General features: G+C 67.1%; 60 protein-coding genes, 1 tRNA gene and 1 other RNA gene (2 of these 62 running past the window's edge). 31 read left to right on the top strand and 31 right to left on the bottom strand.

Annotation, left to right across the window (positions count from 1 at the left end; all coding sequences use genetic code 11):
* The 3 genes in view from CHU93_RS15460 to CHU93_RS15450 are tightly spaced (at most 4 nt apart) and all read right to left on the bottom strand, a layout consistent with a single transcriptional unit that may run on beyond the window.
* Nucleotides 1-1,135 carry the 5' portion of a DHA2 family efflux MFS transporter permease subunit gene (locus CHU93_RS15460; protein ID WP_243375720.1) on the bottom strand. It extends 401 nt beyond the left edge of the window, so 1,135 of the gene's 1,536 nt are visible here — the first part of the coding sequence; it begins with the start codon at nt 1,133-1,135; its stop codon lies beyond the left edge, outside the window.
* The gene (locus CHU93_RS15455; RefSeq protein ID WP_243375719.1) at nt 1,132-2,151 is read right to left on the bottom strand and encodes an HlyD family secretion protein; all 1,020 of its coding nucleotides are present in this window, start codon (nt 2,149-2,151) and stop codon (nt 1,132-1,134) included. Before CHU93_RS15455 ends, CHU93_RS15460 begins: the two co-directional genes overlap by 4 nt.
* A gap of 4 nt (nt 2,152-2,155) precedes the next feature.
* Nucleotides 2,156-2,623, bottom strand: coding sequence for a MarR family winged helix-turn-helix transcriptional regulator (locus tag CHU93_RS15450; protein WP_094475043.1), 468 nt, complete (start codon nt 2,621-2,623; stop codon nt 2,156-2,158).
* A gap of 183 nt (nt 2,624-2,806) precedes the next feature.
* On the opposite strand from CHU93_RS15450, the gene prsK reads away from it, so the two are divergent.
* From prsK to CHU93_RS15430, 4 genes are all read left to right on the top strand, one after another.
* Nucleotides 2,807-4,912, top strand: a complete 2,106-nt coding sequence (gene prsK, locus CHU93_RS15445; RefSeq protein WP_094475042.1) for an XrtA/PEP-CTERM system histidine kinase PrsK — start codon at nt 2,807-2,809, stop codon at nt 4,910-4,912.
* Nucleotides 4,909-6,282, top strand: a complete 1,374-nt coding sequence (gene prsR / locus CHU93_RS15440) for a PEP-CTERM-box response regulator transcription factor (RefSeq protein ID WP_094475041.1) — start codon at nt 4,909-4,911, stop codon at nt 6,280-6,282. Before prsK ends, prsR begins: the two co-directional genes overlap by 4 nt.
* Nucleotides 6,283-6,335: 53 nt before the next feature.
* A tRNA-Pro gene (locus CHU93_RS15435) sits at nt 6,336-6,412 on the top strand.
* Between the two features lie 105 nt (nt 6,413-6,517).
* Entirely contained in the window at nt 6,518-6,931 is a 414-nt protein-coding gene (locus CHU93_RS15430) for a holin family protein (RefSeq protein ID WP_086117138.1), read from the top strand.
* Between the two features lie 3 nt (nt 6,932-6,934).
* On the opposite strand, the gene CHU93_RS15425 is transcribed toward CHU93_RS15430, so the two are convergent.
* The 3 genes from CHU93_RS15425 to argC are packed head-to-tail and all read right to left on the bottom strand — an operon-like array spanning nt 6,935 to nt 9,005.
* A complete protein-coding gene (locus CHU93_RS15425) occupies nt 6,935-7,447 on the bottom strand; it encodes a gamma carbonic anhydrase family protein (RefSeq protein ID WP_094475040.1) in 513 nt (170 codons plus the stop codon).
* Nucleotides 7,444-7,971, bottom strand: a complete 528-nt coding sequence (locus tag CHU93_RS15420) for a GNAT family N-acetyltransferase (protein WP_094475039.1) — start codon at nt 7,969-7,971, stop codon at nt 7,444-7,446. The genes CHU93_RS15425 and CHU93_RS15420 overlap by 4 nt, the downstream gene beginning before the upstream one ends.
* Nucleotides 7,968-9,005, bottom strand: a complete 1,038-nt coding sequence (gene argC / locus CHU93_RS15415; RefSeq protein WP_094475038.1) for an N-acetyl-gamma-glutamyl-phosphate reductase — start codon at nt 9,003-9,005, stop codon at nt 7,968-7,970. The genes CHU93_RS15420 and argC overlap by 4 nt, the downstream gene beginning before the upstream one ends.
* Nucleotides 9,006-9,113: 108 nt before the next feature.
* Here argC and CHU93_RS15410 point away from each other — a divergent pair, with 108 nt between their 5' ends.
* Together CHU93_RS15410 and CHU93_RS15405 are read left to right on the top strand one after the other, a co-directional pair.
* On the top strand, nt 9,114-9,761 hold the full coding sequence (locus CHU93_RS15410; RefSeq protein WP_094475037.1) for a dioxygenase family protein: 648 nt from the start codon (nt 9,114-9,116) through the stop codon (nt 9,759-9,761).
* The gene (locus CHU93_RS15405; RefSeq protein ID WP_094475036.1) at nt 9,758-10,246 is read left to right on the top strand and encodes a GNAT family N-acetyltransferase; all 489 of its coding nucleotides are present in this window, start codon (nt 9,758-9,760) and stop codon (nt 10,244-10,246) included. Before CHU93_RS15410 ends, CHU93_RS15405 begins: the two co-directional genes overlap by 4 nt.
* A 3-nt stretch (nt 10,247-10,249) precedes the next feature.
* On the opposite strand, the gene CHU93_RS15400 is transcribed toward CHU93_RS15405, so the two are convergent.
* Nucleotides 10,250-10,579: a YjhX family toxin gene (locus tag CHU93_RS15400; protein ID WP_243375718.1), complete on the bottom strand. Its 330-nt coding sequence runs from the start codon at nt 10,577-10,579 to the stop codon at nt 10,250-10,252.
* A 105-nt stretch (nt 10,580-10,684) separates the two neighbouring features.
* Nucleotides 10,685-11,674: a porphobilinogen synthase gene (gene hemB, locus CHU93_RS15395; RefSeq protein ID WP_094475034.1), complete on the bottom strand. Its 990-nt coding sequence runs from the start codon at nt 11,672-11,674 to the stop codon at nt 10,685-10,687.
* Between the two features lie 97 nt (nt 11,675-11,771).
* Here hemB and CHU93_RS17635 point away from each other — a divergent pair, with 97 nt between their 5' ends.
* Together CHU93_RS17635 and CHU93_RS15385 are read left to right on the top strand one after the other, a co-directional pair.
* A complete protein-coding gene (locus tag CHU93_RS17635; protein WP_165768775.1) occupies nt 11,772-11,915 on the top strand; it encodes a hypothetical protein in 144 nt (47 codons plus the stop codon).
* A gap of 81 nt (nt 11,916-11,996) precedes the next feature.
* On the top strand, nt 11,997-13,154 hold the full coding sequence (locus CHU93_RS15385) for a serine hydrolase domain-containing protein (protein ID WP_094475032.1): 1,158 nt from the start codon (nt 11,997-11,999) through the stop codon (nt 13,152-13,154).
* Here CHU93_RS15385 and CHU93_RS15380 read toward each other — a convergent pair.
* Genes CHU93_RS15380 through rpiB form a run of 5 tightly spaced genes read right to left on the bottom strand, consistent with a single transcriptional unit; the run spans nt 13,148 to nt 16,577 of the window.
* The gene (locus CHU93_RS15380; protein ID WP_243375717.1) at nt 13,148-13,903 is read right to left on the bottom strand and encodes an RNA methyltransferase; all 756 of its coding nucleotides are present in this window, start codon (nt 13,901-13,903) and stop codon (nt 13,148-13,150) included. The two genes, CHU93_RS15385 and CHU93_RS15380, sit on opposite strands and share 7 nt — an antisense overlap.
* Nucleotides 13,904-13,935: 32 nt before the next feature.
* Nucleotides 13,936-14,415, bottom strand: coding sequence for a transcriptional regulator NrdR (gene nrdR / locus CHU93_RS15375; protein ID WP_094475030.1), 480 nt, complete (start codon nt 14,413-14,415; stop codon nt 13,936-13,938).
* Nucleotides 14,415-14,801, bottom strand: coding sequence for a hypothetical protein (locus CHU93_RS15370; protein ID WP_094475029.1), 387 nt, complete (start codon nt 14,799-14,801; stop codon nt 14,415-14,417). Before CHU93_RS15370 ends, nrdR begins: the two co-directional genes overlap by 1 nt.
* A gap of 30 nt (nt 14,802-14,831) precedes the next feature.
* Nucleotides 14,832-16,136 (bottom strand): serine hydroxymethyltransferase, encoded by a 1,305-nt coding sequence (gene glyA, locus CHU93_RS15365; RefSeq protein ID WP_094475028.1) that lies wholly within the window; start codon nt 16,134-16,136, stop codon nt 14,832-14,834.
* A gap of 12 nt (nt 16,137-16,148) precedes the next feature.
* Nucleotides 16,149-16,577: a ribose 5-phosphate isomerase B gene (gene rpiB, locus CHU93_RS15360; protein WP_094475027.1), complete on the bottom strand. Its 429-nt coding sequence runs from the start codon at nt 16,575-16,577 to the stop codon at nt 16,149-16,151.
* 265 nt (nt 16,578-16,842) lie between these two features.
* On the opposite strand from rpiB, the gene CHU93_RS18055 reads away from it, so the two are divergent.
* From CHU93_RS18055 to CHU93_RS15345, 3 genes are all read left to right on the top strand, one after another.
* On the top strand, nt 16,843-17,622 hold the full coding sequence (locus CHU93_RS18055; protein ID WP_243375716.1) for a PEPxxWA-CTERM sorting domain-containing protein: 780 nt from the start codon (nt 16,843-16,845) through the stop codon (nt 17,620-17,622).
* 275 nt (nt 17,623-17,897) lie between these two features.
* Nucleotides 17,898-18,671, top strand: a complete 774-nt coding sequence (locus CHU93_RS18150) for a PEPxxWA-CTERM sorting domain-containing protein (protein WP_133064434.1) — start codon at nt 17,898-17,900, stop codon at nt 18,669-18,671.
* Nucleotides 18,672-18,945: 274 nt separating this feature from the next.
* Nucleotides 18,946-19,785 (top strand): OmpA family protein, encoded by an 840-nt coding sequence (locus CHU93_RS15345; protein ID WP_094475025.1) that lies wholly within the window; start codon nt 18,946-18,948, stop codon nt 19,783-19,785.
* A gap of 22 nt (nt 19,786-19,807) precedes the next feature.
* Here the strand turns inward: CHU93_RS15345 and CHU93_RS15340 are convergent, their stop codons facing one another.
* From CHU93_RS15340 to murI, 3 genes are read right to left on the bottom strand one after another with little or no spacing between them, the layout of a single operon-like run.
* Nucleotides 19,808-20,848: an enoyl-CoA hydratase/isomerase family protein gene (locus CHU93_RS15340; protein ID WP_094475024.1), complete on the bottom strand. Its 1,041-nt coding sequence runs from the start codon at nt 20,846-20,848 to the stop codon at nt 19,808-19,810.
* Entirely contained in the window at nt 20,845-21,297 is a 453-nt protein-coding gene (locus CHU93_RS15335) for a PaaI family thioesterase (protein WP_094475023.1), read from the bottom strand. Before CHU93_RS15335 ends, CHU93_RS15340 begins: the two co-directional genes overlap by 4 nt.
* A 6-nt stretch (nt 21,298-21,303) precedes the next feature.
* Nucleotides 21,304-22,080 (bottom strand): glutamate racemase, encoded by a 777-nt coding sequence (murI, locus tag CHU93_RS15330; protein ID WP_094475073.1) that lies wholly within the window; start codon nt 22,078-22,080, stop codon nt 21,304-21,306.
* Between the two features lie 183 nt (nt 22,081-22,263).
* Here murI and CHU93_RS15325 point away from each other — a divergent pair, with 183 nt between their 5' ends.
* From CHU93_RS15325 to CHU93_RS17365, 5 genes are all read left to right on the top strand, one after another.
* Nucleotides 22,264-23,163 (top strand): PEPxxWA-CTERM sorting domain-containing protein, encoded by a 900-nt coding sequence (locus CHU93_RS15325; protein ID WP_133064433.1) that lies wholly within the window; start codon nt 22,264-22,266, stop codon nt 23,161-23,163.
* A gap of 38 nt (nt 23,164-23,201) precedes the next feature.
* A complete protein-coding gene (locus tag CHU93_RS15320; protein ID WP_243375715.1) occupies nt 23,202-24,086 on the top strand; it encodes a lysophospholipid acyltransferase family protein in 885 nt (294 codons plus the stop codon).
* Between the two features lie 62 nt (nt 24,087-24,148).
* Entirely contained in the window at nt 24,149-24,850 is a 702-nt protein-coding gene (locus CHU93_RS15315) for a Crp/Fnr family transcriptional regulator (RefSeq protein WP_094475021.1), read from the top strand.
* A 17-nt stretch (nt 24,851-24,867) separates the two neighbouring features.
* The gene (locus CHU93_RS15310; protein WP_094475020.1) at nt 24,868-25,677 is read left to right on the top strand and encodes a universal stress protein; all 810 of its coding nucleotides are present in this window, start codon (nt 24,868-24,870) and stop codon (nt 25,675-25,677) included.
* Between the two features lie 77 nt (nt 25,678-25,754).
* A complete protein-coding gene (locus CHU93_RS17365; RefSeq protein ID WP_133064432.1) occupies nt 25,755-26,162 on the top strand; it encodes a hypothetical protein in 408 nt (135 codons plus the stop codon).
* A 314-nt stretch (nt 26,163-26,476) separates the two neighbouring features.
* Here CHU93_RS17365 and CHU93_RS15300 read toward each other — a convergent pair whose 3' ends face one another.
* From CHU93_RS15300 to CHU93_RS15290, 3 genes are read right to left on the bottom strand one after another with little or no spacing between them, the layout of a single operon-like run.
* Nucleotides 26,477-28,738 (bottom strand): xanthine dehydrogenase family protein molybdopterin-binding subunit, encoded by a 2,262-nt coding sequence (locus tag CHU93_RS15300; RefSeq protein ID WP_094475018.1) that lies wholly within the window; start codon nt 28,736-28,738, stop codon nt 26,477-26,479.
* Nucleotides 28,735-29,541 (bottom strand): Rossmann-fold NAD(P)-binding domain-containing protein, encoded by an 807-nt coding sequence (locus tag CHU93_RS15295; RefSeq protein WP_094475017.1) that lies wholly within the window; start codon nt 29,539-29,541, stop codon nt 28,735-28,737. The genes CHU93_RS15300 and CHU93_RS15295 overlap by 4 nt, the downstream gene beginning before the upstream one ends.
* Nucleotides 29,542-29,573: 32 nt before the next feature.
* Nucleotides 29,574-30,755: a M48 family metallopeptidase gene (locus CHU93_RS15290; protein ID WP_094475016.1), complete on the bottom strand. Its 1,182-nt coding sequence runs from the start codon at nt 30,753-30,755 to the stop codon at nt 29,574-29,576.
* A gap of 93 nt (nt 30,756-30,848) precedes the next feature.
* Here CHU93_RS15290 and CHU93_RS15285 point away from each other — a divergent pair, with 93 nt between their 5' ends.
* The 10 genes from CHU93_RS15285 (at nt 30,849) to CHU93_RS15240 (ending at nt 40,185) form a co-directional block, all read left to right on the top strand.
* Entirely contained in the window at nt 30,849-31,382 is a 534-nt protein-coding gene (locus CHU93_RS15285; protein ID WP_094475015.1) for a TetR/AcrR family transcriptional regulator, read from the top strand.
* A gap of 14 nt (nt 31,383-31,396) precedes the next feature.
* Nucleotides 31,397-32,287, top strand: a complete 891-nt coding sequence (locus CHU93_RS15280) for a phytanoyl-CoA dioxygenase family protein (RefSeq protein WP_094475014.1) — start codon at nt 31,397-31,399, stop codon at nt 32,285-32,287.
* A gap of 54 nt (nt 32,288-32,341) precedes the next feature.
* On the top strand, nt 32,342-33,442 hold the full coding sequence (locus tag CHU93_RS15275; protein WP_094475013.1) for an Rv3169 family protein: 1,101 nt from the start codon (nt 32,342-32,344) through the stop codon (nt 33,440-33,442).
* Nucleotides 33,432-34,415 (top strand): phosphotransferase family protein, encoded by a 984-nt coding sequence (locus CHU93_RS15270; RefSeq protein WP_165768773.1) that lies wholly within the window; start codon nt 33,432-33,434, stop codon nt 34,413-34,415. The genes CHU93_RS15275 and CHU93_RS15270 overlap by 11 nt, the downstream gene beginning before the upstream one ends.
* On the top strand, nt 34,412-34,783 hold the full coding sequence (locus CHU93_RS15265) for a hypothetical protein (RefSeq protein ID WP_094475011.1): 372 nt from the start codon (nt 34,412-34,414) through the stop codon (nt 34,781-34,783). The genes CHU93_RS15270 and CHU93_RS15265 overlap by 4 nt, the downstream gene beginning before the upstream one ends.
* Nucleotides 34,784-34,956: 173 nt before the next feature.
* Entirely contained in the window at nt 34,957-37,548 is a 2,592-nt protein-coding gene (gene pepN, locus CHU93_RS15260; RefSeq protein ID WP_094475010.1) for an aminopeptidase N, read from the top strand.
* Between the two features lie 90 nt (nt 37,549-37,638).
* Nucleotides 37,639-38,568, top strand: coding sequence for a histone deacetylase family protein (locus CHU93_RS15255; protein ID WP_423825913.1), 930 nt, complete (start codon nt 37,639-37,641; stop codon nt 38,566-38,568).
* 5 nt (nt 38,569-38,573) lie between these two features.
* Nucleotides 38,574-39,164, top strand: coding sequence for a sigma-70 family RNA polymerase sigma factor (locus CHU93_RS15250; protein ID WP_165768772.1), 591 nt, complete (start codon nt 38,574-38,576; stop codon nt 39,162-39,164).
* The gene (locus tag CHU93_RS15245; protein ID WP_094475008.1) at nt 39,161-39,637 is read left to right on the top strand and encodes a hypothetical protein; all 477 of its coding nucleotides are present in this window, start codon (nt 39,161-39,163) and stop codon (nt 39,635-39,637) included. Before CHU93_RS15250 ends, CHU93_RS15245 begins: the two co-directional genes overlap by 4 nt.
* Nucleotides 39,634-40,185 carry a periplasmic heavy metal sensor gene (locus tag CHU93_RS15240; protein WP_094475007.1) on the top strand — a complete coding sequence of 184 codons (552 nt, stop codon included), beginning with the start codon at nt 39,634-39,636 and terminating at the stop codon, nt 40,183-40,185. Before CHU93_RS15245 ends, CHU93_RS15240 begins: the two co-directional genes overlap by 4 nt.
* 205 nt (nt 40,186-40,390) lie before the next feature.
* Here the strand turns inward: CHU93_RS15240 and CHU93_RS15235 are convergent, their stop codons facing one another.
* Nucleotides 40,391-41,266, bottom strand: coding sequence for a D-amino-acid transaminase (locus tag CHU93_RS15235; protein ID WP_094475006.1), 876 nt, complete (start codon nt 41,264-41,266; stop codon nt 40,391-40,393).
* Between the two features lie 73 nt (nt 41,267-41,339).
* Between CHU93_RS15235 and CHU93_RS15230 the strand changes: the two genes are divergently transcribed.
* Nucleotides 41,340-42,725 (top strand): cryptochrome/photolyase family protein, encoded by a 1,386-nt coding sequence (locus CHU93_RS15230; protein ID WP_094475005.1) that lies wholly within the window; start codon nt 41,340-41,342, stop codon nt 42,723-42,725.
* 147 nt (nt 42,726-42,872) lie between these two features.
* Here the strand turns inward: CHU93_RS15230 and CHU93_RS15225 are convergent, their stop codons facing one another.
* The 7 genes from CHU93_RS15225 to CHU93_RS15195 form a co-directional block, all read right to left on the bottom strand.
* The gene (locus CHU93_RS15225; protein WP_094475004.1) at nt 42,873-43,577 is read right to left on the bottom strand and encodes a pirin family protein; all 705 of its coding nucleotides are present in this window, start codon (nt 43,575-43,577) and stop codon (nt 42,873-42,875) included.
* A gap of 84 nt (nt 43,578-43,661) precedes the next feature.
* Entirely contained in the window at nt 43,662-44,354 is a 693-nt protein-coding gene (locus CHU93_RS15220) for an SDR family NAD(P)-dependent oxidoreductase (protein ID WP_094475003.1), read from the bottom strand.
* 429 nt (nt 44,355-44,783) lie between these two features.
* On the bottom strand, nt 44,784-45,140 hold the full coding sequence (gene clpS, locus CHU93_RS15215; protein WP_086117179.1) for an ATP-dependent Clp protease adapter ClpS: 357 nt from the start codon (nt 45,138-45,140) through the stop codon (nt 44,784-44,786).
* Nucleotides 45,141-45,301: 161 nt separating this feature from the next.
* Nucleotides 45,302-46,006, bottom strand: coding sequence for a phasin family protein (locus CHU93_RS15210; protein ID WP_094475002.1), 705 nt, complete (start codon nt 46,004-46,006; stop codon nt 45,302-45,304).
* Nucleotides 46,007-46,103: 97 nt separating this feature from the next.
* Complete coding sequence (locus tag CHU93_RS15205; protein ID WP_094475001.1) at nt 46,104-46,640, bottom strand: hypothetical protein; 537 nt, start codon at nt 46,638-46,640, stop codon at nt 46,104-46,106.
* On the bottom strand, nt 46,637-46,864 hold the full coding sequence (locus CHU93_RS15200; RefSeq protein WP_086117182.1) for a cold-shock protein: 228 nt from the start codon (nt 46,862-46,864) through the stop codon (nt 46,637-46,639). The genes CHU93_RS15205 and CHU93_RS15200 overlap by 4 nt, the downstream gene beginning before the upstream one ends.
* The gene (locus tag CHU93_RS15195) at nt 46,864-47,268 is read right to left on the bottom strand and encodes a M67 family metallopeptidase (protein WP_094475000.1); all 405 of its coding nucleotides are present in this window, start codon (nt 47,266-47,268) and stop codon (nt 46,864-46,866) included. Before CHU93_RS15195 ends, CHU93_RS15200 begins: the two co-directional genes overlap by 1 nt.
* 17 nt (nt 47,269-47,285) lie before the next feature.
* Here CHU93_RS15195 and CHU93_RS15190 point away from each other — a divergent pair, with 17 nt between their 5' ends.
* The 3 genes from CHU93_RS15190 to mtgA are packed head-to-tail and all read left to right on the top strand — an operon-like array spanning nt 47,286 to nt 49,905.
* Nucleotides 47,286-48,248 carry an RluA family pseudouridine synthase gene (locus CHU93_RS15190; protein ID WP_094474999.1) on the top strand — a complete coding sequence of 321 codons (963 nt, stop codon included), beginning with the start codon at nt 47,286-47,288 and terminating at the stop codon, nt 48,246-48,248.
* A 4-nt stretch (nt 48,249-48,252) separates the two neighbouring features.
* Nucleotides 48,253-49,167: an RNA polymerase sigma factor RpoH gene (rpoH, locus tag CHU93_RS15185; RefSeq protein ID WP_094474998.1), complete on the top strand. Its 915-nt coding sequence runs from the start codon at nt 48,253-48,255 to the stop codon at nt 49,165-49,167.
* 45 nt (nt 49,168-49,212) lie between these two features.
* The gene (mtgA, locus tag CHU93_RS15180; protein ID WP_094474997.1) at nt 49,213-49,905 is read left to right on the top strand and encodes a monofunctional biosynthetic peptidoglycan transglycosylase; all 693 of its coding nucleotides are present in this window, start codon (nt 49,213-49,215) and stop codon (nt 49,903-49,905) included.
* Here mtgA and CHU93_RS15175 read toward each other — a convergent pair whose 3' ends face one another.
* The 3 genes from CHU93_RS15175 to CHU93_RS15165 are packed head-to-tail and all read right to left on the bottom strand — an operon-like array spanning nt 49,906 to nt 53,000.
* Complete coding sequence (locus CHU93_RS15175) at nt 49,906-51,000, bottom strand: zinc-binding dehydrogenase (protein ID WP_094474996.1); 1,095 nt, start codon at nt 50,998-51,000, stop codon at nt 49,906-49,908. It lies immediately after the preceding gene.
* Between the two features lie 14 nt (nt 51,001-51,014).
* Nucleotides 51,015-51,341 (bottom strand): YbaB/EbfC family nucleoid-associated protein, encoded by a 327-nt coding sequence (locus tag CHU93_RS15170; protein WP_086117188.1) that lies wholly within the window; start codon nt 51,339-51,341, stop codon nt 51,015-51,017.
* A 3-nt stretch (nt 51,342-51,344) separates the two neighbouring features.
* On the bottom strand, nt 51,345-53,000 hold the full coding sequence (locus CHU93_RS15165) for a DNA polymerase III subunit gamma/tau (protein ID WP_094474995.1): 1,656 nt from the start codon (nt 52,998-53,000) through the stop codon (nt 51,345-51,347).
* Nucleotides 53,001-53,144: 144 nt separating this feature from the next.
* Here CHU93_RS15165 and ffs point away from each other — a divergent pair.
* An RNA gene (gene ffs / locus CHU93_RS15160) (signal recognition particle sRNA small type) lies at nt 53,145-53,235 on the top strand.
* 12 nt (nt 53,236-53,247) lie between these two features.
* Here ffs and CHU93_RS15155 read toward each other — a convergent pair.
* On the bottom strand, nt 53,248-53,380 hold the end of the coding sequence (locus CHU93_RS15155; RefSeq protein ID WP_094474994.1) for a hypothetical protein. It continues 719 nt past the right edge of the window; only the last 133 of its 852 coding nucleotides appear in the window; its start codon lies off the right edge, out of view; its stop codon occupies nt 53,248-53,250.

The raw sequence follows: 53,380 nt of genomic DNA, 5'->3' as shown, positions 1-53,380 counted from the left end.
CCAGGCCCAGGCCCTGAACAAACCCGGTGGACATAAAGGGCCAGGCATCCTGCTGGGGCGAAAACAGGCTCATCCCCCACAGCGCGGCGCCGGTGAGGGTGAAGCCCACGCCCAGCATCAGCCGCGGGTCCACGCCGCGCCCCAGCAATTGCCCGGCCGACATCATGGCGATCATCATGCCGATGCCGCGTGGCATCATCAGTTCACCCGCCGCCACCACCGGATAGCCGAACATCGTCTGTACCATGGTGGGCAGCAGCGCCGTGGTCGCCACCAGCAGAAAGCCGACCATGGTGATGAACAACATGCCGGTCATGGCGTTGCGGTCGGTCAGCAACTGCCGGTCCACGATGGCGCCTGGGGTGGCCAGCGCGTGGACGCCAAATGCCCACAGGCCGGCGATGGCCAGGCCGAACTCGATCCGCACTTCCCAGCTTTCTAGCCAGTCCAGCTGCTGGCCGCGATCCAGCGCCAGCTGCAGCGCCGCCATGCCCAGGGCCAGCATGGCAAAGCCGATGAGATCAAAGCGGCGTTGCGGCAGGGCCGGTTCCGGCAACACCGCCGTGGCCCAGGCAAAGCAGATCAACCCGAACGGCAGGTTGATCAGGAACACCCAGCGCCAATCGAAACTGTCGGTCAGCCAGCCGCCCACCACCGGGCCCAGGATCGGCCCCACCATCACCCCCACGCCCCACCAGGCCATGGCCGGGCCATGTTTGGCCGGCGGCCACACATCCAGCACATAGGCCTGGCCCAGCGGCGCCAGAAAGGCCCCGGCCGCGCCCTGCAACATGCGCCAGATCACCATCTCCGTCAGGCTTCCGGCGAGGCCGCACATGACCGAGGTGATGGTGAAGCCGGCAACCGACCACAGGAACAGCGATCGCCGGCCGATGCGCGCCGCCAGCCAGCCGGTGAGCGGCGTGGCAACGGCGGTCGCAACGATATAGCTGGTCAGCACCCAGGTCACACTGTCGGCCGCGGCATTCAGGCTGGGCTGCATGTGCGGCAGCGCGACATTGGCGATGGTGGAATCGAGAATGGTCATGAAGCTGCCCAGCATCACCACCGCCGTGATCACCAGCGGTGATGCGGGCAGGCCGGCCGGCTGCGCCGGGGCGGCGGCGGTGCTCACCGCGTGATCACCTTCACCTCGGCCGAAAGCCCGGCGATCAACGGCACATCCCGGCGCGGCTGCAGCGCCACGCGCACCGGCACGCGCTGCACCACCTTCACCCAGTTGCCGGTGGCATTCTGTGCCGGCAGCACCGAAAACTCCGCCCCGGTGCCGGCGCCGATGCTCTCGACCCGGCCGGCAATCGGCCGATCGGGAAAGGCATCAAGCCGCACCTCGGCCGGCTGGCCCACCGCCATGTCGCGCAGCTCGGTTTCCTTGAAATTGGCCTCCACAAAGGCGCTGCCGGTCACCATCAGGCTCATGGTGGCAACGCCCTGCACGATGGCCTGGCCGCGCAGCACCCGGCTGGTCTGCGTGACGATGCCATCGGCCGGCGCGCGGATCATGCTGCGTTCCAGATCCAGTGCGGCGCGGTCGCGGGCGGCGCGGGCGGCCTGCACCAGCGGGTGATCCTCCACCGAAATGCTGCGGCCGGCGCCTTCGCGGGCGCGGGCATCATCAGCCAGCGCCCGGGCCAGTTCGGCGCGGGCATTGGCGGCATCATATTCGGCCTGCTGCAGCCGTGCCCGCGTGGCAAAGCCGCGCTTGATCAGCTCCTGCTGGCGCACCAGCTCCGCTTCGGCCAGCGTCACCGCCTCGCGCTTGCCGGCCACATCGGCGGCGCTGCCCCCGGTGCCCGTCTTCAGCTGCTGCACCTGCAGCCGGGCACTGGCCAGCTCGGCTTCGGCCTGATCCAGCGCGATGCGGAACGGGCGCGGTGCCAGCCGGATCAGCACCTGGCCGGCCTTCACCTTCATATTCTCGTCCACCAGCACCTCGGCCACCCGGCCGGAGACATCGGCCGACAGCGCCACCTTGTCCATCCGCACATAGGCGTTGTCGGTCGTCACCTGGCCCTGGCCCTGTTGCCAAAGATAAAGGCCGGCGGCGGCCAGCAGCAGCGGCACGCTGGCCATGATCAGCCGGGTGCGCCAGCGGCCTTTTGGCGGGGCGGTGTCCACACGCGCGTGCATCGGCTCAACCCTCCCGCAGCAGATTGGCGCGCAGCCGGCTCAGCAAACGGTGCAGTTCCGCCTGCTCCGCTTCGCTCAGGCCCGCCAGCATTTCGGCGCGGACGGCATCGGCCACCGGCTGCAGATCAAGCAGAAGATCATTGGCCCGCGCGGTGAGGAACAGCTGCCAGGCGCGGCGATCGGCCGGGTCGGGCCGGCGCTCCACCAACCCGGCTTCCTCCAGCCGGTCCACCATGCGGCCCACAGTGATGGTTTCCACTTCCAGTCGCTCGGCAAGGGCGGCCTGGCTGCTGCCTTCCGACCGCGCCAGCGCAATCAGCACCTGCCATTGTGCCCGCGACACGCCGATGGCGCGGGCCCGGGCATCAAACCGCCGGCGCAGCAGCCGCGCCGCATCGGAAACCAGCACGCCGATCGTATCGGCAACGGCAAAACGGCCTGCAGGGGGCGACTCGGCTTGGGCAATGGTCATGGCGAATAATAGCATACATGCTTATCATCAGCCATGATATGATCAGCCTGCAAGTTGTGATGATTTTGTCTTGCCGTTTCCGTACCGTTACGCTTGCCAGTTGTTTGCCCGGCGCGCGATAGTGACCGGCAGCAAAATCGGGGGTTGGGCCATGATCGGCAAGGACATCAACAGGGCGGCGGCATGATTCCGTTGACCGAAGTCGGCCTGTTCAGCCACCTGATGGCGTTGCTGGCCTATCTGGGCCTAGCCGTGGCGGCCGTGTCGCGCCAGCGGGCAACCTTCAACCTGCTGATGGCCGGCGCCGCGCTGCTCACGGCGCTGTGGGCCGGCAGCTTTGCCTATGCCTATGTGGTGGATCCGGCGGCCCAGGTCTGGCTGTCGCGCTTTCAGACCATCAAGATCGCCGGCTGGATCGGCCTGCTGCTCTATGCGCTGCGCCCCGAATGGCTGGGTGGCAGTGGCAGCGCCCGGTCGGCCTTCTGGGTCGGCGGCGTGCTCGGCTTCGTGATGACGCTGCAGCTTGTCATCGATCTGTCCGGCGCCACCGAAGGCGTGTTTGCCGGCACGGCCGGTGCAGTGGGCAGCTTCTTTCTGGTCACCCGCATCGCCGTTTCTGTCACCGGCGTGGTGCTGGCGCACAATTTCTACATCAATTCGCTGCCGGCGGACCGGTCGGGCCTGCGCCTGCTCGCCATCGGGTTGGCTGGCCTGTTCCTCTATGATCTGAACTTCTACACCTTTGCCTTCCTGCTGCCGCCCGGATCCACCGATCTCTACAATATCCGCGGCGCCGTGAACGCGTTGCTGGTGATCCTGTTCGTGTTTGCCACCCGCGACAGCCTGGTGAAGGGCGCCCGCGTCTCGCGCGCCATCGCTTTCCAGACCGTGGCCTTTTCGGGCGTCGGATTCTACCTCATCGCCATGTCGCTGCTGGCCTATCTGCTGCGGCTGGTGGGCGGCAGCTGGGGGACGCTGCTGCAGGTCACCTTCCTGTTCGGCACCATCCTGCTGGGCGTGGTGGTGCTGGCCTCCGAACGGTTCCGGGCGCGGCTGAAGGTGGCCATCGCCCGCAATTTCTATCGCTATCAATATGATTATCGCACCGAATGGCTGCGCTTCATCGCCACCATCTCGGCGCCCGGCGATGCCGATACGCTGCCCACCCGCGTGGTGCAGGCGCTGGCCCGCGTGCTGGATGCCCGCGGCGGCTGGCTGCTGGTGCCCGATGATGATCGGCTGCAGCCCATGGCCAATTGGGACATGGCGCACATCGAACCCGAACCCATCGCCATCGACAGCCCACTGGTCGCCTGGCTGCAGAAGGAGGATCGGGCCCTTGATCTGGACCGGGTGCGCAGCGGCGAGGCACCGGGCGCGCCAGCGGTGCCGGGCTGGCTGCTGGACGATCGCCGGCTGTGGCTGGTGGTGCCGGCGGTGAACCGCGATGCGCTGGCCGGGGTGGTGCTGGTGGGCCGCAGCATGGCGCCGCGCACATTGAACTGGGAAGACGAGGAATTGCTGAAGACCCTCGGCCGCCAAGTCGGCAGCTATATTGCCGAAAGCAGCGGCCAGGCCGCGCTGGAAGAGGCGCGCCGGTTCGAGGAGTTCAACCGCCGCTTTGCCTTCATCCTGCACGACATCAAGAATCTGGTCAGCCAATTGTCGCTGTTGGCCCGCAATGCCGAACGCCATGCCGACAATCCGGAATTCCGGGCCGACATGGTGGAAACGCTGAAGGTTTCGGTTGGCAAGATGAACGCCTTGCTGGCCTGGCTGTCCCAGCGCGCCCGCAGCGGCGAAGGGGAAGACCGGCCGCTGTCGCTGGCGGCCCTGCTGCGCCAACTGGCCAAATCGCGCGGGGCAGCCTGGCCGGCGCTCAGCCTGCATCTGCCCGATGATGCCGATGCCCTGATCGTCAACGGCGATGCCGAACGGTTGGAACAGATGCTGGCCCATCTGCTGCAGAATGCCATCGATGCCTCCACAGCTGGTTCCCCGATCCGCATCGATGCGGCGCGGTCGGGGCAACAGCTCATCATCTCCATCGCCGATCGCGGCCATGGCATGTCGGCGCGCTTCATTCGCCAGGAATTGTTCCAGCCGTTCCAGTCCACCAAGCCCGGTGGCTTCGGCATCGGCGCCTATGAGGCGCGTGAAATTGCCCGGGCCCATGGCGGCCGGCTTGACGTTGCCAGCCGGGAAGGGGAAGGAACGACCTTCACCATCAGCCTGCCCGCCGCCGGGCAAGCGCCTGACATGGTTCAGCTGGAAAGGGGAGAGGCGTGAGTGACAAGCCCGGGTTGCTGCCAAAGCTCCTGATCGTCGAAGATGATCCCGGCCTGCAGCGCCAGCTGAAATGGAGTTACGAGGATCAGGAGGTGATCATCGCCGGTGACCGGGATGCGGCGCTGGAAGCGCTGCGCACCCACCAGCCGGCGGTGGTGACGCTGGATCTGGGCCTGCCGCCCGATCCTGATGGCGTGTCGGAAGGCTTTGCCACGCTGGAAGCCATTTTGGCGATGCGCCCGGCCACCAAGGTGATTGTCGCGTCCGGCCATGGCGCCCGCGAAAGCGCGCGGCGCGCCATCGCGCTGGGTGCCTTTGATTTCTACCACAAGCCGGTCGACATCGACGAACTCGGCTTGATCGTGCGCCGCGCCTATCATGTCGCCACGCTTGAGGCGGAAAACCGCCGGCTGGCGGAATCGGGCGGCGCGGTCGACAAGGTGCTGGGTGGGCTCGTCACCCAGTCGCCCGAAATGATCAAGGTTGCACGGATGGTGGAGCGTGTTGCCTCCGCCAATGTCTCGGTGATGCTGCTCGGCGCGTCGGGCACCGGCAAGGAGGTGCTGGCGCGCGGTCTGCACAATGCCTCGGCCCGTGCCGATGGCCCGTTCGTGGCGATCAACTGCGCTGCCATTCCCGAAAATCTGCTGGAATCCGAACTGTTCGGCCACGAGCGCGGCGCCTTCACCGGTGCGGTGAAGATGCAGGAAGGCAAGATCGAGCTGGCCCAGGGTGGCACGCTTTTCCTTGACGAAGTGGGCGATATTCCGTTGCCGCTGCAGGTGAAATTGCTGCGTTTCATCCAGGAACGGGTGATCGAACGGGTCGGCGGCCGCAAGACCATTCCGGTCGATGTGCGGATCGTGTGTGCCACCCACCAGAATCTCGACGAGATGAAGAGCAGCGGCCGCTTCCGCGAAGATCTTTATTACCGGCTGGCCGAAATCGTCGTGCGCATCCCGGCCCTGAAGGACCGGCCGGGCGATGCTGCCTTGCTGGGGCAATATTTCCTCAACCGCTTCGCCCGGGAGAATGGCTGCGAATTCAAGGGTTTCACCCCGGATGCCATCGCCGCCATGGCCGATTGGAGCTGGCCCGGCAACGTGCGCGAGCTGGAAAACCGCATGAAACGTGCGGTGATCATGGCCGAAGGCAGCCGCCTGACCGCCGCAGACCTGGATCTGGTCAACAAGATCGACGAGGCGGCGCTCAGCCTGAAGAACGCCCGCGAGGCGGCCGACCGCCAGGCCATCCGCCGCGCCCTGTCCTACAGCGATGGCAACATGAGCCTGACCGCCAAGCTGCTCGGCATCAGCCGGCCGACGCTCTATGACCTGATGAAGCAATATGGCATCGAAAATGCGGCCTGAGGTGACAAGCCTGTTGCATCGCCGCCCGATTGCCCCTAAGCCCCACGCCGGTCCGGAGCGTAGCGCAGCCTGGTAGCGCATCAGACTGGGGGTCTGGAGGTCGCAGGTTCGAATCCTGTCGCTCCGACCATTTTCTCCTCCATTCAGCCCCCCAAACAGCCGTCGTCACCGCGCCTGTCCTACACGAACCGATTTGGTTATCTTCTTGCCTTCCTCTCACCGGAAAGGCACGAACATGTCGGTTCTGAACGCCCTGATCGCCCCCATCGCCGGCCTGATTGACAAGATCATTCCCGATCCCAAGGCCCGTGATGCGGCCAAGCTGGAACTGGTCAAGCTGCAGAACAGCCAGGAACTGGAGCTGCTCTCCACCCAATTGTCGGCCATTGTTGCCGAAGCCGGCAGCGCCGATCCCTGGACCAGCCGGGCCCGGCCCAGCTTCCTCTATGTCATGTATGCGTTGCTGTTGTGGTCGATCCCGATGGGCCTGATCGCCGCCGTGCAGCCGCAGATGGCGAACGACATCGCGCAAGGCATGACCCGCTATCTCAATGGGTTGCCCGAACCGCTCTACGCGCTGTTCGGCACCGGCTATCTTGGCTACACCGCCGCTCGCCAATGGGGAAAGGCCAAGGGGACGGACAAATAGCGCCTAGCCCGCCCGATACTGCTGCGCCAACCGGGCATAGCCCGCCGCTCCGGCCCGGTTGGCGGCCTGTTCGGTCTCGGTCAGCACGCGCAGAAACCTGGCCGGCCGGCCCGCCCACAATTCGCCCGCCGGCACGCGCTTGCCCGGCGTGAGCAGGGCGCCGGCCGCCAGCATCGCCCCGCCTTCGACCACGGCGCCATCCAGCACCACCGCGCTCATGCCGATGAAGGCGCCGCTTTCAATGCGGCAGCCGTGGATGATGCAGCCATGGCCGATCAGCACATCATCACCGATGTGCGTGTCAAACCGGCCGCCGGTCACATGCACGATGCTGCCATCCTGGATATTGCTGCGCGCGCCCACGCTGATCCGCCCGACATCGCCGCGCAGCACGCAGTTGAACCAGATCGAACTGCCGGCGCCGATCACCACTTTGCCGATGATCTGCGCGCCGGCGGCGATGAAGGCGTCCTCCGCAATCTGCGGCCAATCCTCGCCAAAGGGGTGGATGCTCATGGCGTGATGTCAAACGCCACATGCGGGCGCAGCGGGTTGCCTTCGGCCAAATTGGGGTGGTCGAAATCCAGATCGGCGCGGCGCCGCATGCCGATGCGCGTCATCACCGCCTGGCTGCGCACATTGGCCGGCACGGTCATCGACACGATGCGGCCAAAGCCCTGGCGCCAGCCCCAATCGAGGCTGGCTTGCGCCGCTTCGCTGGCAAAGCCCTGGCCCCAGACCGCCCGCGCCAGCCGCCAGCCGATTGCCGGCACGCCCGACAGGCCGGCAATGCCCAGCGGCGCCATCTTCAGCCCGCAAAAGCCGATGAACGCGCCATTGTCCCGCCGTTCCAGCGCCCAGAAACAATGGCCCAGAACCGCCTGCATGGCGATCAGCCGGTCAACAATGGCATCACTGCCGGCACGGTCCAGCAGCGGCCCCAGATGGCGCATCACCTCCGCGTCCTGCCCCATGGCGGCGAAAGGCGCGCGGTCATCGTCGCGCCACGGCCGAAGGATCAGGCGGGTGGTTTCGATCATGGGAACAGCGGCGCCTGCTCCAGCCCCATGGTTTCGGGCAGGCCGAACATCAGGTTGAAATTCTGGATGGCCTGGCCCGAAGAGCCTTTCACCAGATTGTCGATGGCGGCGATCACGATGGCCCGGCCGGGCACACGATCGGCAAACACATTCAGCACGACATGGTTGGACCCGCGCACCATGCGGGTCGCCGGGGCCACGCCGGCCGGCAGCAGATGCACGAACGGCTCGCGGGTATAGGCATCGGCCAGCACCTCACGCAGATAATCGGCCCCGTGCTGGGTCTCGACGATGCACGTGACCAGCTCGCCGCGGTTCATCGGAACGAGGTGCGGCGTGAAGCTGATCCGCACGTCGCGGCCGGCCCTTAGACTCAATTCCTGCTCCATTTCCGGCATGTGACGGTGATGGCCGATGCCATAGGGGTGCACGGCTTCGGCCACTTCGGGGAAGAGATTGGCTTCCTTCAGACTGCGCCCGGCGCCCGACACGCCCGACAGCGCGTTGACGGTGATATTGTCGGCCGAAATCGCGTGGGCGGCCACCAGCGGCAACAGCGCCAGCAGCACGGCCGTGGGATAGCAGCCCGGGCAGGCGGCAATGCGCGCCGCCGGCAGTGCATCACGCGCAAACTCGGTCAGGCCGTAAACCGCTTGCGCCAACAGCGCCGGTGCCGGATGGGCACCGCCATACCAGGCCGCATAGGTGGCCGCATCCTTCAGCCGGAAATCCGCCGACAGATCGATGATGCGCGGGCCGGTGATGGTTGACAGCAATTCCGCCGACGCCGCATGCGGCAGGCAGCCGAACACTGCATCGATCTGGGCAAAATCGATCGAGTCGGCCTTCACCAGCACCGGCAGGTTCGGATAGGGCGCGAAGTGCGGCCAGATCTGCGCCATCGTCTGCCCAGCCTTGGCATTGGCGGCCAGCGCCACGATCTCGATGCGCGGATGCGTCAGCGCCAGGCGCACCAGATCAGCCCCGGTATAGCCCGAAGCCCCCAACACCGCGATGCGATAGCGATCCGTCATGGGATTCGCGTTAGGGCAGGGGGGGCGCGGTTGCAAGCATTGGCCCCGCCGGCTTGACCTGTTGCAAAATCGCGTGGAACGCTGTGCGCAATCAACGGGGGATATACGATGATCATCACGCGGCGGCGTCTGCTCGGGCAGGCGGGTCTGGTATTGGCGGGCGGCCTGGCGGCCCCGGCCCTGGCTGCGGACCCAACCATGCCGATGGCGCTGGGGCCCTTTTATCCGGTGCAAAAGCCATCCGACGCCGATGCCGATCTGGTGCAGGTGGCCGGCCGTGCCGGCAAGGCGACCGGCAAACTGATCGAGGTGTCGGGCCGCATCCTCAACATGAAGGGCCAACCGGTTCCGGGCGCGAAGATCGAGATCTGGCAGGCCAATGCCGGCGGCCGCTATGCCCACAAGAGCGACAACAGCACGGTGCCGCTCGATCCCAATTTCGAAGGCTTTGCCAGCCTGGTGGCCGACAAGGATGGCGCCTATCGATTCCTCAGCATCGAACCGGGCGCCTATAATGTCGGTTCCAGCTGGCGCGCCAAGCATATCCATTATCAGGTCGATGGACAGCTCAACCGGCTGGTGACGCAGATGTATTTCGCCGGCGATCCGCTGCTGGGCCAGGATGAGACGCTGGCCCATGATCTTGACCAGAAGGTCGGCGGGCCGATGCCGCCGGTGAACTTTGGCCAGGCCCTGGGCCAGCGCGCCGATGGCGTCATCCGGCTGGGCTTTGATGTCATCCTGATCGACGGGTGATCCGCCTCATCCCGGCCAGCGCGGCCGATCTGGCCGATCCGTCACCCGCACTGCTGGCCGGCATCACCCGCCATTATCCGACGGTCGACGAAGGCCGCGCCCATCTGGCCGAGATATTGGCCATCATGGGCGCCCGCCCGCGTCCGGCGCCCTGGGCCGATTGGTGGGCATTGGCGGATGATGGCAGCATAAAGGGCCTTGGTGGCTTCAAGGCGCCGCCCGATGCCAATGGCGGCGTGGAAATCGGCTATGGCACCTTCCCAATGTGCGAAGGGCAGGGCGTCGCCACCGCCATCGCCGCCGGCCTGATCGCCATGGCCCGCCAGCACGGTGCGCGCACGATCATCGCCCACACGTTGATGGCCGAAAACCCCTCAACCACCGTGCTGCGCCGCAACGGCTTTGCCTTTGTCGGCACGGTGATCGAGCCTGAGGATGGCGAGGTTTGGCGCTGGCAGTTGCCGCTTGGCCCTGCCAGCGCCTGACCCCTATCGATTGTCGAGTTGGCTCCGCACCCGCGCCAGGCTCAAGCGGGAAATGCGATAGGGCGCGCCACCGCGCGATTCCACATACCCCCGGCGTTTCAGCCGGGCGAACAGGTCAAGGCTGAAGCCGGTCAGGCAAGCGCCATCCCGGGTGAAGCATTTGACATCGACGATCTGGCCGTCCTCACGGCGATGATGAATGCTGCCGCCTTGCGCCAGCAGGTGCAAAATGCGCTGTTCCGCGCGCGAAATATCCATTGAATCTGGCTCTTCTGCATGGGTTGCAGATCGCCGCATCCCGCCGGCAGGCCGGATGGCAGCAACGCGAACCAACAGCCGCAAAGTGGCTATCGGTCAGCAGCCAGAAACAATCTCGCGCATATCCACTCCAGAACCAGCCTTCAGCATAACATGAAGGCCCGGCCGGTCAAAGCCGGCTCACGCCCCCATCAGCCGCGCGGCCAGTGGCGCGTGATAGGTCAGCACGCCCGAGCAGCCGGCTCGGCGGAAGCTCATCAGCGCTTCCAGCACGCCCTTGCCGCGATCCAGCACGCCGGCGGCAATCGCGGCTTCCAGCATCGCATATTCGCCCGACACCTGATAGGCGAACACCGGCACATCAAAGGCATCGCGGATGGCGCGGATGATGTCGAGATAGGGCATGCCCGGCTTCACCATCACCGAATCAGCGCCCTCCTCGATGTCCATCGCCACTTCGCGCAGCGCCTCGCGGGCATTGGCCGGGTCCATCTGATAGGTTTTCTTGTCGCCCTTCAGCACGCCGCCGCTGCCGACCGCGTCGCGATAGGGGCCATAGAAGGCGGAGGCATATTTGGCCGAATAGGCCATGATCTGGGTGTTGTGGAACCCGTCGCCCTCCAGCCCGGCGCGAATGGCCTCGATGCGGCCGTCCATCATGTCGGATGGCGCGATGATGTCACAACCGGCGCGGGCCTGGTTCAGCGATTGGCCGACCAGCATCTCCACCGTGGCGTCGTTCAGGATCTCGCCACTGTCCGAAATCAGCCCGTCGTGGCCATGGCTGGTGTAGAGGTCGAGCGCCACGTCGGTGAGCACCCCCACCTCCGGCGCGGCATCCTTGATGGCGCGGATGGCGCGGCAAATGAGGTTGTCGGGGTTCAGCGCTTCCTTCGCGTCCTCGCTGCGCCGGGCCGGGCTGGTGTGCGGAAACAGCGCCACCGCCGGAATGCCCAGGGACGCGGCTTCCTTCGCCGCCTTGGCCAGCCGGTCCACGCTGAGGCGCGACACGCCCGGCATGGTGCCCACGGGCACTTCCTGGTCATGGCCTTCGGTGGGGAACAGCGGCCAGATCAGATTGGCCGGCGACAGGCTGGTTTCGCGGTGGAGATCGCGGCTCCACGCGGTCATGCGGGTGCGGCGCAGGCGGGTGTGCGGAAACTGAGTCATGCGCCGGCGTTTACGCGCTCCGTCCCGCCCTGTCACGCCTTGCCCATTGACGACGGATTACAGCCGCGTCATCAAACCCATCGGCGGGAGGCAAGGCATGGACAAGAAGCAAGTCACCAGCGGCGGCGGCACCTTCATCATCTGCCTGCTGTTCGGCATCATTTTCGATCAGATCGCGCTGGGCATCATCTTTGGCCTGCTGCTTGGCGGCGGCGCTGCCAAGGCGACCAACGGAAAATAAGCCATCATCCGGGCCAACGCCGGCTTGTGTCCCGCGCCTGATGTACCACATTATCGCCGGACCGGCAGGCAGGAGACGGCGATGACAGGTTCGGGGCTGCGCAATGCCGCTGCCGCAGCATTGGCGCTGCTGCCCGCTGCGGCTGCGGCCACCCCTGTGCCGACGGCCGCTGCGGTGGCCACCGCAGCCCGGGCCGCGATGGCCAGCACCGGCGCCCGCGGCCTGGCCATCGCGGTGATAGCCAACGGCCAGGTTGCCAGCGTGCAGGCCTTTGGCGAACGCAACGCCGCTGGCGCCCCGCTCACCGCTGATACCGTGATGTATGCCGCTTCGCTGACCAAGGCGGTCACTGGTTACCTGGCCGTGCAACTGGCCGCCGAAGGCCGGCTTGATCTGGATCGGCCGATTGCCACACTGTTGCCCCGGCCGCTGCCCGATTATGGCAATCCAGATGCCTATGGCCACTGGGGTGATCTGGCCGGCGATCCGCGCTGGCAGGCGATCACGCCGCGCATGGTGCTCAACCATGCCACCGGCTTTGCCAATTTCTGGTTTCTCGAACCCGATCAGAAACTGCGCATCCATTTCAATCCGGGCAGCCGCTATGCCTATTCCGGCGAAGGCATCATGCTGTTGCAGTTCGGGCTGGAACAGGGGCTGGGCCTGGATCTGGAATCTGAATTGCAGCGACGGCTGTTCCGGCCCCTCGGCATGACCCGCACCAGCCTGAAATGGCGACCGGATTTTGCCAGCGATCTGGCCGATGGCTGGAACGCCGCCGGCCAACCCGAGCCGCATGATGAACGCAGCCGGGTGCGCGCCGCCGGATCGATGGATGGCAGCATCAATGATCTGGCAAGACTGGCCGCCGCCATGGTGCGCGGCCATGGCCTGCCACCAGCATGGCGGCGGGAGTTCGCCCGCGGCACCCTGCCGATCACCACGGCCACGCAGTTTCCGTCCCTCGCCCCCGAAGCCCCGGCTGCCGGCCGGCCGGCAGCAGCGGCGGCGCTGGGCGTGATCGGCTTTTCCGGGCCGCAGGGGCCGGGCTGGTACAAGGGCGGCCACAACGACATCACCGCCAACACGCTGGTCTGCCTGGAACGGCAGCAACGCTGCGTGCTGATCCTGGCCAACGATGTGAGGGCCGAAGCCGCCTTTCCGGCGCTGGTGCGGGCCGTGCTGGGCGAAACCGGCGTGCCCTGGCGCTGGGAATATCCCGGTCTGCCGTCTTATTGACCGGGTCGTGGCGTGCTGAGGCTGCGCACCACACCGCGCAGGAACTGCACCTCGGCCGCGGTGAAGCCCGGCCGGGTCAGTATGTTGCGCAGCATGCGCCGCGCGCTTTCGCTGCGGCCGGGGGCGGGGTTGAACCAGCCGTTGTCCGCCAGTTGCGCTTCCAGCGCCGCGATCAGCCCGGCCAGATCGGCCTGCGGGGCGGGGCCCTCGTGATTGACGATCCAGCTGGGCGGCGGCGCATCATGCGCCATCACCCAGGCATAGCCCATCACCGCCACCGCCTGTGCCAGGTTGAGGCTGCCGAAATCGGGATTGCTGGGAATGGTGCACAGCGCATGGCAATGCAGCAGATCCTCGCGCGTCAGCCCGGTGCGCTCCGGCCCAAACACGAGCGCCGATGTCACCGGCGCCGCGCGCATTTCGGCCACGGCGCCAGCCGGCGAGGTGACCCGCCGGATCATGTCGCGCGTGGTCATCGCGGTGCCGATGGTCAGCGCGCAATCGGCAATGGCATCGGCCAGCGTGTCAAACACCACCGCACCTTCGATCACCGCATCGGCGCCGGCTGCCGATGGCCCGGCTTCGGGATTGGGCCAGCCATCGCGCGGGGCCACCAGGCGCAGTTCCGTCAGGCCAAAGTTCAGCATGGCACGCGCCACAGCGCCAATGTTCATGCCCAGCTGCGGCCGCACCAGGATGACGGCCGGCGGGTTGGGCGGCATGTGGTGCGGTTCGGGCGGCGGGTTCATGGCGCTGCCCATATCGGCTTTGGCCGGCGCTGTCAGTCGGCTTTGCCCTTCGTGCCGCTCACCGCTTCGCTGAGGCCGCCCACAAAGGTCTCGAAATCCTTCGCCTCGCGGAAATCGCGATACACGCTGGCAAAGCGGATATAGGCGACCGGGTCCAGGCTCTGCAGCGCCTCCATCACCAGCTCGCCCACCACGCCCACGTCAATCTCGGCCTCGCCCAGCGATTCCAGCTGGCGCACCACGCCATTGACCAGCCGCTCGATGCGCTCGGCCTCCACCGGGCGCTTGCGGCAGGCGATCTCGATGGACCGCGCCAGCTTGTCGCGCTCGAACGGCTCCTTGCGGCCGGTCTTCTTGACGATGATCAGTTCGCGCAGCTGCACCCGCTCAAAGGTGGTGAAGCGGCCACCGCAGGCCGGGCACTGACGGCGGCGACGGATGGCGGCCGAATCTTCGGTCGGCCGGCTGTCCTTCACCTGGGTGTCATCATGGCCGCAGAAGGGGCAGCGCATCAGGACCTCCGGGTGATGGTGCGCAGGAAACCAAGGCCCGCGCCCAGCATCGTGCCCCAGAAAATGCCGATAAAGGAAAAGATCAGGCCAATGAAAAAGCCCACCGCCGCGCCGGCAATGATGTTGCGGCCAGCATCGCTCTGGCTCACCGGCCCGGCCTTGTTCAACAGATCATTGGCGCCCTGCTTCAGCTGTTGCCCGCCGGGGCTGTCGAGCAGATTGTCCACCACCTGCCCGGCGCGGGTGAAGCCGGCGTCGGCGATGTCGGCCACCTGCCGGCCGGTTTCATTGTCCAGCGCGCGGCGGCCGGCTGCGGCGGCGTCTTCCGCCAGTCGGGTCAGCTTGTCGGGTTCCGGCTTGCCGTCACCCTGTCCGTCTTCCGCCATTGCCCGCTCCCTTCCGCCTGGCGCGGCAGTTCAGGCCGGATAGATCGGGAACCGCGCGCACAGCGCCCGCACGCGGGCATTCACCGCCTGCTCAACCGCTGCATTGCCATCATGGCCATTGGCGGCCAGCCCGTCCAGCACATCGGCGATCATGTCACCAATGGCCTGGAATTCCGCAATGCCAAAGCCGCGGGTGGTGCCGGCGGGCGAGCCGACGCGGATGCCACTGGTCTTGGTCGGCGGCAGCGGATCGAAGGGCACGCCATTCTTGTTGCAGGTGATGCCGGCGCGCTCCAGCGCTTCATCCGCATCCTTGCCGGTGATGCCCTTTGGCGACAAATCGATCAGCGCCAGGTGCGTGTCGGTGCCACCGGCGACCACGGCGCAGCCGCGCTCCACCAGCCGCTGGGCCAGGGCCTGGGCGTTGGCGATCACCGCGCGGCTGTAATCCTTGAACTCCGGCTGCAGCGCCTCGCCAAAAGCCACGGCCTTGGCGGCGATCACATGCATCAGCGGGCCGCCCTGCAGGCCGGGGAACACGGCGCTGTTGAACTTCTTGCCCAGTTCGGCATCGCGGCTCAGGATCATGCCACCCCGGGGCCCGCGCAGCGTCTTGTGCGTGGTCGTCGTCACCACATCGGCATGCGGGATGGGGGAGGGGTGCAGGCCCGCCGCCACCAGCCCGGCGAAATGCGCCATGTCCACATGCAGGCGGGCGCCCACCTTGTCGGCAATGGCACGGAATCGGGCGAAATCAATATGGCGCGGATAGGCCGAGCCACCAGCGATGATCAGCACCGGCTTGTGCTCCACGGCCAGGCGCTCGACCTCGTCATAATCAATCAGATGATCCTCGCGGCGCACACCATATTGCACGGCGTTGAACCATTTGCCGCTCATTGCCGCCTTGGCGCCATGGGTCAGGTGGCCGCCGGCATCCAGGCTCATGCCCAGGATGGTCTCGCCCGGCTTCACCAGCGCCAGCATCACCGCGCCATTGGCCTGCGCACCCGAATGCGGCTGCACATTGGCATATTCGGCGCCAAACAGCGCCTTGGCGCGATCAATGGCCAGTTGCTCCACCACGTCGGACGGGTGGCAGCCCTGGTAATAACGCTTGCCGGGATAGCCTTCGGCATATTTGTTGGTGAACACGCTGCCCTGTGCTTCCAGCACGGCGCGCGACACGATGTTTTCGCTCGCGATCAGCTCGATCTGGTTCTGCTGGCGATCAAGCTCGGCGGCAATCGCGGCAGCCACGGCCGGATCGCTGCCGGCAACCGGCGTTTCGAAAAACCCATCGGGGCGGATATCCGCAATCGGCTGGCTGCTCATCGATGGTCTCCCTCAACCCAGCTTGGCAACGCGCCCGGCATGGCGGCCGCCTTCAAAGGGCGTGTTCAGAAATTCGTGCACGCAATCGCGGGCGGTTTCGGTGCCGATTATCCGGCTGCCCAGCGCGATGCAATTGGCATCATTGTGCTGGCGGGCCAGCCGCGCCATCAGGCCGCTGGTCACCAGCGCGCAACGCACCCCGGCCACGCGGTTGACCGCGATGGAAATGCCGATGCCCGAACCGCACACGGCGATGCCATGGGTGGCGCGGCCCTGCGCCAATGCTTCGCCCAGCGCCCGGCCATAATCGGGATAATCCACGCTGGCCTCACTGTCGGGCCCCAGATCGATCACGCTGTGCCCGGCGGCGCGCAGATCATCGGCCAGTGCGGCCTTGAGGGCAAAGCCAGCATGATCAGAGGCAAGGGCGATGACAGTCATCGGGTGCGGGTCCTGCGGAAGTGGCAACCTTGGTCGGTGTGCGCGCCTCTTAACCCCGACCATGTCTGGCGGCAATGCCGGGTGGCGTGTTAATAAAGGTTACTGTTTGGTTACAAGCCGGGATTTACAGCCGCAAAAGTTAACGAAAATTCGGATTGTTCATTTGCAATAACTTAGTGTTACCAACATGAATGGCATGGTTGTTGCATCATTAACGGCAACGCCACGCCTGTGGGGGCGGCGGTCAAATTGAGTGAGGAGACCCATGATGAAGAAGCTGATGATCCTGGCCGGTGTTGCTGCCACCGCCCTGACCGCCTCGGCCCCGGCTGCCGCCGTGACCACCTTTGCCAACTTCTCCGCCCTCGCCGGCGGCAATAACATTCGTTGGGAACGCACTGCCGGCACCGGCAACGCCAGCTTCTACACCATCGCCACCAACACCGGCTCGACCGCTGCCTCGCGTGCCGTCAACTTCAGCTTCCTGCAGTCGTCGATCGCCGGCTTTGTCACCAACGTGAACGCGATCTGGACGCTCAATGGCACCGTCAGCAACACCGTGGCCGTGGTCAACGGCGCCAACCTGGTGCAGAACAACCTGACCGGCAGCTTCTCGTTTGTTTCCACCCAAGCCATCACGATCGGCGCGCGCACCTTCGCGGCCGGTTCGAACCTGCTGTCGGGCACCTTCACCCAGTCGACCCTGTCGGGCGCTCGCGGTGGCAACTCGGGCGGCATCAGCGGCTCGACCCCGTCGTCGACGATCACCTACACCTCGGACTTCATGAACTTCGGTCAGACGGTGAACCGCAATTTCGCCGTCAACCTGACCTCGATCGTTCCGGTGTTCCAGGCCAACCCGGTCGCCGGCGTGCCGACCTCGGCCATCAACAGCTTCCGCGCCGTGGCCGGTGGCAGCTTCTCCACCGATCCGGCCCCGATCGTGACCGCTGTGCCGGAACCGGGCACTTGGGCCATGATGATCGCCGGCATGGGCCTGGTGGGCTTCGCTCGCCGCCGTCGCCAGATCACCGTCGCCGCCTGATCGGCCACGCTGCGATCAACGGATCAACGGAAGGGGGCGGCCCATCGGGCCGCCCCCTTTCTTTTGTCTATATGCCATACCCACCTTGGCATACCGACCTTCGATACCAATTGTTTACCCATCTGTAAGCGCCGTTGGCAGGGGCACCGCGCTGCAAACGATCCATATCAATGATATCAGATATTTAGCGGTTAAATCCAAGCTGGCACGCTTGTTGCATATCCTTGGCAGACCCCGCCCAAATGGTTTGGCGGTCCATCGCAAGGAGCCGCAACATGCGCACCATCATTCTACTGGCGGCCGCCGCCACCGCTCTGGCGGCCGCTGCTCCGGCCGCAGCCGTCACCACCTTTGCCAATTTCTCGGCCCGCGCCGGCGGCAACAATGTCCGCTGGGTTCGCACCGCCGGCACCGGCAATGCCAGCTTCTACTCCATCGCCACCAACACCGGTTCAACCCCGGCATCCCGCCTGGTGAACTTCAGCTTCCTGCAACCTTCCATTGCACCTTACGTCACCAACGTGACGGCCCGCTGGACCCTGAATGGCACCGTGTCCAGCACCGTCGCCACGGTGAATGGTGCCACGCTGGAACAGAACAACCTCACCGGCAGCTTCTCGTTCCTCACCACTGCGCCGATCACCATCGGCGGCAACAGCTTTGCCGTCGGATCCAACCTGCTGTCGGGCACGTTCAACCGCACGGTGCTGTCGGGCAACCGCGCCGGCAACTCGGCCGGCATCAGCGGCTCCACTCCCTCGTCCACCATCAGCTTCACCTCGGACTTCCTTGACTTCAGCAACACGCTCAATCGCAACTTCGCCCTCAACCTCACCTCGATCGTGCCGGTGTTGCAGGCCAATCCGATCACTGGAACGCCAACGGGCGCGATCAACAATTTCCGCGCCGTGGCCGGCGGCAGCTTCTCATCCGATCCGGCGCCGATCGTCACCGCCGTGCCCGAACCGGGCAGCTGGGCGATGATGCTGGCCGGCATGGGCCTGGTGGGCTTCGCCCGCCGCCGCCGCCAGATCAGCCTCCCGGCCTGATCGCTGTCGCCATGTCGAACCGGAAAAGGGCCCGCCCGCGCGGGCCCTTTTTCATGGCGCCGAACCGGCCGGCGCCTCGCATCCTGTCGCTTCCTTTTCACCATTGGCCGAAGGGCGCTGGCCCGGTTCAGCTGAGAGAAAGCCTTGGTCTGCGGATTCGTCATGCAGGTTTGCCAGCGCGCCACGCGCCGGTGGGCCGCATCGGGGCAGGGCCAGTTGCCCATGGCGTTGCAAGGGGGCTGGCTTGCACCGGAATTCAGTGAGGGAGTTGCGTATGCGTATCATGACACAGGAACCGGCTGTCGTGTTATTGCTGGCCGCAGCCGTTCTCGCGGCCGCACCATTGGCCGCGCAGCCAGCCGAAACCACGGTGACAGCCCCACATTATCAGAAGGGGCCCGAGATCAGGGGCATCATTTCGGCCCGCAGCGGGGACCGCATTCAGGTCACCGCCGACGATGGCAGCAAGATCCTGGTCGAAATCGATGACGCCACAAGGATCAGCGCCAGCGGTGGCTTCCTCGGGTTGGGCCGCAGCGGCCAGCCGGCCACCGCCCTGATGAACGGCCTGCCCATCACGGTGGCAACCGAGCAATCGGGCGCGATGCTGCGGGCCAGCCAGATCAAGTTCCGCAACACTGATCTGAAGCTGGCCAACATGATCCACAGCGGCACGGCACAGGGCTTTGCCGAACAGGCGGCCGCCACCCAGGCGCTGAAGGGCCGATTTGCCGACATTGATCAATATGACATCAAGCGCACGGCCAACATCTATTTCGACACCGGCAAATGGGCCCTGTCAGAACAGGCCAAAGCCGAACTCTGCGCCACCACCAAATTGGCGGAGGGCATGAAGAATGCCCTGCTGCTGGTGGTCGGCTACACCGATGATAGCGGGCCGGAAGAGTATAACCAGCAGCTGAGCGAGAAGCGCGCCAGCCGCGTGGTCGGCTTCGTGCAGCAGGCCTGCGGCTGGAAACCCTATCGCATGCTCACGCCCACCGGCATGGCCGAAGCCGATCCGGCCGCCCCCAACGACACGCCGGAAGGCAAGGCGCAGAACCGCCGCGTGGCGGTGAACGTGCTGGTGTCAAAGGCTGCCGACGCGCTTTGAACGACCAGGCGGGCGATCTGGCCTATTCGAAGGTCAGATCGCCCGTTTCCGGCACCTCCAGGTGCCGCGCCACATCCTCATCGCTCACCGCCTCCAGCGTGGCCGGCTGCCACTTCGGGTTGCGATCCTTGTCGATCAGCTGGGCGCGGATGCCTTCGAAGAAATCATGGCCGTTCCGGATCTCGCAGACCATGCGATATTCGTTGATCAGTGCGTCCTCGATGGCCACGCCGCGGGCCAGGCGCAGGCCGGCGAGGGACAGCTTGCAACTGGTGGGCGACATGCGGCGGATAGTGGCGGCCTGCTCGCGCGCCCAGTCGTCACCGGCGTCCAGGCTCGACATGATGTCCTCCATCCGGTCATGGCCGAAATGGAAATCAATGGCATCGCGATAGGCCGCCAAGGGCGCTTCGCCGGCATCCTCGTCAAAACTGGCGAGCACGGCGTCCAGCGGCTCATGGCTGGTCGCCAACAGATCGCCCAGCGTCGCGAGATGGGCTGACGGCACATAATGGGTGGCAATCCCGCAATAGCGCAGATCGGCCGCCTTCAGCCGCGCGCCGGTCAGGGCCAACCAGGTGCCAATCTCGCCGGGCAGGGCCGCCAGCGCATGCGTGCCGCCGACATCGGGGATCAGGCCGATGCCGGTTTCCGGCATGGCAAACAAGGTGCGCTCGGTCGCCACGCGATAGGGGCCGTGGATGGAAAGGCCAACGCCGCCGCCCATGGTGATGCCATCGATCAACGCCACCCACGGCTTGCCGCAGCGGGCGATGGCCTGGTTCATGCGATATTCGTCGTGGAAGAAATTCTCCCACAAGGCCCGGTCTTCCCGGCCGCGCCGGCCGAGCAGGGCAACATCGCCGCCGGCACAAAAGGCCCGATCCCCGGCGCCGCTGATCACCAGATGCCGCACCGCCGGATCGCCGATGGCATCGATGATGGCCCGGTGGATGCTCACCGCCATCGGATGATTCAGGGCATTCAGCGCCTGCGGCCGGTTCAGCATGATCCACAGCGCATGGCCACGGACTTCGAACAAGACTTCGGGTTCGGCGGTCATGTGCGTTCCACCAGATTGCTCGGGCCGTCCAGTTCCAGCGGCACGGCCGATGTGGTGAGGCGGGCGAGCAGGGTGCCGGCCTCGTCAAACAGGTCTGCCTCCATGAAGGCGATGCGCTTGCCCAGCTTCAGGCAGCGGCCGGTGGCATAAAGCGGCACGCCGGCCTTGGCCGGCGCAAAGAAACTGGTCTTCAGCTCGATGGTCGGGATGCCGATGCGCTTGCCGCTCTTGACGATCGCGGCAAAGGCCGCGGCATCATCCAGCATCGAAACCACGATACCACCCTGCACATTGCCCATCGGGTTGCGGCAGGCATCGATCGGCTGAAACTTCATCTTCACCACGCCGGCGGCGCTGTCGATTTCCAATATCTCCTGCCCCAAAATGGCGGCGGTGGGCGGCACGAACTTGTTCATGCGCGCCTTCAGATCTTCATCGTTGAGAGCCATTGCTGATCATCCCGATATCGTCAGGCCATAGCGGTGCAGCGCCGGGGCGAGCGCGTCAACCTCGTCATCCATCCGGGTGAACAGCGCGCGGCCGCGGCCGTCGCCCTGCGTGCCCTTGTCGCCCAGCAGATGCGCCACCCGGCGCGCAATGCCCGGCCCGCCATCCACAAAGGCCAGCCGGGGCGCGGCGGCCTGCAACTGCGGCAAGAGCAGCGGGAAGTGGGTGCAGGCCAGCGCCACCACATCCAGCCGGTCCCCACCTGGCTGGCTGGTCAGCCCGGCCAGTTCCGGCGCCACATCGGCCGCCGTCACATTCTCCCCGCGCAACTGCGCCTCGGCCAGCTCCACCAGCCGCGCCGATCCGTGCAGCAGCACGGTGCAATCGCCGGCATGATCGGCCGAAAGCCGCGCCACATAGGGCTGGCGCACGGTGGCCAGCGTGCCGAGCACGCCGATCACCCGGCTTTTCGACTGTTCCGCCGCCGGCTTGATCGCCGGCACCGTGCCCACCAGCGGCACATCCAGCACGGCGCGGGCGTGGGCCAGCGCGATGGTGGATGCGGTGTTGCAGGCGATCACGATCAGATCGGGCGCCAGCCGCTCCGTCAGCCGGCCGAGCAGGGCGCAGACGCGGGTCGCCACCTCCATCTCGGTCTTGGTGCCATAGGGAAAGCCCGCATTGTCCGCGACATAGCTGATATCGATCGCCGGCAGCGCCATACGCACATCATCCAGCACGGAAAGCCCGCCCACTCCGGAATCAAGCATCAGCACATGCGCCATGGCCAAGCGCATAGGCCGGCCAGCAAGCGCGTGGCAAGCGCGGCCTGCCATCAACGCCTGTCTGGCGCACGGTCGCGCGTGGCGGCCCAAACCGCATGATTTAGATTTGCATTTGATATAAATGTAATTTCGTGTAATTTTGACAATTGAAGTCGACAGGGGAGCGATGGCTTCGTTGTGGGGGTGCTTGTGCGTCAATATAATCTCCTGCTCGCTGTGCTGCTTGTCGCGACGGCGGGGTCGGCCCAAGCCACAACCAGCATCACCACATCGGCGTTCGGCCTGCACAACACGGTGAGAGCCCTTGGTGTTGCAGGCGCCGATGTCGGGCCGCTGGCCGAGGTGTCGGGCACCACATCACCAGGCTATGCGGTCACAGGTGAGGTGCTGTCGCACAGCAGCCAGACCGGTCTGGGCGTCGCCTTCGGCGACACGTCTGCCCCGGGCAGGGCAACAAGCTTTGATCTGGGCCCGCTGGTCAGCACCAGCCTGAACCTGTCGGCCGGGCTGATCGCAACAGCGGCCAATGCCAACGGCACCACGCCACTCGACACCAGCAGCGGCGATGCCAGCGCCGTGGTCAACAATTTCAACCTGGGCCTGGTCACCACCACCTTTGGCACCGATGTCCCCATCATCACCCTGTCTGCCACTCAGCTGCGATCCCAGACCCAAGTGCAGCGCACCGGGATCACCAGCAGCCTTTCGGGCAGCAGCGAATTCACCAACCTGTCGCTGGCCGTCGACGGTTTCAGCATCATCACGCTGGGCAGCAACGCCTCGGTAGCCGCCAACCATGTCGTCTACAATCTGGGTGGTCTCAGCATCGTGATGAATGAACAGGTGAGCACCGGCGTTCTGGGCGGCATTGAACGCTTTGTCACCAACGCGATGCGCATCAGCTTCAACAATTATCTGGTCGGCGGCCAATCGCTCAGCGGCGATGTGATCATCGCCCAGTCGGCTGGCCAGATGCTGATTGATCCCGGCGCAGTGGTGCCGGAACCAGCGACTTGGCTGCAGATGATCCTGGGCTTTGGTCTCGTTGGCCTGCTGGCCCGCCGGAAACTGCGCGTGGCTTGACAATTGACAGGGGCCGCGGCGCTGGCCAGCGTGGTGCCATGGCTTCTGCCCCGTCCTCGCCAGAGCCGGCCGACTGGCCGCCACCGCTCCCCGATTCCACGGGCTTCGTGCCGCTGCCCGTGCCCGGTCCAACCGGAGCGCTCATTGCCTTTGTCCGCGCCTGTGCTGCCGATCCGGCTGGTGCCCTGCGCGTCGTCACGCGGTCTGCCTGGCTGTTCGGCATCGGCGCGCTGTGCATTCCGGCCCACATGCTGTGGCGCGCCGCCGGGGCCGACAGCCCATGGGCGCGGCGCTTTCTGGCCTGGGGCGCGCGCGCCATGGGCATCCGCGTCCGCCAGATCGGTCAGCCGGTCAGCCGCGATGTCTTCTACATCGCCAACCATCTCAGCTGGACCGATGCGCTGATCCTCGGCGGCCTCACCGGCACCGCCTTCGTGGCCCAGGATGGCATCGCAATCTGGCCCGGCCTCAACTTCCTGTGCCGGCTGAACGACACCATCTTCATCAACCGTGGCGACCGCATGGGCGTTGGCCGCCAGATTGCGGCCATGCGCGACCTGTTCGCCAGCCGCAGCAAGCTGGCGCTGTTCCCGGAAGGCAGTTGCGGTGATGGCCGCCGCCTGCTGCCGTTCAAGGCGCCGCTGTTCGCCATGCTGATCCCGCCACCGCCCGGCGCCTGCCTGCAGCCGGTGGTGATCGATTGTGACGAGGCCGGCCGCAACCTCGCCTGGGTGGGCATGGAAACCGGTGCCGCCAACGCCTGGCGCCTGCTCTCCCGTCCCGGCACGTGGGAGGCGCGGGTGCATTTCCTCGAACCCTTCAGCCCGGCCGGCATGGCTGACCGCAAGGCACTCTCTGCCCGCGCCCGGGCCGCCATTGCCGCCAGACTGTCGGAAACCCTGGGCGGCCGGCCTGTCACCTAAGTAACCACCACAATTACGCGCCGCTGCCCGCTTTCGCCACTATTGCGGGTGGGAGAGCAGCCATGGTGTTCGGAAAAAGTTGCAACCAGTGCAGCGTGCGCGAAACCGCCCTGTGCGGCGTGCTGGCCGATGCGGCGCTGGCGCCGATGGCCGCCCACGGCACCCAGCGCAGCCTGGCGCGCGGCGAAACCTTGATCCGGGCCGGCGATCCGGCCCGGCTGTGCGCCAATATCCAGCGTGGCCTGATGAAGATCAGCCACATCAACCCGGCCGGGCACGAGGTGATCGTGGGCCTGTTGTGGCCGGGCGATTTTGTTGGCACGCCGTTTCTGGATGGCGGCCCGGCCACCCATGATGTGGTGGCCTTGAGTGCGGTGTCGCTGTGCGTGTTCCCGCAAACCACCATCGAGCGCACCATGGCCGATCATCCGGCGATGGAACGGCAATTGCTGTCGCGCACGCTGGCCGAACTGGGCCAGGTGCGGCGCAGCCTGTCGCGGCTGGCGCGGGCCACGGCGCTGGCGCGGGTCGCCGGCTTCATTGCCGAAACCGCGCAGCGCCGGCCGGCCGCCGCCGAACCCCATGTCATCGAACTGCCGCTCAGCCGGGGCGAGATGGCCGATCTTCTGGGCCTGACCATCGAAACCGTCAGCCGCCAGATGACCCGGCTGAAAACCGCCGGGGTGATCGGCCTGCCCGGCGGCCGCCAGGTGATGATCCAGGATCCGGATGCGCTGGCCGAAGCGGCCGATGAATTGATGTGAAGGGGAGGGACGGGACGATGACGACGATTCTTGTGCATATCGAAGGGGATGAGGGCCAGGCCTCGCGGTTGGCGGCGGCCTTTGATCTGGCGCGGGCGTGCCAAGGGCATCTCGTCTGCCTGTCGGTGCTGCCCTATGCTGCCTATGCGCTGGGCGATCCGGCGATGGGGGCGTTTCCGGTCACCACCCTCATCGATGCGGTGGAGGCCCGGCGCGGCGAGGAACGCGCCGCCGTCGAAGCCCGGCTGCGCCGCGAGGGGCTGAGCTGGGAATGGCAATCCGGCGATGGCGACAGCGCTGACCGGCTGGTCGAACATGCCCGCCTGGCCGATGTGGTGGTGATGAGCGCCGGGCCCTATGCCCGCGCCGCGGCCCTGAAGATGGGCATCACCGGCGATGTCGCGGTGCGGGCGCCGGCGCCGGTGCTGGCCGTGCCGGAAGCGGCCACCCGTTTTGATGTCGCCGGCCCGGCGCTGGTCTGCTGGGATGGCAGCCAGGAAGCCGCACGCACCCTGCGCCAGGCCATCCCGCTGCTGAAACTGGCCAGTGGCGTCACCTTGCTCACCGTGTCGGAAAAGGACAGCCCGTTCACCGGCCGCGTCGCCGCCGCCTTCCTGTCGCGCCATGGCGTGGCGGCCGATGTGGTGGAACGTGATGCCGGCGCCGCCAGCGTGGAACAGGTGATCCGCAGCGTGGCGGCCGAACGCCAGGCGAGCTGGCTGGTGCAGGGCGCTTATGGCCACAGCCGGGTGCGCGAAATGCTGTTTGGCGGCGTCACGCGCGGCCTGCTTTCGGATGCGCCGCTGCCGATCCTGATGGGCCATTGATCTGGATCAAGGCGGGCGGCCGAGACGGCATGGCAGCTTGGGCAGACCGTTGAACCGGCCAGCACAGGAGAGGGGCCATGAAGTTCGAATTTCGCGACGAAGCCGATGGATTGGTGTCAGGAAAAATTGACACTAAACATGTCCAAGACGTAAGACGCCTGGAATTTGATCTTCCAAACAAGCTCTTAGCGCAATTGATCGGCGCCGGAGCTGGCTACCTTGCCGTTATGTATATTGTGTTTCAGGCCGGCGAGGGTCTTGGCTTGATCTTCGCCGTGTTTGGCTTGGTGTTGGTGGCATATTTTGGCCTGCCGTGGCTGATGCAACGGCAATCGGGCCGCAAGGCGGATGATCCGCCGCGCCGCGGGGCGTGGGGCATCGATACCGCCAGCGGCTATCTTTCAGGCCGTGCGGCCTGGGCCCAGGTGATGACCGTGCCAACATTGATGCTGCTGTGGGCGGTGGTGATCGGCTTCATCCGCTGATCGCCACAGCACTGGCACGCACGGCCCGAGGTTGGTTGCTCTGTGGCCTCCCCCCGTCTCCCACCCATCCTCCGGGGGGAGGGACCGGCAGGGCAACCAACGGGAAGCCGTCGTGCCGGGCAGGCGCGGCGGCTTCCCTCTGTCTGGGATGCAGCCATCCGAACCAGATCCTCCCCCTCTGGGGGAGGTGCCGCCCGCCGGGCGGCGGAGGGGGCCGTGCTGGGCCCATGCCATCCGGCACGCGCCCTGCCGGCGCGCCCCCTCCGCCCTGCGGGCACCTCCCCCAGAGGGGGAGGATTAATTCTCGCCTGCCCTCAGGCGGCGTTGGCCAGCCGCCACAATTTCTCCGGCGTCGCCGGCATTTCCACCTGTTTGCCGTCCAGCGCATCGATAATGGCGTTGATCACCGATGGCATGGCGCCGATGGTGCCAGCCTCGCCGCAGCCCTTCACGCCCAAGGGGTTGGTGGGTGACGGGGTGTTCAGCGTTTCGAAGGTCACCGCCGGCGGCATCTGGTCAGCGCGCGGGATGCCATAATCCATAAAGCTGCCGGTCAACAGCTGGCCGGCGTCGTCATAGACGATGTTTTCCAGCACCGCCTGGCCCAGGCCCTGCGCGATGCCGCCATGGATCTGGCCTTCGACCAGCATCGGGTTCACCAGCACGCCGAAATCATCGACAAGGGCATAGCGGGTGACGGCGATGACGCCGGTATCGGGGTCCAGCTCCACCTCGGCGATGTGGCAGCCGTTGGGGAAGGTGGGGGCGGGCTTGCTTTCCTTGGTGGTATAGCGGCTGCGGCCATCCAGGGCGCCCGGATGCCGGCTGGCCAGCTCCGCCCAGCTCAGCGTGGCGTTGCTGCCACGCGCCTTGAACAGGCCGTCGCCATAATCGACGTCGCCGCCCAGATCGGCTTCCGCCAGCGCGGTGCCGCGCGCGATCATGTCGTCCGCGCATTGCAGCACGGCGCCGCCGCCGAATGCCATCGATCGCGAGCCGCCGGTGCCGCCGCCCACCTCCATGCGGGCGGTGTCGCCCTGCACGATGCGGATCTGCTCCAGCGGCACGCCCAGCCGCGCGGCCAGCACCTGGCCATAGGCGGTTTCATGGCCCTGGCCGTTGGATTGGGTGCCCACCGCCATCTCGATCCGGCCGTCCGCGGCCACCTTCACATCGGCATGCTCCTCGGTGCCGCCACCACCGGCAATCTCGACATAATAGGCCATGCCGCGGCCCAGCCGCTTGCCGCGCGCCGCCGCTGCGGCCTTGCGGGCGGGGAAGCCGGCCCAATCGGCCACCTGCTTGGCGCGTTCCAGCACGGCCGGGAAATTGCCGATGTCAAAGGTGAGGCCCAGGCCATTGGCATGCGGCAGTTCGGCCGGCGTGAGCAGATTCTTCGCGCGGATCTCGTCCACCCCCAGGCCGATCTCGCGCGCGGCGGCTTCGATCAGCCGTTCCATGATATAGGCCGATTCCGGGCGGCCGGCGCCGCGATAGGCATCGACCGGCGTGGTGTTGGTGACGACGCCGTGGACCAGATTCTGGATGGCCGGGATGCGATAGACGCCGCCCATGATGCGCCCGCCGGCCATCGTCTGGATCGCCGGGCCGAACTGCGCCTGATAGGCACCGAGATCAGACCAGGTTTCCACCTTCAGCGCCAGGATGCGCCCCTCGGCGTCCAGCGCCAGCGCCGCCTCGCTTTCCATGGCCCGGCCGTGCGTGTCGGTCTGGAAGGCGTCGCTGCGCTCGCCCGTCCACTTCACCGGCTTGCCGAGCTGGCGGGCGGCGTGCAGCACCAGCGCATATTCGGGATAGATGAAGCTCTTCATGCCAAAGCCGCCGCCGACATCGTGGGTGATGATGCGCACCTGATCCTCGGGCACCTTCAGGATCACCTTCGACAATTCGCGCCGCATCGAGGCGACACCCTGGCTGCCGGTGGTGAGGGTGAAGCCGGCTTCGGCATCAAATTCGCCCAGCGCGGCGCGCACCTCCATCGATGTCGGGGCAACGCGGTTCTGGATGATGCGCAGCCGCGTCACATGCGCAGCCTTGGCCAGCGCCTCGGCGACGGCATCCGGGTTGCCGACCTGCCAGTCAAACAGGCTGTTGCTGGCGGCCTGCGGCCAGATTTTCGGCGCATCGGGCGCGATGGCAGCAGCGATGCTGGCCACCGCCGGCAGCTCCTCATACTCCACCCAGATGGCCTCGGCCCCGGCGCGGGCGGCCTCGCGCGTTTCCGCCACCACAAAGGCGACGCCATCGCCCACGAAGCGCACGCGGTCACCGGCCAGCAGGGTGCGCGGCGTCTTCACCTCGCCCGACAGCGGCACCAGGCAGGGGATGGGGCCATAGCCGGCGATGTCGGCATGGGTATAGACCGCAACCACGCCCGGCACCTCGAGCGCGGCCGAAATGTCGATCGAACTGATCGCGGCATGGGCATGGGGGGAGCGCAGGGTGGTGCCATAGAGCATGCCCGGCCGCGCCATGTCGTCGGTGTAGCGGCCCTGGCCGGTCAACAGGCGGGCGTCTTCCACGCGCGGGGTCGATTGTCCGGTGCCGAACTTCATGGGGCAGACTCCTCAAGGCAGGCGGATAAGCCGGCGTGATAATCGGGATATTTCAGGCAATAGCCAAGCTGCCTTTTCATGCGGCCATTGGCCACCCGCCGGCATTCGCCATAAAAGGCCCGGCCCATGGGTGACAGGCCGGCCTGATCAAGCGGCAGCAGCGGCGACGGCTCCAGCCCCAGCAGGCGGGCGGCGGCGGCGGTGACGGCCTCTCCGGGCGCTGGCAGATCATCGGCGATGTTGAACACACCGGCCGGGCCGCCTATCATGCTGGCCAGCACGGCGCCTGCAATATCATCAACATGGATGCGGCTGAACACATGGCCGGGCAGGTCGATGCGCGCCACCGGCCCGGCGCGCAACCGGTCAAGCGCGGATCGGCCGGGGCCATAGATGCCGGGCAGGCGGAACACCCGCGCTGCCACGTGCAGCGCTTCCCAGGCGGCATCGGCGGCCAGCCGGCCATCGCGCCGGCCATTGCGGGGCGCGCTTTCATCCACCCAGGCGCCATCGCTGTTGCCATAGACCCCGGTGGACGAAAGATAGCCCACCCAGCGCGCCGGCGCGGCGGCGATGGCGGCACCGTGCTGCACCAGCACCGGATCATGGCCATCGGCCGCCGGCGGCACCGAGGAGAGGATATGGCTGGCGCTGGCGATGATGCCGGGCAGTTCCGGGCTGTCCAGCGTCAGCACGCCGGGGCCGGGGCGGGAACGCACGGCCGTGATGGCAAAACCGGCGGCGCGCGCCGCATCGGCAATGCGCGCTGCCGAATAGCCCAGGCCAAGGATGAGCAGATGCATGGCCGCTGTGTAGCCCGTCTCCGGGCTGGCGGCTAGCGCACGTCGGGCTCGCCCAGATGTTCGGCCTTCCAGCGCATGGCGGTCATCACGCGGGTGTGGCCGCTGGGGTGATCAAAGAAGATGATCTCCTCCAGCGGTGTCGGTTCGATCTTGCGATATTGCGACAGCTTCATGGCGATGCGGGCAAAGCTGTCGGGCGCGCGGGCGGCGTTGTGGGCGAAGATGTCCGCCTCCTGCTCGTGCACGCGGATCAGGCTGTTGGTCAGCGGCGTCGCCACGAAGAAGACCGCGCTCGCCAGGATGGTCAGCACCGGCAGCACGCCGGGATCGGCCATGCCGGTGATGCCCCAGCGGCCGCCCAGCCGCGCCAGCAGCCACGGCGTGCCTGCCGCCACCAGCGCCAAGCTGGCGGCGAAGATCAGCGACATGCCAAGCAGCAGCGTCCAGATATGATTGAGCACATAATGGCCCAGTTCATGCGCCATCACCGCGCGGATCTCGTTGATATCCTGCTTCATCAGATTGTCGTTCAGGGCGATGCGCGTGGTGCCGAACATGCCATTCACATTGGCGGAAATCCGGTCCGATTGCCGGCTGGCATCCACCAGGAACACATTGTCGGCCGGCACGCCATTGGCGCGCGCCAGCTTCAACACCTCGGTCTTCACCGGGCCATCGGGCAGCGGCTTGTAATCATTGAACAGCGGATCAAGATAGACCGGCGCCAGCGTGATCGTCGCCATCAGCACCACAACCGACAGCCCGGTGCCGCCCAGCCACCAGCCGCGCGGAAAGCGCCGGATCACAGCGCTCACGCCCATCCACAGGATCGCCGCGATCAGCGTGTCGACCGCGATGACGATCAACGCCTCACCGCCCCATTCGGCGAAATTCTGGTTCGAAAGGCCATAGGCATGTTCGCGGAAAAATTCGGTATAGACCGTGTAGGGCGCCATGATCAGCGTGATCAGCAACAGATAGGGCACGGCAAACAGCAGCGGCGCCAGCATCGGCCCGGCCTTGGCCTGCGCCCATTTCGACAGCCGCCCCGCCCAGCCCAGCTGCAGCACGATCAGATTGGCCCCAACCGTCGCCAGGAATCCCCACAGGATCAGCCAGTATCCGCCTTCGAAATAAGCGTCAGACCGCGCCCGCGCCGCGCCCTTCAGCGTCGCCATATAGGCCTGGGTGGCCAGTTCCGGATCAAATGCCATGCTGCGCTCCTGTCGGCCACCGTATTGCATGAACAATATAGTTGCGCAAGCCGGCTTGCGACTCGACATAACGCGTGTTATGCAACGCATGTTATGCCAAAAACCGTCGATCACGCCGCCCGTCGCGACAATCTTGCCAGCACCGCCGCCGCGGTGATTGCCGCCCATGGCCTCGCCGGGGCCTCCATGCGCGATGTCGCCGCCTCTGCCGGCGTCACAACCGGCTCGGTCACCCATCATTTCCCCGGCCGCAGCGACCTCATTGCGGCCGCCTATGACAAGGTGATGGGCCGCCTGCTCGAACGGCTGGACGAACCGGCCGGCCATGGCGAGCTGCTGGCCACCATGGCCTCCTACCTGCCCCAGGATGACGAGAGCGCGGCCGAATGGCGGGTGTGGCTGGCCTTTTCGGCCGAGGCGCTGGTCAACCCGGCGCTGCTCGCCCGCCACCGCGCCTATTATGCCGCCATCACCGATCGCCTCGCCGCCGATCTGTCGCCGCCGCAGGCCGATCTGCTGGTCGCCCTGATCGACGGGCTGGCCATCCGCATCCTGCTGGAACCCGCCGACTGGCCGTCCAGCCGCATCACCACCACCCTGGCCGCCGCCCTGCCGGCGCTGGCCTGAACCGGAGACGCCCGATGCCAAACGTCCAGCATTTTCCCGCCACCGCCGATCCCGCCGCGATCATGGCCGCCCTGCGCCGGGATGGCGCCATCATCATCGATGGCCTGATCCCCGATGCCGCGATGGCCGCGCTGGCCGCCGAAATCGCCCCCTGGCTGGAGGCGACACCCAACGGCCGCGATGATTTCACCGGGCACTTCACCACCCGCACCGGCGCGCTTGTCGCCCGCAGCCCCCGCGTGCGCGATCTCGTCATGCATCCCCTCATCCACGCCCTGTGCGATGATCTGCTCAAACCCTTTTGCGAGCGCTGGCAACTGCACCTCACCCAGGCCATCCGCATCCGCCCCGGCCAGAAGGCCCAGGCTATCCACCGTGATCGCTGGGCCTGGGGCACGCATCTTGCCCACGTCGAACCCCAGCTCAACACCATCTGGGCCGTCACCGATTTCACCGCCGACAATGGCGCGACCCAACTCGTCCCCGGCTCGCTCGACTGGCCCGACAGCCGGGTGACCGAACCGCACGAGATCGTGCCCGCCGTGATGAAGCGCGGCTCCGTCCTCGTCTACACCGGCGGGGTGTTCCACGGCGGCGGCGAAAACCGCTCCACCATGGATCGCATCGGCCTCAACCTCACCTACACGCTGGGCTGGCTGCGGCAGGAGGAGAATCAATATCTGTCCTGCCCGCCGGCCATCGCCCGCACGCTCGATCCGGCGCTGCAGGCGGTGCTGGGCTATGCCATGGGCAGCTATGCGCTCGGCTATTTCACGCCGCCGCTGCCGCCGGGGCAGGGGCCGGAAGTGGTGAGCCCGCAATGGGTGCTGGGCCACGGTGATGGCCTGTCGGGCTTTTCCGACAGCGAACTGCTCGCCAGCATCACTGCACAGGTGCGCAGCTGACCCGGCGCATTTCACCAGCTTGCCGGCCCGGCCCGCCTGGCCAACCATCCGGCCATGCTGAGCCGGGCCGACGATTATCCCATCCACCAGACGCCGGAGCCGATCGCGGTTTCGGGCACCGACCGCAATTTCTACGACCGCTATTTCTTCAGCGCCCAAAGCCCCGACGGCAGCGCCGTCATCGGCGCGGCGCTCGGCGTCTATCCGCACCTCAACATCATCGATTGCGCCGTCTCCATCCTCCACGCCGGCCAGCAGCACAGCCTGTTTGCCAGCCGCGTGCTGGGCGGGGAGCGGATGGACCTGCGCATCGGCCCGGTCAGGCTCGACGTGCTGGAACCGCTGCACAAGCTGCGGCTCAGCATCGCCCCCAACGACACCGGCATCAGCGGCGAGCTCAACTTCACCGGCCGCGCCGCCCCCATCCTCGAACCGCGCTTCATCCGCCGCAACGGCACCCGCACCCTGATGGACGTGACCCGGATGACACAAGGCGGCCAGTGGCAGGGCCAAATCACCGCCGCCGGCACCACGCATGATCTCGCCGGCTGGCGCGGCACGCGGGACCGCAGCTGGGGCGTGCGCCCGATCGGCGCGCCCGATCCCCAGGCCGTGCAGCCACCCACGCCGCCGCAATTCTTCTGGCTGTGGACGCCGACCGCCTTTGATGATTGGCACCTGTTCTTCCATTCCAACGATGATGAACACGGCCGGCCATGGAACCGCGCCGGCGTGCTCGTCCGACTCAAGGATGGTGCCGAATTCCCGCTCGACGATGCCCGCATGGCGCTGGCCTTCCGCCCCGGCAGCCGCCACGCCGGCGCCGCCCGGCTGGAGGCACGGCTGCCCGATGGCCGGCCGGTCAGCGTCGATTTCGCCATTGGCGACAATTTCATGATGCGGGGCATCGGTTATGGCCACCCCACGCGCGGCCACGGCATGTTCCAGGGGGCCGAAGCGCTGGCGCACGAGGTCATCGATCTGGCCAGCGTTGATCCCGCCAATCCGATGAACGCCCATGTCCAGGGCCTGTCCACCGCCAGCCTGTCCATCGCCGGGGCTGCCCCGGTGCCGGGCCGCGGCCTGTTCGAACAATTGGCCATCGGCCCGCACGCGCCGTCGGGTTTCCGGGAGCTGTTCGATCTTGCCGGCTGACCATCTCGCGCGCTGGTTTGCCGGCCATTGGGGGGAGGCGGTGGAGATCAGCGGCCTCAAGCGCTTCCACGGCGGTTCCGCCCGGCAGACCTATCGCTGCGATGTCACCGGCGCCTCCGGCCGGCGCGAATCTGTGGTGCTGCGGCGTGACCCACCCTCCAGCCTGATCGAGACGGACCGTCTCGCCGAATATCGCGCCATCCAATGCTTTGCCGGCAGCGATGTGCCGGTGCCCGAACCGATCTTCTGCGATGCCGGGCCCGAAAGCTTCGGTTCCCCAGGCTTCCTGATGCGTGAGGTGGCTGGCGGGCAGGCGGCCGGCCTGCTCGATCCGGAACCCTATGGCGACCATGGCGCCAGCGTTGGCCAGCAATTCTTCACGGCGCTGGGCCGCGTCCATGCCGGCGACCCCACCGCCGCCGGTCTCGACGCGCCACCCACCCATCCGGCGTTGGCCCGGCTGGCGCACTGGCAGGCCGCCTATGCCGCCGACCGGTTCCGCCCCGAACCGGTGCTGGAGGCGGCGATGGCCTGGCTCGCCGCCAACCCGCCGCCCGCGCCGCCGCGCCTCAGCATCGTCCACGGCGATTATCGCTCCGGCAATTTCCTCCACGATGGCGCCGGCCGGCTGCTCGCCATCCTCGATTGGGAAATGGTCCATGCCGGCGACGCGCACGAGGATCTGGCCTGGGCCTGTGATCCGCTCTGGTCGCATTTCAGCGGCAAGGCCGGCGGCATGCTGCCCCTGGCCGAGGCGATTGCCGCCTGGGAAGCGGCTTCGGGCCTCACGCTCGATCCAATAGCCTGGGCCTGGTGGCGGATCATGGCGCAGGTGCAGGGGCTGGTGATCTGGATCAGCGCCGCGCGCGAGATCATCGATGGCCGCAGCCATGATCCCGTGCTGATGTTCGCCGGCACCATCCCCTATCGCTTTCACACCCTCACCCTGGCCAAGGCGCTGGAGGGTCTATGAGCCTGCCGCTCCCCGCCCTGTTGAACGCTGTCGCCACCGCGTTGGCCAATGAAGTCGCCCCGGCACTGCAACTGCTCGGCCAGCCGGAAGCGCCCGATGCCAACTATGCCGGCGGCACCGCCGGCACCGCCGCGATGATCCTGATGCTGGCTGCCGCCGAAGCCGCCCATGGCCCGGCGCGGGAGGCTGCCGCGGCCGATGCCGCCCGGCCGCTGCTCGGTGAGGCCGCCACCGGCCGCGACGCCCGCCACGCTGCGCTGGGCGCGGCGCTGGCCACCGGCAACCGCGCCGCGCTGGCGCTGCTGATTGCGGAGGCCGAGGCCGCCTATGCCGCCTTGGGCCTGCCACCCCCGGTGCCAGTGACCTGACAAGATCCTCCCCCTCTGGGGGAGGTGGCGCGCGAAGCGCGACGGAGGGGGCCTGCAAGGACCGTGCCTGGCCAGCCCCCTCCGCCCTGCGGGCACAGCCCCAGCGGGGGAGGTCCTGGCCACCCCACCATAATTAACTTTCCCTCGGCCCCGCCCTGACGCACCATCGGCGCATGGCCGAATCCCGATCCAATCCGCAGCTGGCTGCCGTGCGTCTGGCTGATTATCAGCCGCCCGACTGGCTGGTGCCCGATATCGAGCTCGATATCCGTCTCGATGCCACGCGCACCGTGGTGAAGGCCCGCCTCCACCTGCGCCGCAACGGCCGGCATGACCGGCCGCTGGTGCTCGATGGCCATGGCCTTGAAACCCGCATCATCATGCTGAACGGCAAGGGCTGCGCCAACTGGCCCAATGGCGACACGCTGACCATCCCGGTTGATGGCGACGAGGCGGTGTTCGAGACCGAGGTGGTGATCCACCCCAGCCGCAACACCCGCCTGATGGGGCTTTATGCCAGCGAGGGCCGGCTGGTCACCCAGTGCGAGGCCGAAGGCTTCCGCTCCATCACCTGGTTCCCCGACCGGCCCGACGTGCTGTCGCGCTATCGGGTGCGGCTGGAGGCGGACAAGGCGCTCTACCCCATCCTGCTGTCCAACGGGGACCGCGGCGCGGCGCGCGATCTGCCCGGCGGCCGCCACGAAATCACCTGGACCGATCCCTGGCCCAAGCCCTCCTATCTGTTCGCGCTGGTCGCCGGGCAGTTGGCGGCGCTCACCGATGAATTTGTCACCATGAACGGCCGGCGGGTGCAGCTGGCGATCTGGACGGCGGCAGCCGATGTGCCGCGCTGTGCCCACGCCATGGCGGCGCTGAAGGCCAGCATGGAATTTGATGAACGCGTCTATGGCCGCGAATATGATCTGGATGAGTTCAACATCGTCGCTGTCGCCGATTTCAACGCCGGCGCGATGGAGAACAAGGGCCTCAACATCTTCAATTCCAAATATATCCTGGCCGACAGCGAAACCGCGACCGACATGGATTTCGATGCGGTGGCCGGCGTGGTGGCGCACGAATATTTCCACAACTGGACGGGCAATCGCGTCACCTGCCGCGACTGGTTCCAATTGAGCCTGAAGGAAGGGCTGACCGTGTTCCGCGATCAGCAATTCAGCGCCGATCAGGGCAGCGCCGCCGTCAAGCGCATCGATGATGTGCGGGCCCTGCGCGCCGTGCAGTTTCCAGAGGATTCCGGCCCGTTGGCTCACCCGATCCGGCCCGATCATTATGTGGAAATCGCCAATTTCTACACCGCCACCGTCTACAACAAGGGGGCGGAGGTGATCCGCATGCTGCACGCCCTCCTGGGTGTGGACGGCTTCCGGCGCGGCACCGATCTTTATTTCGACCGCCATGATGGCGAGGCCGTCACCTGCGAGGATTGGCTCAAGGCGATGGAGGATGCCAACGGCATCGATCTCAAGCAGTTCCGCCGCTGGTATGAACAGGCCGGCACCCCGCGCGTTTCGGTCACGCTCACCCAGCAGGGCGGCCGCGCCGAACTGGTGCTGCGCCAGACGGTGCCGCCAACGCCGGGCCAGCCCGACAAGCAGCCGGTGCACATGCCCTTCCGCCTCGCCCTCATCGGCCGCACCAGCGGCCGCCGCATCGGCGATGAACAGGTGGTGGAACTGCGCGAAGCGGTGACGCACCTCACCTTCGCCGATCTGCCCGAACCGGTGCTGCCCAGCCTCAACCGCGGCTTTTCGGCCCCCGTGGTGGTGGAGGCGGACACGGCCCGCGCCGACCTGGCCTTCCTCGCCGCCCATGATGATGATCCCTTCGCCCGGTGGGAGGCGTTCCAGCAGCTCGCCCTCTCGGTGCTGGGCAGCGACGATGATCCTGCCCCGCTGGTCGAGGCGGTCAGGGGCACACTGGCCGATCCTGGCCTCGATGCCGCCTTCAAGGGGGAGGCGGTGCTGCTGCCGACCGAGAGCTTCATCGGCGATGCCGCCACCATCGTGGATGTGGAGGCGATCCACCGCCGCCGCGAGGCCGCGCGCATGGCCATCGCCACCGGCCTCGAATCCGAATGGTGGGCGGCCTATGAGCGGGAGCGCACCGCGCTGGCCGGCCGCGAAACCGCGCTGACGCCCGAAGCCAAGGGCAGCCGCCGCCTCGCCAATGTCGCCCTGTCCTATCTTGTCACCGCCGGATCGGATCGCGCCTTTGCGGCGGCCGAAACCCAATATCACGCCGCGCTGACCATGACGGACCGGCTGGCGGCGCTGAGGGCGCTGGTGAACAGCCAGGCAACAACGGCTCAGGGGGCCCGCGCCGCCGTGCTGGCCGATTTCCACCAGCGCTTTGCCGGCAACAACGACGTGATCGACAAATGGTTCAGCGCCCAGGCGCTGGCCAACCGCCCCGATGTGCTCGACCAGGTTGAGCGGCTGTTGAAACACCCGGATTTCACCCCGTCCAACCCCAACCGGCTGCGCAGCCTCGTCGGCGCCTTTGCCGCCAACCAGCGCTGGTTCCACGCCGCCGATGGCGCCGGCTATCGCCTGCTCGCCGATCAGCTGATCGCGGTGGACCGCTTGAATCCGCAGAGCGCCGCCCGGCTGGCGGTGCCGCTCGGCCGCTGGCGCCGCTTTGATGCGGTGCGCGCCGCCCTGATGCGCGCCGAACTGGAACGCATCGTCGCCGCGCCCGGCATGTCCAAGGATGTGCTGGAAATGGCCTCACGGGCGCTTGCCTGAATCACCTCTCCCCTTGGGGGAGAGGTCGAGAGACGCCGCAGGCGGCCCGGGAGAGGGGTTTCACACGCGCAAGGCAGGGGAGAGTTCGGCTTGCTGCCGCTGTTCCACCATCCGGACTACAGCGTGGCCCTCACCCCCGGCCACCGCTTCCCGATGGACAAATATGCCCTGCTGCCGGCCGCGCTCGCCGCCGCCGGGCAGGCCGTGCAGCTGTTCACCCCCGAACCCATGCCGGAGTGCTGGCTGTCGGCGGTGCATGATCCCGATTATGTCGCAGCGGTGCTGGCCGCCGCCGTGCCGCCCGCCATCGAACGCCGCATCGGCATCCCCGTCACCCCCGCCGTCGCCCGCCGCACCCGGCTGGTCGCCGGCGGCACCTGGGCGGCCGCCTGCCACGCCCTCGCCCATGGCTGGGCCGCCAATGGCGCCGGCGGCAGCCATCATGCCGGGCCGGATGGCGGTGCCGGCTATTGCGTCACCAACGATCTTGCCATCGCTGCCCACCGGCTGGTGGCCGAAGGCGCGGTGGCGCGCATCCTCATCCTCGATCTTGATGTCCACCAGGGCGATGGCACCGCGCTGATCATGGCCGGCCGCGACGATGTCTTCACCCTGTCGATCCATGCAGAGCGCAACTTCCCGGTGCGCAAGGCCCGTTCCCACCGCGATATCGGCCTGCCCGATGGTGTGGGCGATGCCGATTATCGCGCCATCCTCGCCGATGCACTGGCCGATGCGCTGCGCCAGTGGCGGCCTGGCCTCGTCATGCTGCAGGCCGGGGTGGACCCGCATGCCGATGATCGGCTCGGCCGCCTCGCCCTCACCGATGCCGGGCTGGCCGCCCGCGATGCCCATGTCGCCCGCACCTGCCGCGCCGCCGGCGTGCCCCTCGTCGTCACCCTGGGCGGCGGCTATGGCGACCCCGCCACCATCGCCGCCCGCCACGCTGCCGGCCTGATCGCCGGCTGGCAGGCCGCCAACGCGGGGGAAATGCCGCCGGGCGTCCGTATCGGGGGCTGATGCGCATGGAAACGCCCGCTCCCGGCCCAACTGCCCTGGCTCCCCCTGCCGCCCCTTCGCTGGCGACGGCGCTGCTGCTGCGCGTGGCCCAGGGCGATGCCGCCGCCTTCACCGCGCTGGTGCGGCAACTGGAACGGCCGGCGCTGGCGCTGGCGTGGCGCACCCTGAATGACGCCGCCGAGGCGCAGGATGCCTGCCAACAGGCCTTCGCCCGCCTGTGGACCGAGGCGCACCGCTTTGATCCGGCGCGCGGCTCGGCCGATGCCTGGTTCCGCCGCATCCTCATCAACCTCTGCCTCGATCGCCGCCGCGCCATCCGCCCGGTGCAGCCGATCGACGATGCCTTTGACCTGGCCGACAGCCGGCCCGATCCCGAACACCAGGCCATCGCCGCCGACCAACAGGCCCGGCTCGCCGCCGCCATGGCCAGCCTCAACGCCCGCCAGCGCCTCGCCCTCGCCCTGTTCCACGGCGATGGCCTGTCCATGGCCGAAATCGCCGAGCGGATGGAGACCACCCCCAAGGCGGTCGAGGGATTGCTCGGCCGCGCCCGTATCATGCTCAAGACAATGTTGACCGAAGGTTCAGACCTGTGACCGCCCTTTCCACCCAAACCGCGCTGGACATCATCGCCAGCCACGGCGCCGATCCGGCCCGCTGGCCGGCGGACCAACGCGCCGCCCTGCTGGCGCTTGCCGCCAGCGATGCCGCCGTCGCCGCCGCCCTGGCCGACGCCCGCGCCATCGATGCCGCGCTCACCGATTGGCTGAACGCACCGCTGCCAGCGATGGCCGTCGATGTCGCCGCCATCACTGCCCAACCCCAGCAGATGCCCCAACAGATGCCGCATGCGCCTGCCACCCGCCGCTGGATGCCGGCCGCCGTCGCCGCCAGCCTGGCGCTGGTCGTCGCCGTCGGCGGCTGGCTGGGCCTGCAACCCCAATCCGGCAATGGCGCCCCCACCATTGCCGCTGCCACCCCGCCGTCGGCCGGGGTTGAGCAGGCCGAGGCCGATGCCGCCTTCGCCTATGTGTTCACGCCGACAGCTGCCGAGGAAGAGTTGATATGAGCCCGAAACTGATCGCCGTCGCGGCCCTGCTGCTGGCCGGCCCGGCGCTGGCGCAAATGCCGCCGCCCCCGCCCGCTCCGCCGACGGCCGGCGATGCCCGCGCCCACCACCGCATGATGGGCCATCGCATGTTCCCGTCGATGAGCGAGGCCGGCCGCGCCACTATCCGCGAGGCGATGATGGCCGGCGATGACCGTCGCGCCAGCCGGCAGAAGGTGGAGGCCGCGCGCGAAAAGCTGCTCGCCGCGCTTGCCGCCGACCGTTTTGACACCGCCGCCGTGAAACGCGCGATGGAGGAAGAACGCGCCGTCGCCGAAGCCAGCCGCGATGCCAAGCAGGCCGCCATGCTCGCCGCTTTCCAGAAGCTGAGCCCCGAAGACCGCAAGGCCTTCGCCGCCGACAGCCGCGCCATGAAGGCCCGCATGGAACAACGCATGGCCGGCTGGCGCGAGCGCTGGCAGCAGCGCCGCGGGCCCGGTGGCGGTCAGGCGGGCGACATGCCGCCGCCACCCCCGCCGCCGCCGCGCCCCGGTGACGATATCGAGTGATCGCCAACCCTGGACGGTGCCTACCCGGCGCCGGACAAACTTCGCCCGCCGGTGCCCCCACCGGCGGGCGTTTTTCTTTGCAAGAGCAACAAAGATCCTCCCCCTCTGGGGGAGGTGCCCGCAGGGCGGAGGGGGCCGGCAAGCGCGGTCCTTCCCGGCCCCCTCCGCCTCGCGTTGCTCGGCACCTCCCCCCGGGGGGGAGGATTTAAACGGCCCAACCCGTCTGCCGGGCCACTTCCGCCCACACCAGCTCGGCCAGCCGCGCCGTCACCGGGCCGGGTTTGCCCCTGAAGCCCTCCTTCCCGATCCGGTGCTCGTCCACCGCCACCACCGGCAGGATCGGCGCGGTGGTGGAGGTGAGGAAGGCCTCATCCGCGTCCCGTGCCTCGGCCAGGGTGAAGGGCCGCTCCTCGACCACCATCTGCGCCGCCGTCGCCAGCCGGATCAGGCTGTCGCGCGCGATGCCGGGCAGGATGCTGGTGCCGGTCGGGTGGGTGATGATGCGCCCGTCCTTCACGATCCAGGCGTTGGTGCTGCTGCCCTCGCGCACCGTCTCGCCGGCCAGCAGCCAGGCCTCGAACGCGCCGGCCTCGCGCGCCGCCTGCTTGGCCAGCACATTGCCCAACAGGCCGGTGGTCTTGATGTCCACCCGGCCCCAGCGGTTGTCGGGCCGCGTGATCACCTTGATGCCGCTGCCCAGTTGGCGCACCCGCTGGCCAAAATCGAACCGCCGAACCGTCATCACCACGCTCGCCGGAGCCGCATCCGGAAAGGCATGATCGCGCCGCGCCACCCCCCTGCTGATCTGGATATAGAGCAGGCAATCCTTGTGCCCATTGGCGGCAATCAGCCGGCGGGCCTGCAGCCCGAACGGGCCATCGGCCATGGACCAGATTATGCCCAGCTCCGCCAGATTGCGCCGCAACCGCACCAGATGCGGGCCCCAATCAAGGATGCGGCCGTTCATCACGGCGCACACCTCATAGACCGCATCGGCAAACTGGGTTCCGCGATCCTCCACATGCAGGCTGGCATCAGCCAGCGGCAGGATGCGCCCGTTGACATAGGCCAGTTGCGGCATGGTGTTGCAATCCCCGTGACGGCGTGAGCGCAACCGTCTAGCGGCTGCCGCTCCCACATGTCGAGAGTGCTGAATGTCCCCCCAACTCGTCTGGTTCCGCAACGATCTGCGCCTGGTTGATCATGCCGCGCTCTGCGCCGCTGCCGCCGCCGGGCCGGTGGTGGCGCTGTTCGTGCTGGATGATGAGACACCGGGCGCGTGGCGTATGGGCGCGGCGCAGCGCTGGTGGCTGCACCACAGCCTGGCCGATCTTGGCCAGCGCATTGCCGAGCGTGGCGGCCGGCTGATCCTGCGCCGGGGCCGCGCCGGGCCGATCGTGCGCGCGCTGGCGGCGGAACTGGGGGCCGACGTCCACGCAATCGTCCACCACGAACCCTGGGCCGCCGTGCAGGAGGCGGAGGCCGGCGATGTGCGCCGCCACCACGGCGCCACGCTCGCCCCGCCGGCAAACGTGCTCAGCGGCACCGGCGGCCGCTATCGCATCTTCACGCCCTGGTGGAAGAAGCTGCTGGAACAGATGCCGCCGCCGCGCCCGTTGCCCGAACCGGCGCTGCGCTGGGCGGATGTGTCGGCGCTTCCCAGCGATGATCTGGCGCAATGGCGCCTGCGGCCGACCAAGCCCGATTGGTCCACCGGCTTTGGCGAATGGCAGCCCGGCGAAGCCGGCGCGCTGGCCCGGCTCACCGCCTTTGCCCGCATCGCCGCCCGCTATGACGACACGCGCAACCTGCCCAGCGTGGAGGGCAGCTCGCGCCTCTCCCCGCATCTGGCGCTGGGCGAAGTCTCACCCGCCACCGCCTGGCATGCGATTGCCGATGCGGTGGGCGAAAACACCGCCGAGCCTTGGTTGCGCGAGCTGGGCTGGCGCGATTTTTCCGCCAACATCATCGATCAATTCCCCGATCACGGCGATGCCCCCAACCGCGACGCCTTCAACCGCTTTCCCTTCCTCGACGATCCCGCCGGGCTGAACGCGTGGCAGCACGGCCAGACCGGCTATCCCATCGTCGATGCCGGCATGCGGCAATTGTGGGCCAGCGGCTGGATGCACAACCGGGTGCGGATGATCACCGCCAGCTTCCTGGTGAAACACCAGCTGATCGACTGGCGCCATGGCGAGCGCTGGTTCTGGGACACGCTGCTCGACGCCGATTATGGCAACAACGCGCAAGGCTGGCAGTGGGTGATGGGATCGGGCGTCGATTCCTCCCCCTTCAACCGCATCTTCGCGCCGGTGGGCCAGAGCGAGAAGTTCGATGCCGCCACCTATATCCGCCGCTGGGTGCCGGAATTGGCCAAGCTGCCCGATGGCCTGATCCATGCGCCGTGGGAGGCCGGGGTGGCCCTGATCCGCGCCGGTGTGAAGCTGGGCCGCGATTATCCGGCGCCGATCGTGGACCACAACCAGGCCCGCGCCCGCGCGCTGGCGGCGTGGGGGCAGGTGAAGGCGGGAGAGTAGCCGGCCCCGGCCCCCTCCGCCTCGCGCTGCTCGGCACCTCCCCCAGAGGGGGAGGATCAATTCCATCCTCCCCCTCTGGGGGAGGTGGCGCCCGCAGGGCGACGGAGGGGGCGGGCACCAGCGCCAACCCCGGCGCCGGCCCCCAAATCACGCCAGATCAAACACCAGCGCCTCCGCGCCCTCCGCCGACGCCAGCGCCAGCGCCGTCGCATCCTTCACCGCCAGCCCGTCGCCCTGGCGCAAGTCATGGCCATCCACGCTCAGCGTGCCCTTCGCCACCTGCACCCAGGCATGGCCGCGCGTCACCGGCGCCACCAGTTCGCCGCCCGGCGCCAGCACGGCCCGGGTGATGCTGGCATCCGAATGGATGGTCACCGCACTGTCCGGCGCATCCGGCGCGGCAATCACGTCCAGCCGGGACTCACCATCCGCCACCGCCGGCAGCACCTTCTGCTCATAGCCCGGCGCGATGCCGCGCTGGTTGGGCAGCAGCCAGATCTGCAGCAGATGCACCGGATCGGTCGGGCTGGCGTTGAATTCGCTGTGGCGGATGCCGGTGCCGGCGCTCATGCGCTGGGCCTCGCCGGGACGGATCACCGCCCCGCTGCCAATGCTGTCGCGATGCTCCAGCGCGCCATCCAGGATATAGGTGACGATCTCCATATTGTCGTGGGGATGGGTGGGGAAACCACCGCCGCCGGCAATCCGGTCCTCGTTGATGACGCGCAAGGACCGGAATCCCATGATCCTGGGGTCATAATAGTTGCCGAACGAAAAACTGTGCTTCGCCTTCAGCCAGCCGTGATCGGCCTGGCCGCGCTCTTCGGATTTGCGATGCAGATAGGATGGCATGGAATGTCTCCCGATGGGTGTGTTGCGGGCGATATGGGGGTGGGCCGGCCCTGCACCAGATGCATGGCCGTCGCAGCAGCCATATCAATAGGGAATGACCTGCCCCTGCCAGTCGATCAGCAGGCCCGATTGCGCCGGCGTGGCGGCATCGATCACCCCCAGCAGGTGGCGGGCGGATTGTTCGGGCGTGAACAATGTCTTCACCCCCTGCTGGAACGGCTTGGACATGGCGGTGTCCACCGTGCCGGGGTGCAGCGCGAGCAATATCTGCTCTGGATTGCGCCGCGCCTGTTCGATGGCCATGGTGCGGATCAGCTGATTGAGCGCCGCCTTGGAGGCGCGATAACTGTGCCAGCCGCCCAGCCGGTTGTCGCTGATCGAACCGACCCGGGCCGACAGCACGGCCAGCACCGTCTTGCGGCCCTTGGGCATCACCGGCAGCAGCTGCGCCGCGATGGTCGCCGGCTGAATACAGTTGATCTCCAGCAGCTGCGCCAGCGTCTCGGCCTTCAACTGGCCATTGGCCTTTTCCGGCGCAAAGCCGGGGCCGTGCAGCACGCCGTTGGTGATGATGACGAGATCGGGCGGGCCGGCCAGGGCGGCAATGGCGGCCGTGATGCCGGCCGGATCGGCCGGATCAACGCCGCTGCTGCGGCTCCAGCGGGTGACACGGGCGCCATCGCCCTCCAACAGATCGGCAAAGGCCCGCCCCAGCCCGCCCGACGCGCCGACGATCAGGGCATGGGGGTTGGGCGAGAAGCTGGTGAGGATCGACATGGCTTTGCCCTAGCCGCCGCCGGCCGCGGCGGGGAGGGCGGTCTTTGGTCGCGTGGGGTCAGATCCTCCCCCTCTGGGGGAGGTGCCCCCAGGGCGGAGGGGGCGTGCCATGTGCGGCCCCCCTCCGCCTCCCTCCGGTTGGCACCTCCCCCAGAGGGGGACGATCAAACGCCGTCACCGCCGCGCGACCTGCGGTCACTTGCGCCCGGCCTGCGGTCACCAGCGCACCAAACGCGGTCACCGCGCGCGCCATATCGGCCACCAGATTGGCCACATCGGGCACGCCAAACCACCGCCGAATCACGAAAATCCCGCCCCGCCAATCCGACGAAACGGAATAACGTATTTATTTCAATGATTTGGAGTCGCCCTGTCCTACAGGGCGCAAATATCAGACACTGTGCCGGCTCTTTGAAAAACCGGCCGGCGTCATTCCTTTTCCATCGTGCACTGCAACGGGTGCTGGTGCTGTCGGGCAAAATCGATGACCTGGTTCACCTTGGTCTCGGCCACTTCATAGGTGAAGATGCCGCACACGCCGACACCGCGCTGGTGCACGTGCAGCATCACGCGGGTGGCATCCTCGATGCTCATCTTGAAAAACCGCTGCAGGGTGAGGACGACAAACTCCATCGGGGTATAATCGTCGTTCAGCATCAGCACCTTGTAGAGGCCGGGCTTGGCCGTCTTTGTCTCCGGCTTGGTGGCGAGGCCCACGCCCGTCCCGCCGCGGCCGCCACCGGCGTCACGGTCTTCATCGCTCATCAGTTCGTGCGACAGCGCCATCAAGTCTACCCGGGGGAAAGCCGACCAATCCGGCCCATATAACAAAAAGCCCGCCGGAAAAAAGGGGCGGGCAGGCCGCATGTGAAAAGGGGCGGCGGGCCAAGGCCTGCCACCCCTTTGTCAACGGCGGAACGCCGGTCGGGCTTACTTGCCGGTCGGGCTTACTTGGTGGTGAAGCTCGACTTCAGCTTGTCGGTGACAACCGCGACCTGGTTCTGCACCGGCTCGGCGATCTCGCCGGCCAGCTTGACCAGGGTTTCGGTCAGCTTGCTGTAATCGGCCACGGCCGCATCCCAGCGGGCCTTGGCGAATTCGGTCTGCAGCTGCACCAGCTCGTTCGGGTTCTTGGCAGCGGCCAGCGCCTTCACATGGGCGGTGGTGGCTTCGAACGAACCCTTCGACACTTCGGTCATGTGGCTCATCACCTGCTCGGCGCCGGCGGCAGCGGCCTTGGCGCTGGCGATCAGGGCTTCGACATTGCCGCGGGTGACGGCGGTGATTTCTTCCAGCGTCTTCATGCTGGTTTCCACCGCTTCCTTCGACTTGGCGGTGACCTGCTCCATGGCAGCCTTGCCATTGTTCATCGCGGTCTCGGCGGCGTTGCGAACGGTTTCCTGGGTGGTTTCAAATGCGGTGGCCATGGGGGACTCCTTGGTGAAAGCGGTGGCGAAGGGAATGACCAGAGCGCTGCGCTTCTTCTTGGGCGCAGGCTCGGCGACCACCGCTTGCTCCGCCGGGGCGGGGGAAACAGCAGTCTCGGCAACAAGGGCTTCGGTGGTCGCGGCGGCCTTGGCCACGCTCTTCTTCGCCGGGCGCCGGGCTTTCGCCGCAGTTGCAGGCTTGTCGGTCGTGGTCTTGGCCGTCATGGCGCGTCTCCGTGCTCTTGCTGCAATGCAACATAAGCGCGCGCCCTGACGGCTTCAAGGGGTTTTGTGCGCTGCAACAAAAAATGTTGCGCCGCAGCTACTGCCAGTGCAAACCGCTGGAATCGCAGCTGATTGTCTTGCCCGTGCGGGCGCCTGCCGCCATCAGCATGGCCGCAACGGCGCTGCGGTTGCAGCTTGGCGGCGCCCCGGCAAACACCGCCGCCACCGAATCGGGCCAGGTGCAATCGCCATCGGCCTGCACGCCCAGGTTGGTCACCGTCAGCCCGCGCAGGCGGTTGAGATCGGCTGTCAGCATCGCGCAACCGGCCACCAGCGGGGCCATGCCGTCGGCGGCATCGCCGGCAAATTGCCAATCCACCCGGGCATCGGGCAGGCCTTCGCGCACCAGCTTGCCCAGGGCCGCCGACGACATCGCACTGTCGGCCGCGCCCAGTGCCAGCCGCACCAGCCGCAGCCGGGCCGAAAGCCGGCGGGCACCGGCCATGATCAATTCGTTGATTTCCGGATCGGGCGTGTCATCGTCCAGCAGTTCGCTGGCGGTCATCACGCTGGCAATGGGGGTGGCCAGATCATGGCACAGCCAGCGTACCAGAAATTGCGTGGTATCGGTCATTGCCCCTCCTCCCCATCATCGCGGGCCTTCAGGCCCAGGGCGATCAGCCGCCCGTCACCATCCTGCGCCAGTTCAAAATCAAGGCGTTGGCCCGGCCGCAGGCTGCCAAGCCCGGCGGCCATCACCGCCGATACATGCACAAACACATCTCGCGGCCCCAGATCAGGCGTGATGAAGCCGAAGCCCTTCTTCCCATCAAACCATTTCACCGCGCCACTGGCCATCAGCATAGCTCCAGCGTGACGGCTTCGAACCGGGCCGGCCCGGCCCCGCTGCTGCGGGCCTGCCAGGCGGTGGCGCCACCGCCCGCCAGGATCAACCAGATCTGGCCATTGTCCAGCGCCCGCGCCGCATCGCGCGCCGATGGCTCGGCCCGGCCATTGGGATGGCTGTGCCAATGGCCGATCACCTGTTGGCCATTCGCCCGCACCTCGCGATGGACGCCGAGCAGGCTGGCCGGATCAATTTCAAAGCTGCGGGCCGGATCGGGGGCGACATTGCGGGCCGGCACCAACCGCTCAACGCAATTGCCGCGCCCCACCAGCAGGCCACAGATTTCGGTCGCCGGGCTGGCAGCTGCCCAGTCCAGCAAATTTTGGTGCAAGCTGCTTGATATCTGCAGTTTCATGCCAACATGGCTAAGCCATGGGGGCTGAATTGTCGATAAACATCACCTTGCCGGCCACGGCCGCCGGCCAGCGGCTGGACAAGGCGCTGGCCGATGCTCTGCCCCAGTATAGCCGGGAGCGGCTGAAGAATCTGGTGCAGGGCGGCCGCCTGAGCGCCGCCGCCGGCGTGATCTGGGACCCGGCCACCAAGATGAAGGGCGGGGAGGCGCTGGCCCTGGTGGTGCCCGCCCCGCGCGCTGCCGACAACGAAGCCCAGGATATTCCGCTCACCATCCCATTCGAGGATGATCATCTGCTGGTGGTGGACAAGCCGGCCGGGCTGGTGGTGCATCCGGCCGCCGGCAATCTGGATGGCACGCTGGTCAACGCCCTGCTGCACCATTGTGCCGGCCGGCTGTCTGGCATCGGCGGTGTTGCCCGGCCGGGCATCGTCCACCGGATCGACAAGGACACATCGGGCCTGCTGGTGGTCGCCAAGACCGACAAGGCCCACGAGGGCCTGGCCGCGCAATTTGCCGCCCATGATGTGGAGCGGCGCTACACCGCCATCGTCGGCGGCGTGCCGGTGCCGCCGGCCGGCCGCATCGAAGGCGCGCTGGCGCGCAGCAGCACCAACCGGCAGAAGATGGCGATCGTGAAGGATGGCCGCGGCAAGCATGCCGTCACCCATTTCCGCACGGTGGCCGCCTTTTCGGGTGCCGCGCAGGTCGAATGCCGGCTGGAAACCGGCCGCACCCACCAGATCCGCGTTCACATGGCGTCCATCGGCCATGCGTTATTGGGCGATGCTGTCTATAGCCGCACGCCTAGCAAGCTGGCACCGATTCTCAAGGATCTGGGCTTTGCCCGCCAGGCGCTGCACGCCGCGACGCTGGGATTTGTGCATCCAGTCACCCAAGAAAAGCTTTGTTTCGAAAGCCCCCTGCCAGCCGATATGGTGGCATTGATCGGTCGCCTCGACGGGACCGGACAGGAGTGAGACGATGAGTTCGAACCTGCCTGCAGTGAAACAGAACAGCATCCCGGCGCTGGGTTCGGAGGCTGGGCTCAACCGCTATCTGGCGGAAATCCGCAAGTTCCCGCTGCTCAGCCCGGAACAGGAATATATGCTGGCCCGCCGCTGGCAGGAGCATCAGGATCCAGCCGCCGCCACCAAGCTGGTCACCAGCCATCTGCGCCTCGTGGCCCGCATCGCCATGGGCTATCGCGGCTATGGCCTGCCGGTGAACGAACTGATTGCCGAGGGCAATATCGGCCTGATGCAGGGCGTGCGCAAATTTGATCCGGAAAAGGGCTTCCGCCTCGCCACCTATGCCATGTGGTGGATCAAGGCGGCGATCCAGGAATATATCCTGCGCTCGTGGAGCCTGGTGAAGATCGGCACCACGGCGGCCCAGAAGAAGCTGTTTTTCAACCTGCGCCGCCTGAAAGGCAAGATCGGCGCCGTGGAAGATGGTGATCTGCGGCCCGAACAGGTGGAGCAGATCGCCACCACCCTGGGCGTGGCCGAGGATGAAGTCGTCACCATGAACCGGCGCATGGGCCATGGCGGCGATGCCAGCCTGAACAGCCCGCTGCGCGAGGAAGGCGAAGGCGAGTGGCAGGATTGGCTGGCCGACGATGGTCCGCTGGCCGACGAACTGCTGGCTGACAGCGAGGAGCGGGACCAGCGCCACACGCTGCTGGTGCAGGCGATGGCGACACTGAACGAGCGGGAGCGCGATATCCTGACCCAGCGCCGCCTGATCGATGAACCGGAAACGCTGGAGGATCTGTCGCAACGCTATGGCATCAGCCGGGAACGCGTGCGCCAGATCGAGGTGCGCGCCTTTGAAAAACTGGCCAAGGCGATGCAACAGGCGGCCACCGATCAGCGCCTGCTGCTGGAACAGGTGTGAGGCTGCCGCATTGACGGCGGCCACCCTGCCGCCGCAGATGGCACCATGATCGGACGGATGATCAAGACTGTGCTGGGCTGGCTGGCGGGGCTGGCCTTGGCGCTTGTGGTGCTCAGCCTTGCCTGGGTGGTGCTCTATCGCTTTGTGGCGCCGCCGATCACCTGGTTGCAGGCGCGCGATGCCATCAACGGCCAGCATGTGGAGCGGGAATGGGTGCCGCTGACCGCGATGACCAAGGCGCTGCCGCGCGCGGTCATCGGGGCGGAGGATGCCAATTTCTGCCGCCACAACGGCTTTGATCTGGAGGCCATCCAGGCCGCCGCCACGGCGAATGTGCAGGGCAAGAAACTGCGCGGCGGCTCGACGATCAGCCAGCAAACCGCCAAGAACGCCTTTCTGTGGCCGGACCGTTCCTATGTGCGCAAGGGCCTGGAGGCCTATTTCACCCTGCTGATCGAACTGGTCTGGGGCAAGCCGCGGATCATGGAAGTCTATCTGAACATTGTGGAAATGGGCCCCGGCATCTATGGCATGGAGGCGGCGGCCGAACATTATTTCGGCACCACTGCCGACAAGCTGAGCGCCCGCCAGGCCGCCCGGCTGGCCGCCATCCTGCCGCAGCCGATCAAGCGCAGCGCGGTCAAGCCGTCGAAGAGCGTCAAGCGCTATGCCCGCCGCATCGAAAAGCGGGTGAAAGTGGTGCGGGACGAGGGGATTGACGCCTGCCTGTGGCAGTGATCAGCCGGGCACGACCAGATATTTCTGCCCAGTGGCCCGGCGATACCAACCGGCAACGACATCCGGCGTCACCATCTCCTCCAGGCTGACCCGGTGGCTGTAGTGGCTGGCAAAGGTAGTGGTCAGTTCATCAGCCACCCGCTGCTTCAACCGGGCATAGGTGGCACCGCCGAACATGCGCATGCGCGGGAACAGCAGCCAGCCGCCCATCGCCCAGGCCATGCCAAAGCCGCGGTTGAAGCTGGTCGGCGCCATGTCGAGCCCGCCATAGATATAGACTTGTTTCAATATTTCAGAACCATAGCGGCTGTAGCCGCCGGCGCGGGCGTTGATCGCGGCTTCCATGGCGGTGAGGATCTGGCCAGCCAGCTGGCCGCCGCCAATCGCATCAAAGGCCAGCGTCGCGCCGGTTTCGGTGCAGGCGGCGATCAGGTTCGCCATGAAATCAGGCGCAGTCGAATCCAGCACATGGGTGGCGCCGATGCCCTGCAGCAGGGCCACCTGTTCGGCCGAGCGGACGATATTGACCAGCGGGATGCCATCGGCCGCGCAGATCTTGACCAGCATCTGGCCGAGGTTGGAGGCGGCGGCCGTGTGGACGATGGCGCTGTGGCCTTCGGCGCGCATCGTCTCAACAAAACCCAGCGCCGTCAGCGGGTTGACGAAGCAGGAGGCACCTTGCTCGGCGGTCGCGCCTTCGGGGAGCAGCAATGCCTCCTCGGCCTTGACCACGCGATAATCGGCATAGGTCGCGCCGCCAATGATGGCGCACCGGCGGCCGATCAGATGTTCTGCACCGGCGCCGGCGGCAACGATGGTGCCAGCGCCTTCATTGCCGCAGGGCATGGCCTGGCCGATGCGCGCGGCCATGGCGCGCATCCCGGCAGGCGGCACGGGTGCGGTGATTCCGCCTGCGATTGCAGTCACTTCGCGCATGTCGGCTGCACCGGTGAGCAGGCCGATGTCAGACGGGTTGATCGGCGCGGCTTCGATCTTCAGCTTGATCTCGCCGGGGCCGGGCTGCGGCTCGGGCACGTCGGCCAGCGCCAGGATGAGCTTGCCATCATCGGTGATGGTCGATTGGATCTGGCGCATGGGTCGTGTCCTCCTCAGAATTCGGGCAGTTTGAAGCCGGGGGGCAGTTGCATGCCGGCAGTGAGCTTTGACATTTCGGCGCTGCCGGCTTGATCGGCCTTGTTCTTGGCGTCGTTGAACGCCGCAACCACCAGATCTTCCAGCATTTCCTTGGAATCGGCGGTGAGCAGGCTGGGATCGATCTCCACCCCGCGGACGGCGCCGCGGGCGGTGGCGCGGACCTTGACGAGGCCGCCGCCGGACGCGCCCTCGACAAGGATATTGTCGAGTTCGGCCTGGGCGCGGGCCATCTGCTGCTGGACGTTGCGGGCGGCGTTCATCAATTCATCAAGGCTGGGCATGGTTCAGGCGCTCCGGGCGAGGGGGACTGGGTCTTCGGCATCCGGGAATGCGGCCTTCAATGCGGCCACGACCGGATCGGATTTCATCTTTTCGATCAAGGCTTTGCCTTCGGCAATCTCGATCTCGCGCAAGGTGGGCCCGCCGCCATCGGCGTGCCATTCAACGTGCCATTTGGTGCCGGTCCACCCAGCGAGGCAGGTGGCGATGGCGGCCTTCACGTCGCCGGGCAGGCCGGTGGCGGCGAGGCTGAGCGATGGTGGCGTGCAGGCAATCAGGCGGATTTCGTCGTGGAGATAGTGCGCCAGCCGCGCCTCTCCCCGTTGTCGGAACAGGGCGACCAGCGTGGCAAAATCGGCGGGAAGCGTGGCCGCAGCCGGGCCTGCGGTGGCCGCAACCGGCGCGCTGGTGGTGGCCGGGCCGGGTGCCGGTGCCCGCGCGCCCGCTTCCGGTGACCGATCCTGTTGCAGCTGCCGGATGAGGCTGCCGGGATCGGGCAGATCGGCGGCGTGGCACAGCCGCAGCAGCGCCATTTCGGCGGCCTGCAGCGGCACCGGGGCCTGGTTCACCTCCTCCAGGCCCTTCAGCAGCATCTGCCACAGCAGCGACAGGCGCGGGAAGCCCAGCGCCTTGGCCCAATTGTCGAGCGCGGCCTGTTCCTCGGCCGACAGGGCAGGATCGTGGCGGGGGGCCATGCGCTGCCGGGTGATGCCGTGCACCAGATCGAGCAGTTCGCGCAGCAGCTGGGCCGGATCCTGGCCCAGATCATATTGGCGGGCGATGGCGGCCATCAGGCCGGGCACATCGCCGGCCAGCACCTGGCCGAACAGATCGCGCACCGCCGACCGGTCGGCCAGGCCCAGCATGTCGCGCACGGCGGCCGCCGTGATGGTTTCCCCCGAATGGGCAATTGCCTGATCCAGGATCGAAAGTCCGTCGCGCACGCTGCCTTCGGCGGCGCGGGCAATCAGGGCGAGCGCATCGGCTTCGGCCGCCACGCCTTCGGCATCGAGGATGCGGGCGAAATGGCCGGCCAGCATGTCGGCCGGGATGCGCTTCAAATCAAAGCGCTGGCAGCGCGACAGGATCGTGGCCGGCACCTTGTTCACCTCGGTGGTGGCCATGATGAATTTCACGCCCGGCGGCGGTTCCTCCAGCGTTTTCAGGAGCGCGTTGAACGCCGCCTTCGACAGCATATGGACTTCGTCGATGATGTGGATCTTGTAGCGGGCGGAGACGGCGGCATAGCGCACGCCCTCGATGATCTCCCGCACATCATCCACCCCGGTGTTGGAAGCGGCGTCCATTTCCACCACGTCGATATGGCGGCCGGCGGCGATGGCGGTGCAGGGTTCGCATTGCCCGCATGGGGATATTGTGGGGCCGCCCTGGCCATCGGGGCCGATGCAGTTCAGTGCCTTGGCGATGATGCGGGCGGTGGAGGTTTTGCCGACCCCGCGCACCCCGGTCAGCAGCCAGGCCTGCGCCAGCCGGCCGCGGGCGATGGCGTTGCCCAGCGTTTGCACCATGGCATCCTGGCCCAGCAGGGCATCAAAGCTGGCCGGCCGATATTTGCGCGCCAGCACCCGATAGGCCGCCGGCGCTGTGGCCGTGGCCGGAAGATCAAGGCCGGGGAAGGCGATATCGGATTCGTCGGACATCGGCGCTGTTGTAGCGGGCGGGGCGGGTGGCGTCACGTGCTGGATGGGGGCGCGGTGGCCCCCTCCGCCCTGCGGGCACCTCCCCCAGAGGGGGAGGATCGCGTTCGGCTCTTGCACTTTGGCCGGTGGCCCGCCATATGCGCTGCGGGAGCCGGGCGGACAGTGCGCTCGCCAACCCGGTCAGGTCCGGAAGGAAGCAGCCGTAACGAACCCGCTCTGGGTCGTTCCCGGCTCCCACCCCAGCAGTTCAGCGCAGCGTGCTTGCCAGCCGCTCCATCACCTCGTTGGCCAGCTCGGCACCGATCTGCGCCGGGGTTGGCCGTTGCGGCGCGGCGCGCTGGAAGCCGCCGGGTCCGGCGACCAGGCCGGGGCGCGGCATG

It is taken from the genome of Sandarakinorhabdus cyanobacteriorum (genome assembly GCF_002251755.1).
In the GTDB taxonomy this organism is placed as follows: domain Bacteria; phylum Pseudomonadota; class Alphaproteobacteria; order Sphingomonadales; family Sphingomonadaceae; genus Sandarakinorhabdus; species Sandarakinorhabdus cyanobacteriorum.
Note: the sequence above shows the minus strand (reverse complement) of the source record. Positions and strands in the feature narration are given on the sequence as shown.

Excerpts from the sequence above, each read along its gene's own strand:
- CHU93_RS15370 (WP_094475029.1), bottom strand. The coding sequence starts at position 14,801 with ATGGCGGAAGACGGACAGGGTGACGGCAAGCCGGAACCCGACAAGCTG.
- CHU93_RS15290 (WP_094475016.1), bottom strand. The coding sequence starts at position 30,755 with ATGGCATTTGATCCGGAACTGGCCACCCAGGCCTATATGGCGACGCTG.
- CHU93_RS15430 (WP_086117138.1), top strand. The coding sequence starts at position 6,518 with ATGTCGGTTCTGAACGCCCTGATCGCCCCCATCGCCGGCCTGATTGAC.
- nrdR (WP_094475030.1), bottom strand. The coding sequence starts at position 14,415 with ATGCGCTGCCCCTTCTGCGGCCATGATGACACCCAGGTGAAGGACAGC.
- CHU93_RS17365 (WP_133064432.1), top strand. The coding sequence starts at position 25,755 with ATGAAGTTCGAATTTCGCGACGAAGCCGATGGATTGGTGTCAGGAAAA.
- murI (WP_094475073.1), bottom strand. The coding sequence starts at position 22,080 with ATGGCGCATGTGCTGATGCTTGATTCCGGAGTGGGCGGGCTTTCCGTG.
- rpiB (WP_094475027.1), bottom strand. The coding sequence starts at position 16,577 with ATGACTGTCATCGCCCTTGCCTCTGATCATGCTGGCTTTGCCCTCAAG.
- CHU93_RS15265 (WP_094475011.1), top strand. The coding sequence starts at position 34,412 with ATGAGCCTGCCGCTCCCCGCCCTGTTGAACGCTGTCGCCACCGCGTTG.
- CHU93_RS15385 (WP_094475032.1), top strand. The coding sequence starts at position 11,997 with ATGACAGGTTCGGGGCTGCGCAATGCCGCTGCCGCAGCATTGGCGCTG.
- CHU93_RS15250 (WP_165768772.1), top strand. The coding sequence starts at position 38,574 with ATGGAAACGCCCGCTCCCGGCCCAACTGCCCTGGCTCCCCCTGCCGCC.
- pepN (WP_094475010.1), top strand. The coding sequence starts at position 34,957 with ATGGCCGAATCCCGATCCAATCCGCAGCTGGCTGCCGTGCGTCTGGCT.
- CHU93_RS15205 (WP_094475001.1), bottom strand. The coding sequence starts at position 46,640 with ATGACCGATACCACGCAATTTCTGGTACGCTGGCTGTGCCATGATCTG.
- CHU93_RS15200 (WP_086117182.1), bottom strand. The coding sequence starts at position 46,864 with ATGGCCAGTGGCGCGGTGAAATGGTTTGATGGGAAGAAGGGCTTCGGC.
- CHU93_RS15425 (WP_094475040.1), bottom strand. The coding sequence starts at position 7,447 with ATGAGCATCCACCCCTTTGGCGAGGATTGGCCGCAGATTGCGGAGGAC.
- CHU93_RS15420 (WP_094475039.1), bottom strand. The coding sequence starts at position 7,971 with ATGATCGAAACCACCCGCCTGATCCTTCGGCCGTGGCGCGACGATGAC.
- CHU93_RS15280 (WP_094475014.1), top strand. The coding sequence starts at position 31,397 with ATGCCAAACGTCCAGCATTTTCCCGCCACCGCCGATCCCGCCGCGATC.
- clpS (WP_086117179.1), bottom strand. The coding sequence starts at position 45,140 with ATGGCGCTGTCGCACGAACTGATGAGCGATGAAGACCGTGACGCCGGT.
- CHU93_RS18055 (WP_243375716.1), top strand. The coding sequence starts at position 16,843 with ATGATGAAGAAGCTGATGATCCTGGCCGGTGTTGCTGCCACCGCCCTG.
- CHU93_RS15165 (WP_094474995.1), bottom strand. The coding sequence starts at position 53,000 with ATGTCCGACGAATCCGATATCGCCTTCCCCGGCCTTGATCTTCCGGCC.
- argC (WP_094475038.1), bottom strand. The coding sequence starts at position 9,005 with ATGACGGATCGCTATCGCATCGCGGTGTTGGGGGCTTCGGGCTATACC.
- CHU93_RS15240 (WP_094475007.1), top strand. The coding sequence starts at position 39,634 with ATGAGCCCGAAACTGATCGCCGTCGCGGCCCTGCTGCTGGCCGGCCCG.
- CHU93_RS15345 (WP_094475025.1), top strand. The coding sequence starts at position 18,946 with ATGCGTATCATGACACAGGAACCGGCTGTCGTGTTATTGCTGGCCGCA.
- CHU93_RS15315 (WP_094475021.1), top strand. The coding sequence starts at position 24,149 with ATGGTGTTCGGAAAAAGTTGCAACCAGTGCAGCGTGCGCGAAACCGCC.
- CHU93_RS15275 (WP_094475013.1), top strand. The coding sequence starts at position 32,342 with ATGCTGAGCCGGGCCGACGATTATCCCATCCACCAGACGCCGGAGCCG.
- CHU93_RS15225 (WP_094475004.1), bottom strand. The coding sequence starts at position 43,577 with ATGCCATCCTATCTGCATCGCAAATCCGAAGAGCGCGGCCAGGCCGAT.
- CHU93_RS15340 (WP_094475024.1), bottom strand. The coding sequence starts at position 20,848 with ATGACCGCCGAACCCGAAGTCTTGTTCGAAGTCCGTGGCCATGCGCTG.
- CHU93_RS15170 (WP_086117188.1), bottom strand. The coding sequence starts at position 51,341 with ATGCCCAGCCTTGATGAATTGATGAACGCCGCCCGCAACGTCCAGCAG.
- hemB (WP_094475034.1), bottom strand. The coding sequence starts at position 11,674 with ATGACTCAGTTTCCGCACACCCGCCTGCGCCGCACCCGCATGACCGCG.
- CHU93_RS15455 (WP_243375719.1), bottom strand. The coding sequence starts at position 2,151 with ATGCACGCGCGTGTGGACACCGCCCCGCCAAAAGGCCGCTGGCGCACC.
- CHU93_RS15175 (WP_094474996.1), bottom strand. The coding sequence starts at position 51,000 with ATGCGCCAGATCCAATCGACCATCACCGATGATGGCAAGCTCATCCTG.
- CHU93_RS15230 (WP_094475005.1), top strand. The coding sequence starts at position 41,340 with ATGTCCCCCCAACTCGTCTGGTTCCGCAACGATCTGCGCCTGGTTGAT.
- CHU93_RS17635 (WP_165768775.1), top strand. The coding sequence starts at position 11,772 with ATGGACAAGAAGCAAGTCACCAGCGGCGGCGGCACCTTCATCATCTGC.
- CHU93_RS15220 (WP_094475003.1), bottom strand. The coding sequence starts at position 44,354 with ATGTCGATCCTCACCAGCTTCTCGCCCAACCCCCATGCCCTGATCGTC.
- CHU93_RS15380 (WP_243375717.1), bottom strand. The coding sequence starts at position 13,903 with ATGAACCCGCCGCCCGAACCGCACCACATGCCGCCCAACCCGCCGGCC.
- CHU93_RS15190 (WP_094474999.1), top strand. The coding sequence starts at position 47,286 with ATGGGGGCTGAATTGTCGATAAACATCACCTTGCCGGCCACGGCCGCC.
- CHU93_RS15410 (WP_094475037.1), top strand. The coding sequence starts at position 9,114 with ATGATCATCACGCGGCGGCGTCTGCTCGGGCAGGCGGGTCTGGTATTG.
- CHU93_RS15210 (WP_094475002.1), bottom strand. The coding sequence starts at position 46,006 with ATGACGGCCAAGACCACGACCGACAAGCCTGCAACTGCGGCGAAAGCC.
- prsK (WP_094475042.1), top strand. The coding sequence starts at position 2,807 with ATGATTCCGTTGACCGAAGTCGGCCTGTTCAGCCACCTGATGGCGTTG.
- CHU93_RS18150 (WP_133064434.1), top strand. The coding sequence starts at position 17,898 with ATGCGCACCATCATTCTACTGGCGGCCGCCGCCACCGCTCTGGCGGCC.
- CHU93_RS15320 (WP_243375715.1), top strand. The coding sequence starts at position 23,202 with ATGGCTTCTGCCCCGTCCTCGCCAGAGCCGGCCGACTGGCCGCCACCG.
- CHU93_RS15450 (WP_094475043.1), bottom strand. The coding sequence starts at position 2,623 with ATGACCATTGCCCAAGCCGAGTCGCCCCCTGCAGGCCGTTTTGCCGTT.
- CHU93_RS15335 (WP_094475023.1), bottom strand. The coding sequence starts at position 21,297 with ATGGCTCTCAACGATGAAGATCTGAAGGCGCGCATGAACAAGTTCGTG.
- glyA (WP_094475028.1), bottom strand. The coding sequence starts at position 16,136 with ATGAGCAGCCAGCCGATTGCGGATATCCGCCCCGATGGGTTTTTCGAA.
- CHU93_RS15195 (WP_094475000.1), bottom strand. The coding sequence starts at position 47,268 with ATGAAACTGCAGATATCAAGCAGCTTGCACCAAAATTTGCTGGACTGG.
- rpoH (WP_094474998.1), top strand. The coding sequence starts at position 48,253 with ATGAGTTCGAACCTGCCTGCAGTGAAACAGAACAGCATCCCGGCGCTG.
- mtgA (WP_094474997.1), top strand. The coding sequence starts at position 49,213 with ATGATCGGACGGATGATCAAGACTGTGCTGGGCTGGCTGGCGGGGCTG.
- CHU93_RS15285 (WP_094475015.1), top strand. The coding sequence starts at position 30,849 with ATGCCAAAAACCGTCGATCACGCCGCCCGTCGCGACAATCTTGCCAGC.
- CHU93_RS15235 (WP_094475006.1), bottom strand. The coding sequence starts at position 41,266 with ATGCCGCAACTGGCCTATGTCAACGGGCGCATCCTGCCGCTGGCTGAT.
- CHU93_RS15295 (WP_094475017.1), bottom strand. The coding sequence starts at position 29,541 with ATGCATCTGCTCATCCTTGGCCTGGGCTATTCGGCAGCGCGCATTGCC.
- CHU93_RS15310 (WP_094475020.1), top strand. The coding sequence starts at position 24,868 with ATGACGACGATTCTTGTGCATATCGAAGGGGATGAGGGCCAGGCCTCG.
- CHU93_RS15300 (WP_094475018.1), bottom strand. The coding sequence starts at position 28,738 with ATGAAGTTCGGCACCGGACAATCGACCCCGCGCGTGGAAGACGCCCGC.